The 46400-nt window shown below is 63.4% G+C and carries 46 protein-coding genes and 1 tRNA gene; 23 read left to right on the top strand and 24 right to left on the bottom strand.

The features are described from left to right. Positions 1-113: 113 nt before the first annotated feature. The 3 genes from ACEQXE_RS02740 to ACEQXE_RS02750 are packed head-to-tail and all read left to right on the top strand — an operon-like array spanning position 114 to position 1891. Positions 114-344 (top strand): hypothetical protein, encoded by a 231-nt coding sequence (locus ACEQXE_RS02740; protein WP_370177368.1) that lies wholly within the window; start codon positions 114-116, stop codon positions 342-344. Positions 345-361: 17 nt separating this feature from the next. Continuing rightward, a complete protein-coding gene (locus tag ACEQXE_RS02745) occupies positions 362-1078 on the top strand; it encodes an RNA methyltransferase (RefSeq protein ID WP_370177369.1) in 717 nt (238 codons plus the stop codon). Positions 1079-1081: 3 nt separating this feature from the next. Continuing rightward, a complete protein-coding gene (locus ACEQXE_RS02750; RefSeq protein WP_370177370.1) occupies positions 1082-1891 on the top strand; it encodes an FkbM family methyltransferase in 810 nt (269 codons plus the stop codon). A 3-nt stretch (positions 1892-1894) separates the two neighbouring features. On the opposite strand, the gene ACEQXE_RS02755 is transcribed toward ACEQXE_RS02750, so the two are convergent. Further along, entirely contained in the window at positions 1895-2206 is a 312-nt protein-coding gene (locus ACEQXE_RS02755) for a chorismate mutase (protein WP_370177371.1), read from the bottom strand. 224 nt (positions 2207-2430) lie between these two features. On the opposite strand from ACEQXE_RS02755, the gene rpsD reads away from it, so the two are divergent. Next, positions 2431-3045, top strand: coding sequence for a 30S ribosomal protein S4 (gene rpsD / locus ACEQXE_RS02760; RefSeq protein WP_370177372.1), 615 nt, complete (start codon positions 2431-2433; stop codon positions 3043-3045). Between the two features lie 325 nt (positions 3046-3370). On the opposite strand, the gene ACEQXE_RS02765 is transcribed toward rpsD, so the two are convergent. Together ACEQXE_RS02765 and tgt are read right to left on the bottom strand one after the other, a co-directional pair. Beyond that, the gene (locus tag ACEQXE_RS02765) at positions 3371-4087 is read right to left on the bottom strand and encodes a M50 family metallopeptidase (protein ID WP_370177373.1); all 717 of its coding nucleotides are present in this window, start codon (positions 4085-4087) and stop codon (positions 3371-3373) included. After that, complete coding sequence (gene tgt / locus ACEQXE_RS02770) at positions 4084-5214, bottom strand: tRNA guanosine(34) transglycosylase Tgt (protein ID WP_370177374.1); 1131 nt, start codon at positions 5212-5214, stop codon at positions 4084-4086. Before tgt ends, ACEQXE_RS02765 begins: the two co-directional genes overlap by 4 nt. Positions 5215-5324: 110 nt before the next feature. Between tgt and ACEQXE_RS02775 the strand changes: the two genes are divergently transcribed. Further along, complete coding sequence (locus ACEQXE_RS02775; RefSeq protein WP_370177376.1) at positions 5325-5840, top strand: hypothetical protein; 516 nt, start codon at positions 5325-5327, stop codon at positions 5838-5840. Positions 5841-5843: 3 nt separating this feature from the next. Here ACEQXE_RS02775 and ACEQXE_RS02780 read toward each other — a convergent pair whose 3' ends face one another. From ACEQXE_RS02780 to ACEQXE_RS02820, 9 genes are all read right to left on the bottom strand, one after another. After that, a complete protein-coding gene (locus ACEQXE_RS02780) occupies positions 5844-6788 on the bottom strand; it encodes a YdiY family protein (RefSeq protein ID WP_370177377.1) in 945 nt (314 codons plus the stop codon). Between the two features lie 18 nt (positions 6789-6806). Then, positions 6807-7574, bottom strand: coding sequence for an ABC transporter permease (locus ACEQXE_RS02785; RefSeq protein WP_370177379.1), 768 nt, complete (start codon positions 7572-7574; stop codon positions 6807-6809). Next, positions 7571-8539, bottom strand: a complete 969-nt coding sequence (locus ACEQXE_RS02790; protein WP_370177380.1) for an ABC transporter ATP-binding protein — start codon at positions 8537-8539, stop codon at positions 7571-7573. The genes ACEQXE_RS02785 and ACEQXE_RS02790 overlap by 4 nt, the downstream gene beginning before the upstream one ends. Positions 8540-8599: 60 nt before the next feature. Then, on the bottom strand, positions 8600-9220 hold the full coding sequence (locus ACEQXE_RS02795; protein ID WP_370177382.1) for a hypothetical protein: 621 nt from the start codon (positions 9218-9220) through the stop codon (positions 8600-8602). After that, positions 9217-10266, bottom strand: coding sequence for a tRNA preQ1(34) S-adenosylmethionine ribosyltransferase-isomerase QueA (gene queA / locus ACEQXE_RS02800; protein WP_370177383.1), 1050 nt, complete (start codon positions 10264-10266; stop codon positions 9217-9219). The genes ACEQXE_RS02795 and queA overlap by 4 nt, the downstream gene beginning before the upstream one ends. A 32-nt stretch (positions 10267-10298) precedes the next feature. Beyond that, positions 10299-10988 carry a peptidylprolyl isomerase gene (locus tag ACEQXE_RS02805; RefSeq protein WP_370177384.1) on the bottom strand — a complete coding sequence of 230 codons (690 nt, stop codon included), beginning with the start codon at positions 10986-10988 and terminating at the stop codon, positions 10299-10301. A gap of 79 nt (positions 10989-11067) precedes the next feature. Next, positions 11068-11580 carry a pantetheine-phosphate adenylyltransferase gene (gene coaD / locus ACEQXE_RS02810; RefSeq protein ID WP_370177385.1) on the bottom strand — a complete coding sequence of 171 codons (513 nt, stop codon included), beginning with the start codon at positions 11578-11580 and terminating at the stop codon, positions 11068-11070. A 391-nt stretch (positions 11581-11971) separates the two neighbouring features. After that, complete coding sequence (locus ACEQXE_RS02815; protein ID WP_370177386.1) at positions 11972-12898, bottom strand: polyprenyl synthetase family protein; 927 nt, start codon at positions 12896-12898, stop codon at positions 11972-11974. Further along, a complete protein-coding gene (locus tag ACEQXE_RS02820) occupies positions 12895-13146 on the bottom strand; it encodes an exodeoxyribonuclease VII small subunit (RefSeq protein ID WP_370177387.1) in 252 nt (83 codons plus the stop codon). The genes ACEQXE_RS02815 and ACEQXE_RS02820 overlap by 4 nt, the downstream gene beginning before the upstream one ends. Before the next feature lie 71 nt (positions 13147-13217). On the opposite strand from ACEQXE_RS02820, the gene ACEQXE_RS02825 reads away from it, so the two are divergent. Genes ACEQXE_RS02825 through ACEQXE_RS02835 form a run of 3 tightly spaced genes read left to right on the top strand, consistent with a single transcriptional unit; the run spans position 13218 to position 16847 of the window. Next, positions 13218-13880 carry a hypothetical protein gene (locus ACEQXE_RS02825; protein ID WP_370177388.1) on the top strand — a complete coding sequence of 221 codons (663 nt, stop codon included), beginning with the start codon at positions 13218-13220 and terminating at the stop codon, positions 13878-13880. Positions 13881-13908: 28 nt separating this feature from the next. Beyond that, positions 13909-16161, top strand: coding sequence for a phosphoribosylformylglycinamidine synthase subunit PurL (gene purL / locus ACEQXE_RS02830; protein ID WP_370177389.1), 2253 nt, complete (start codon positions 13909-13911; stop codon positions 16159-16161). Then, positions 16158-16847, top strand: coding sequence for a nitroreductase family protein (locus ACEQXE_RS02835; protein ID WP_370177390.1), 690 nt, complete (start codon positions 16158-16160; stop codon positions 16845-16847). Before purL ends, ACEQXE_RS02835 begins: the two co-directional genes overlap by 4 nt. Positions 16848-16850: 3 nt before the next feature. On the opposite strand, the gene ACEQXE_RS02840 is transcribed toward ACEQXE_RS02835, so the two are convergent. Further along, complete coding sequence (locus tag ACEQXE_RS02840; protein WP_370177391.1) at positions 16851-17702, bottom strand: Coq4 family protein; 852 nt, start codon at positions 17700-17702, stop codon at positions 16851-16853. A 57-nt stretch (positions 17703-17759) separates the two neighbouring features. Beyond that, the gene (serB, locus tag ACEQXE_RS02845) at positions 17760-18644 is read right to left on the bottom strand and encodes a phosphoserine phosphatase SerB (protein ID WP_370177392.1); all 885 of its coding nucleotides are present in this window, start codon (positions 18642-18644) and stop codon (positions 17760-17762) included. On the opposite strand from serB, the gene miaA reads away from it, so the two are divergent. The 3 genes from miaA to ACEQXE_RS02860 all read left to right on the top strand — a co-directional run bounded on the left by miaA (position 18637) and on the right by ACEQXE_RS02860 (position 21926). After that, the gene (gene miaA / locus ACEQXE_RS02850) at positions 18637-19572 is read left to right on the top strand and encodes a tRNA (adenosine(37)-N6)-dimethylallyltransferase MiaA (protein ID WP_370177393.1); all 936 of its coding nucleotides are present in this window, start codon (positions 18637-18639) and stop codon (positions 19570-19572) included. The two genes, serB and miaA, sit on opposite strands and share 8 nt — an antisense overlap. 230 nt (positions 19573-19802) lie before the next feature. Next, positions 19803-20867, top strand: a complete 1065-nt coding sequence (locus ACEQXE_RS02855; RefSeq protein WP_370177394.1) for an amidohydrolase — start codon at positions 19803-19805, stop codon at positions 20865-20867. An 84-nt stretch (positions 20868-20951) separates the two neighbouring features. Continuing rightward, positions 20952-21926, top strand: a complete 975-nt coding sequence (locus tag ACEQXE_RS02860) for an NAD(P)H-dependent flavin oxidoreductase (protein ID WP_370177395.1) — start codon at positions 20952-20954, stop codon at positions 21924-21926. An 8-nt stretch (positions 21927-21934) separates the two neighbouring features. On the opposite strand, the gene ACEQXE_RS02865 is transcribed toward ACEQXE_RS02860, so the two are convergent. Further along, positions 21935-22720: a hypothetical protein gene (locus ACEQXE_RS02865; protein WP_370177396.1), complete on the bottom strand. Its 786-nt coding sequence runs from the start codon at positions 22718-22720 to the stop codon at positions 21935-21937. Between the two features lie 106 nt (positions 22721-22826). Next, positions 22827-23312 carry a flavodoxin family protein gene (locus ACEQXE_RS02870; RefSeq protein ID WP_370177397.1) on the bottom strand — a complete coding sequence of 162 codons (486 nt, stop codon included), beginning with the start codon at positions 23310-23312 and terminating at the stop codon, positions 22827-22829. Between the two features lie 79 nt (positions 23313-23391). Here ACEQXE_RS02870 and recJ point away from each other — a divergent pair, with 79 nt between their 5' ends. Further along, positions 23392-25194 (top strand): single-stranded-DNA-specific exonuclease RecJ, encoded by a 1803-nt coding sequence (gene recJ / locus ACEQXE_RS02875; RefSeq protein ID WP_370177399.1) that lies wholly within the window; start codon positions 23392-23394, stop codon positions 25192-25194. 106 nt (positions 25195-25300) lie between these two features. Further along, positions 25301-25375, top strand: a tRNA-Glu gene (locus tag ACEQXE_RS02880). 38 nt (positions 25376-25413) lie between these two features. Here the strand turns inward: ACEQXE_RS02880 and ACEQXE_RS02885 are convergent. Further along, positions 25414-27582, bottom strand: coding sequence for a glycosyltransferase (locus ACEQXE_RS02885; protein WP_370177400.1), 2169 nt, complete (start codon positions 27580-27582; stop codon positions 25414-25416). A 279-nt stretch (positions 27583-27861) separates the two neighbouring features. Here ACEQXE_RS02885 and ACEQXE_RS02890 point away from each other — a divergent pair, with 279 nt between their 5' ends. From ACEQXE_RS02890 to phoB, 6 genes are all read left to right on the top strand, one after another. Beyond that, entirely contained in the window at positions 27862-29127 is a 1266-nt protein-coding gene (locus tag ACEQXE_RS02890) for a sensor histidine kinase (protein ID WP_370177402.1), read from the top strand. Positions 29128-29273: 146 nt separating this feature from the next. Beyond that, entirely contained in the window at positions 29274-30659 is a 1386-nt protein-coding gene (pstC, locus tag ACEQXE_RS02895) for a phosphate ABC transporter permease subunit PstC (protein WP_370177403.1), read from the top strand. Continuing rightward, entirely contained in the window at positions 30659-31927 is a 1269-nt protein-coding gene (gene pstA, locus ACEQXE_RS02900) for a phosphate ABC transporter permease PstA (RefSeq protein ID WP_370177405.1), read from the top strand. The genes pstC and pstA overlap by 1 nt, the downstream gene beginning before the upstream one ends. A gap of 14 nt (positions 31928-31941) precedes the next feature. Further along, positions 31942-32712, top strand: a complete 771-nt coding sequence (pstB, locus tag ACEQXE_RS02905) for a phosphate ABC transporter ATP-binding protein PstB (RefSeq protein WP_370177422.1) — start codon at positions 31942-31944, stop codon at positions 32710-32712. Next, a complete protein-coding gene (phoU, locus tag ACEQXE_RS02910; RefSeq protein ID WP_370177406.1) occupies positions 32709-33386 on the top strand; it encodes a phosphate signaling complex protein PhoU in 678 nt (225 codons plus the stop codon). Before pstB ends, phoU begins: the two co-directional genes overlap by 4 nt. A 55-nt stretch (positions 33387-33441) precedes the next feature. Beyond that, on the top strand, positions 33442-34131 hold the full coding sequence (gene phoB, locus ACEQXE_RS02915; RefSeq protein ID WP_370177408.1) for a phosphate regulon transcriptional regulator PhoB: 690 nt from the start codon (positions 33442-33444) through the stop codon (positions 34129-34131). A gap of 203 nt (positions 34132-34334) precedes the next feature. Here the strand turns inward: phoB and ACEQXE_RS02920 are convergent, their stop codons facing one another. From ACEQXE_RS02920 to ACEQXE_RS02930, 3 genes are read right to left on the bottom strand one after another with little or no spacing between them, the layout of a single operon-like run. Continuing rightward, complete coding sequence (locus tag ACEQXE_RS02920; protein WP_370177410.1) at positions 34335-35102, bottom strand: extensin family protein; 768 nt, start codon at positions 35100-35102, stop codon at positions 34335-34337. Positions 35103-35142: 40 nt separating this feature from the next. Next, positions 35143-36576, bottom strand: a complete 1434-nt coding sequence (locus tag ACEQXE_RS02925; protein WP_370177412.1) for a UdgX family uracil-DNA binding protein — start codon at positions 36574-36576, stop codon at positions 35143-35145. Beyond that, complete coding sequence (locus ACEQXE_RS02930) at positions 36573-37814, bottom strand: putative DNA modification/repair radical SAM protein (RefSeq protein ID WP_370177413.1); 1242 nt, start codon at positions 37812-37814, stop codon at positions 36573-36575. Before ACEQXE_RS02930 ends, ACEQXE_RS02925 begins: the two co-directional genes overlap by 4 nt. A 148-nt stretch (positions 37815-37962) precedes the next feature. Between ACEQXE_RS02930 and ACEQXE_RS02935 the strand changes: the two genes are divergently transcribed. Together ACEQXE_RS02935 and ACEQXE_RS02940 are read left to right on the top strand one after the other, a co-directional pair. Beyond that, positions 37963-38277 carry a hypothetical protein gene (locus ACEQXE_RS02935; RefSeq protein ID WP_370177415.1) on the top strand — a complete coding sequence of 105 codons (315 nt, stop codon included), beginning with the start codon at positions 37963-37965 and terminating at the stop codon, positions 38275-38277. Positions 38278-38367: 90 nt separating this feature from the next. After that, positions 38368-38850 (top strand): pyridoxamine 5'-phosphate oxidase family protein, encoded by a 483-nt coding sequence (locus ACEQXE_RS02940; protein WP_370177416.1) that lies wholly within the window; start codon positions 38368-38370, stop codon positions 38848-38850. Between the two features lie 64 nt (positions 38851-38914). On the opposite strand, the gene ACEQXE_RS02945 is transcribed toward ACEQXE_RS02940, so the two are convergent. Further along, a complete protein-coding gene (locus tag ACEQXE_RS02945; RefSeq protein ID WP_370177417.1) occupies positions 38915-40495 on the bottom strand; it encodes an amino acid permease in 1581 nt (526 codons plus the stop codon). A gap of 99 nt (positions 40496-40594) precedes the next feature. Further along, positions 40595-42076 (bottom strand): sodium-dependent transporter, encoded by a 1482-nt coding sequence (locus tag ACEQXE_RS02950; RefSeq protein ID WP_370183676.1) that lies wholly within the window; start codon positions 42074-42076, stop codon positions 40595-40597. 77 nt (positions 42077-42153) lie between these two features. Between ACEQXE_RS02950 and panB the strand changes: the two genes are divergently transcribed. Then, positions 42154-43026 (top strand): 3-methyl-2-oxobutanoate hydroxymethyltransferase, encoded by an 873-nt coding sequence (panB, locus tag ACEQXE_RS02955; protein ID WP_370177419.1) that lies wholly within the window; start codon positions 42154-42156, stop codon positions 43024-43026. A 54-nt stretch (positions 43027-43080) separates the two neighbouring features. Next, a complete protein-coding gene (locus ACEQXE_RS02960) occupies positions 43081-44139 on the top strand; it encodes a DUF475 domain-containing protein (RefSeq protein WP_370177420.1) in 1059 nt (352 codons plus the stop codon). Here the strand turns inward: ACEQXE_RS02960 and prsR are convergent. Further along, the gene (prsR, locus tag ACEQXE_RS02965) at positions 44136-45512 is read right to left on the bottom strand and encodes a PEP-CTERM-box response regulator transcription factor (RefSeq protein WP_370177424.1); all 1377 of its coding nucleotides are present in this window, start codon (positions 45510-45512) and stop codon (positions 44136-44138) included. The genes ACEQXE_RS02960 and prsR overlap by 4 nt on opposite strands. Beyond that, positions 45512-46400: ATP-binding protein (locus ACEQXE_RS02970; protein ID WP_370177421.1), on the bottom strand; the 889-nt coding region annotated here is incomplete at its 5' end. The genes prsR and ACEQXE_RS02970, both read right to left, overlap by 1 nt.

The raw sequence follows: 46400 nt of genomic DNA on the forward strand, positions 1-46400 counted from the left end.
CGAAGGGCTTGCCAAGAACGGGCCGGAAGGCGATGCGCAGATCGAGCAATCGGTGCGCGCCGAGGTTGGCGAATTGTGCGGCGCGTTTCCGGTCTATCCGGGGAGGTAGTCAGATGAGCGAACGTGATCCTGATAATGGGCCAGGCAACGGGCAGGATTGGGTCGATGATGCCCGCAGCGAGCTTTCGGGAATGCTGAAGGATGGCATGGCGCATCCCTCGACCAAGCCCGTGCTTGCGGGTGCCGCCGCCGGTACCGTCGGGGCGCTGGTGGTGGGCGTAGCCTGGCCGCTCGGCCTCGCGGTCGGCGCCGGAGCCATGCTTTACACGCGGATCAAGCGCTGACACCACCACCTGCAATCGTGCTCGTCCGGCCGCAACTGGGCGAGAATATCGGCAAGGCGGCGCGTGCGATGGCCAATTTCGGCCTGCACGAGATGCGCTTGGTCACCCCGCGCGATGGCTGGCCGAACCCCTCGGCCGGCCCTGCCGCTGCGGGTGCGGACTTTATCCTCGACACAGCGAAAGTGTTCGAAAGCACTGCCGAAGCGGTGGCCGACTGCGCGCATGTTTATGCCACGACCGTGCGCAAGCGCGGCGTGACCAAGCCGGTCCTTACGCCCGAAGAGGCCGCCGATTCGATCCACGGGGATCCCGGTAAATCCGCGATCCTCTTCGGGCCGGAGCGTTCCGGCCTCGAAACCGAGGATGTCGCGTTGGCCCGCAGTATCCTGACTGTGCCAATCGATCCCGATTTCGGATCGCTCAACCTCGCGCAGGCCGTGATCCTGTGCGCCTACGAATGGTCCAAGCGGCAATCGCTGGCGCAGCCTCCGAAGGAAGACCTTCTTCCCGCAGGCTCGCAAGAGGAACTCGACGGACTGATCGCGCATCTTGAGCGGATGCTCGAACCCAAAGGTTATTTCCTTCCCGAAGCACGCGCCGAAGCGACCCGCCGGACCTTGCGCGGTGTCTTGACCAAGCCGGGATGGAACCATCTGGAGTTGCGTACGCTGCGCGGGGTTCTATCATCGCTCGAAAGGGACAGGATGCTCGATCAAACCGAGCGCAAGGGGTAAATCGTGCTGCTTGATTTTCTGGTGTTTCGGCATCTGCGCGTGGCCCGCGCCCGCGCGATGCGTCACATTCATAGGCGGCGCGCCCTGCGATCGGGCGATATCCGGGACCCGATAACGGGAAGCTATGGCGTGCCGATGTGGCCGCACTGGTCGGACCGGACCTTCGCCTATTGTCATTACGCGACCTACGGGGACTATCTTCCGGGCGTGCTCGCCGCGATCGACGAACCTTTTGCATTCCTCGATATCGGGGCGAACCAGGGGCTGTTCTCGCTGGTAGCCGCGCGCAATCCGAATTGCCGAAAGATCGTCGCGATGGAGCCGGTACCCGCGACCTATGCAAAGCTGCAGGCCAACCTTGCGCTCAACGGGCTGGAAGAACGCGCGGACGCGATCAACGCTGCGGTCGCCGACCATCCCGGCAGCGCGGAAATCGCGCTGAAGCCCGAACATAGCGGTGCGGCCAGCCTGCGCGAGGGCACGCATTTCGGCGGTGCGACGCAAACGATCAGGCTGTTCTCGATCGCAGAACTGGATCCTCACCTGCCTGCCAACCTGCCGCTATTCGTGAAGATCGATATCGAAGGCTACGAACCGGTCGCGATCCGCCAATTGCTCAAGTCCACCCATGCGGGCCGCATCATGGCGCTGTTCTACGAAATGGACGAGCGCTGGTCGGATGCGGAGGAAGTTCGCACGACCCTTCGCAATGCGGGGTTCACCAAATGGCGCAAGTTCGGAATAGGTCGGCATTACGACATGCTAGCCGAACGCGAGATCGCCCAACCGGACAGAGCGCAGCAGGTCGCGTAAGGTTCAGGAGCGCAAGCGTTCCCACTCGACCATTTCATAGGCGATGGACGCTTCGACGAGGGCGTCCCAGATCTCGGCCAGCGCTTCTTCCGGAATATCTTCGCGCCGTGCGTCTTCGCGCACATTGGCGATCACCTGCGCCTTGCGATCCTCGTCGCGAACGTGCCCACGCTCCGGCTTGATGCGGGCGGCGGCGCGCATATAGCCGAAGCGCACGGCGATCAGCTGCATCAGTTGCCGGTCGAGCGCGTCGACTCCCGCGCGCACATCGGCCATTGTTTCGCAGTGTTCGGGGGCTCTCACGGTCTCGCTCATCGCCAGTGCCTCTGCCCTGCCCGCGCGAAACTGTCGAGACCTTGACCGGCGCAATATTGTTGCTATGTGCCGCGCTTCGCTTCGCGAGCTTTCATACAAAGCCTCACGAAATTGGCCCCGCATCCCGGTGAAGCGGTGGCCGCGGCAGGTGTTTCGGCCTGCCGGTGCGATGCCGGGTTGAATGGCTGCGATTGGCGCAGTCCAGCAAATTGAAGGTAAGTATTATGTCGAAGCGCAAGAGCGCCAAGTACAAGCTCGATCGCCGGATGGGCGAAAACATCTGGGGTCGCCCGAACTCGCCGGTCAACAAGCGTTCCTACGGCCCCGGCCAGCACGGCCAGCGGCGCAAGGGCAAGATGTCCGACTTCGGCCTGCAGCTGCGCGCCAAGCAGAAGCTGAAGGGCTACTACGGCGACGTGACCGAGAAGCAGTTCAAGCGCACCTACAAGGATGCCGCCTCGATGAAGGGCGACACCGGTCAGAACCTGATCGGCCTGCTGGAACAGCGGCTGGACATGGTCGTCTATCGCGCCAAGTTCGCGCCGACGATCTTCGCCGCGCGCCAGCTGGTCAACCACGGCCACATCACCGTCAACGGCGGCAAGTGCAACATCCCGAGCCGCCGCGTGGTGGTGGGCGATGTGATCGGCCTGGGCGCCAAGGCGAAGGACATGGCGCTGGTCATCGAAGCGCAGAGCCTGCCCGAGCGTGAAATCCCCGATTACGTCGCGCCCGACGGCACCGACAAGGTGACCTTCACCCGCGTGCCGAAGCTCGACGAAGTGCCCTACCCCGTCACCATGGAACCGAACCTGATCGTCGAATTCTATTCGCGCTGATCGGTCCGGCAACGGAATATCAAGAGGGCGGTCCTGCGGGGCCGCCCTTTTTCGTTGTCCGCGTCGTTTTGCGACGAATTGAATGCGAATTCAGCATCTTGCGTGGAACGTGAGCCCGGCTCCGGCATTCGCATCTTGCCATGCTGCAATATCGATTTCACACATCCGGGCGGCGCGGCAAATGGTACCGCACGCTGAGCGAAGCACAGGCTCACGCAAACGCCATCGGCGCGGGGTTTCTCGACCCGACGGGTACCTTCACCCCTTACCGCGGAACGGTGCTGGAAATTGGCGAACGTGAAGGGTCGGACCGGGCCAGACCGGATTAGCGGCGAAACGCGTAACGCAGGCTCCACCAGAGCAGCGCGATATTGATGGCGCTCAGCACAATGGCCCAGAACCAGTAAGGCAGCAGCAAGGCCTGTGCGATCGCTTCCGTGTCGGAGACCTGCGGCAATCCGCCCAGCACCCCGCCACGGCTGAACAGGTATCCGGACTGCGACCACACGCTGATGATCGCCTGTACGCCAAGCAGCTGGATCGCGAACCTCTGCTGATCGGGGTTGGCATTGCGGGCGATGGCCAGGATTGCCAGCCCCATCACGGGCAGCACCAGCCATCCGGTCAGGCTGCGCACCCAGATCGCCGTCGTCGCCACCAGGATAACGCCCAGCACCGCCAGCGCGATGCGCGTGCCCTTGAGCGTGCGCGATGAGGCGATCAGGGCCGCCCCTGCCAGCGCCGGACCGATCGGCCCTCCGGCAGCAATGATCGCATCCTGCAGCATGCTTCGATCGGCAGACACTTCCGACAATGCGACGCCGGACCCATCGGGATAGATTTCCAGCTGCACGAACCGTTCGCCCATCAGGATCGCGGCGATCCCGTGGCCCAGCTCGTGAAACCACGTGGTCAGGATCGTGAACGGATACAGCAGCAATGCGCCGAACGGCGTGTGCCACAGCATCAGGGATCCGAGTCCGAGGATTACGAGCAGCGTGATCCGCTGCTGCCGGTCCTGCTCTGCAAAGTGCATGGTCATCGCGGCTTGAGATAGGCACTGCGAAACGCGCGTGCAAAGTCGGCGAAACGATCCTCGCTAATCGCATCGCGCATCGCGGCCATCAGCTGCTGGTAGAAACAGATATTGTGCTCGGTCAGCAGCATCGCGCCCAACATCTCGCCCGACTTGACCAGGTGGTGCAGGTAGGCGCGGCTGTAATTGCGGCACACGTAGTTGTCGCAGGCCGGGTCGAGCGGGCCCTCATCCTCGGCAAAGCGCGCATTGCGCAGGTTGAGCGGCCCGTTCCAGGTAAAGGCCTGCCCGTTGCGGCCCGAGCGGGTCGGCAGCACGCAGTCGAACATGTCGACACCCCGCTCCACCGCGCCGACCAGATCGTCGGGCTTGCCCACGCCCATCAGGTATCGCGGCGCATCCTCGGGCAGTTGCGAGGGCGCGAAGTCCAGCGTGGCGAACATCGCCTCCTGCCCCTCGCCCACGGCCAGCCCGCCTATCGCGTAGCCATCGAAGCCGATCTCCCGCAAGGCATCGGCAGATCGCTGGCGCAGGTTCTTATCGAGCGCGCCCTGCTGGATGCCGAACAGCGCCGCACGCTGCGCATGTTCGCCCCCTGCATCGAAGGCATCGCGGCTGCGCTTCGCCCAGCGCATCGACATTTCCATGCTCGCTTCGATTTCCGCCAGCGGACGGTCGGCGCGCGGGCACTCGTCGAACGCCATCACGATATCGCTGCCCAGCAGGCGCTGGATCTCCATACTGCGTTCGGGTGTCAGCATGTGCTTGCTGCCATCGAGATGGCTGCGAAATTCCACGCCTTCTTCGGTCAGCTTGTTGAGGTCGGACAGTCTCATCACCTGGTAGCCGCCGCTATCGGTCAGGATCGGGCGATCCCAGTTCATGAAGCGATGCAAGCCGCCCAGCTTCGCCATGCGCTCAGCGCCGGGACGAAGCATCAGGTGATAGGTGTTGCCCAGGATAATGTCCGCACCCGCCGCACGCACATCCTCCGGCTTCATGCCCTTCACAGTCGCTGCCGTGCCGACCGGCATGAAAGCCGGTGTGCGGATGTCGCCGCGCTGCATGCGTATCGTGCCGGTGCGCGCGAGGTCGCTGCGGGCGGAGATCGAGAAATCGAAACGGGTGCTCATCGCCCCCTCGCTAGGGCAGAGGCCCAAGGCTGTCGATGCACTCTCATTCACGAAATGCTCACTGCCGCTGCGCCAATCATGCTGGCCCGAACACGCATGGAAACCGCCGAATGATCCGCAAGCTTGCCGCCGCCACCTGCCTGCTGGCCACCTGCACCACTGCCGCCGCGCAGACGCAGGCCCGCCCGTGCATCTCACCGAACGAAAACGAAGCGCTGGTCGCTTACGCCATGCCCGACCTGATCGGCGCGCTCGAAATGCGATGTGCGCGGAGCCTGCCTGCCAACGCATTTCTGGGCACGCGGTCCACAGCGCTGCAAAGGAAGCTCACTCCGCAGGCAGACAAGGCGTGGCCCCGCGCGCGCAAGGCCGCGCAACGGTTTGCGGGGCCGAACATCCCGGTCGATTGTCCGTTCGAGAGCGTGGCCAAGGCGGCGCTGGCACCGGCGGCGGCTGCCATGATCGCGCAGGGCTTCGATGCGGAGCGGTGCCGGATTGCCGATCGCCTGCTCGCCGAACTGGCCCCGCTCCCGCCCGAAAACCTGGCGCGGGTGATGGCGCTGTTCCTGGAGCTCGGCAGCGCGCAGAGCGACAAGGTGCCGTTCCGCGTGTGCGAGGCCGACTGACGATCAGAAGCCGTAGACGAGGGTAAACCGGGTCTGCGTATCGGTGTGTTCCGCATTCGGCCCGGGATTGCTGTCATGCTCCAGCTGGTAGGACAGGCGCGAGCGAAGCCGGTCGCTGATCTTGAAGTCGATCCCGCTCAACAGGTTGATCGTGGTGTTGGCACCATCGACCAGGATCAGCACCTCACTGCCCGTTTCGGTCACCGCATTGGCATCCTGCGTGAAGGTGATGCGCTCGGCAATCCGCCAGTCGAAATCCGCGCCGAACAGAGCTGCAAACCGCTTGATACTGTCGCCATTGACGCGTTCGGTCACGCGATAGGCAGGGCCCGCCTTGACCGATAGCGTGGCGGCCTTGCTGTCGATCAGCTTGTAGCCGACGCCGCCGGACACGGCGTAGCGGTGATCGAATCCCTGGAACCGGTCGCGCTCGTATTGCGCTAGCCCGTAAGCGAACAGGTTTTGACCGATCTGGTAGCGCGGCTCGTAAGCGGCGAGGAATTGTTCGCGGCTGGTGAGCCCGTTGGAGCGCTGGTAATCGGCGGAAACGCGCAAGGCATGGCTCCAGTCGATTCCCTGCCGCTTGAGCTTGAGCGAGGCGGAAAGGCCCATATCCTCGCTGTTGCCGGTGGAAACGAAGGCGCCGATCTGCCCTTCCCCGCTCCACAGGTCGAACATGCCCGCCTGCCGGATCGTTTCGACCTTTTCTTCTGCGGCAAGACGCTTTGCCTCCGCCTGCTCGGCGCGCCATGCAGCCGCAATCTCCTCGATCTCGGCTGCGCTGTCGGGCTGGGTTTCCTTCGCCAGCTCGATGATCGTTTCGACCTTCTTGGGATCGCCCTTGGCAATCGCCGCGTCGATCATCGCCTGCACATCGGGCGGGACCTGCGCGATGGCAGGAGTGGCAAGCATGCCGATGGTAGCGATAACAAGTGCGGGTTTCAGCATGTCACGCGATTTAGCGTCTTAGCTGCGCAATCGCCACCCTGTACGGAAAATGTAGGCGATCACCGCGATGCACACGGCCAGGAATGCCAGCGTAATGCCCAGCGAAACCCAGATGGAAATGTCGGCAGTGCCGTAGAAAGTCCACCGCAACCCGCTGACCAGGTAGAAGATCGGATTGGCCAGCGTGATCGTGCTCCACGGGCTCGGCAGCATTTCGATCGAATAGAATGTGCCGCCCAGGAAAGTGAGCGGAGTGAGGAACAGCAAGGGGATGATGCCCAGCTTTTCGAAACTGTCGGCCCAGATGCCCAGGATGAATCCGAACAGCGAAAATGCCGAAGCCACTAGGATGATGAAGATCAGCGCCAGGAACGGGTGCGCGATCTCGTAAGGCACGAAGATGCGCGCGGTCAGCAGGATGATGGTGGCAAGGATCAGGCTCTTGGTCGCAGCCGCACCCACAAACCCGATCAGCGTTTCGGCAACGCCCACCGGCGCGCTCAGCAGTTCGTAGATCGTACCCGTGAAGCGCGGCATATAGATGCCGAAGCTGGAATTGCTGGTCGTCTCGCCCAGCAGCGAGAGCATCAGCAGGCCGGGGATAATGAACTGGGCGTAGGCCACGCCGCCGATCTCCGGCATTTCCCCGCCAATCGCCGATCCGAAAACGATGAAGTAGAGCGTAGTGGTGAGCACCGGTGCCAGCACGGACTGGAATGCCGTGCGCAGGAAGCGCCACAATTCGCGCTGGTAGATGGACCAGGCGGAGCGCGCGTTGAAACTCATGCCGCAGGCACCTCTTCCGGGGGTGTTTCCTCACCCTCTTCGCCAAGCAGCGAGACGAAAATGTCTTCCAGGCTGCTCTCGCGCACGTCGAGCCCGACATAGTCGATCCCGGCGGCGAGCAGCGCCTTGGTCAATTCCGCAACCTCTGCCCGGCCCTTGCCCGTCCCGTCGCCCCCGCGATAGCATAGGGTGATGCCATCCTCGTGCAGTTCGACCGGGAAACGGGCGAGATCGGCGGGCAAGGCGGTGAGCGGTTCGGCCAGCGTAAGATAGGCCTCGGTCCGTCCGAGGCGGGCCATCATCGCGGCCTTCTCATCCACCATCAGGATCTTGCCGCCGCGGATGATGCCGACCCGGTCAGCCATTTCCTCGGCCTCTTCGATATAATGCGTGGTCAGGATCACCGTGACACCGCGCGCGCGCATCGCGTCGATCTGTTGCCACATGCCCTTGCGCAGTTCCACGTCGACACCTGCGGTCGGCTCGTCGAGGAACAGCAGGTCGGGCTCGTGCGCCAAAGCCTTGGCGATCAGTACGCGGCGCTTCATCCCGCCCGACAGCGCCATGATTCGCGTGTCGCGCTTGTCCCACAGGCTCAGGCTGCGCAGGATTTCCTCGATCCGGGCGTCATCCGGCGGCAGGCCAAACAGCCCGCGCGAATAGGCAACCGCCTGTTTCACAGGCTCGAACATGTCGGTGCTGAGTTCCTGCGGGACGAGACCGATCCGCGCCCTCGCCGCGCGCCAATCGGATGCCAGATCGTGCCCGAAAGCGCGGATGGTGCCCGCCGTTGGCCTTACCAGCCCGCACACCGCCCCGATCAGCGTGGTCTTGCCCGCTCCATTGGGGCCGAGGAGCGCAAAGATCTCGCCCCGCTTGATGGTGAGATCGACATTGTCGAGCGCTTTTAGCCCGCCGGGAAAGACCTTCGTGAGGCCGGACAGCTCCAGGATCGGTTCGGACATGGCGCGCAATTTGGCGCGGTCGAAAAGTTTTACAAGTGGATGGGGGCCCGCATTGCCCGACTATTCATCGATGCCGGATTTCTCCGCCAGTTCACGCAACTGGGCCAGTCCACGTAACACCTTGGGGCGATTGGTAGATGCCTTCATCCAGCGCGGCAGACGCGCCATCATGGTCAGCCCGCGATCTGCCGGCCGTTCGCGTACCTTTGCACCGAGCCAGTCCTCCAGCGCCTCCAGATGGACGAGGTTGTTGACCCACAGCGTCTCACCCGCCACCTGCGTCTCGAGGTAACGGTGCAGCAGACGGTAAGACCGACCGCCCGAAGGGGGTGAGCCAGGCAATGCGGGGTAGTCTTCCGTCTCCCCGCAATGTTCGCACCGAATGCGAACGAACAGCTTGCCATCGCTTTCTCGTGCGGTCGGGCGCTCCCGCCTGTCGAGCGGCTTGCGGCAATGGCTGCACAGGGGATCGCTCGACGCCGGGTAGGCCCATTTGTCGCTGTAGGGCTTCAGGTTGGGCACGGTCGTATAGCCGCAATGCGCGCAAGAAACGCTGGCACCGGTACTTTTAGCCGCCTGGTCGCATTCGGGGCAATGAACCCAGGTCACATTGCCGAAACTCCACACCCGGCCGCCGGGATCGCTTGCGCGGTGATGGATGGGAAGCTCTCGCTCGGTCATGATGCGGGCAATAATAGCGAGGAATCGCCATAGGAATAGAACCGGTATTCACCGGCAATCGCGTGCGCGTAGACTTCCATCATTCGCTCGCGGCCCATCAAGGCGCTGACAAGCATCATTAATGTCGATTTGGGCAGGTGGAAATTGGTCATCAGGCCATCGACAGCGCGGAAGCGATAGCCGGGGGTAATGAAGATGTCGGTGTCACCCGAGAATGGCTGGATCGTGCCGTCCTCGCCCGCCGCGCTTTCCAGCAGGCGCAGGCTGGTCGTGCCTACCGCGATGACCCTGCGCCCCTCGGCCCGCGCGGCATTGAGCCGTTCGGCAGCATCGGGCGCGATCTCGCCCCACTCGGCGTGCATCTTGTGCTCGGACGTATCGTCTGCCTTCACCGGCAGGAAAGTGCCCGCCCCGACATGGAGAGTAAGGGTTTCGGTGGCGATCCCCGCCCCGCCAAGTCGCGCCATCAATTCCGGCGTGAAGTGCAGCGCGGCGGTGGGGGCCGCGACAGCTCCCGGCTTGTCCGCAAACAAAGTCTGGTAATCCAGCGCATCACGTTCGTCCGCAGCGCGCTTGCCTGCAATATAGGGGGGAAGCGGCATGGCTCCGGCCCTCGCCAGCAGGGATTCGACCGGCTCATCGCCTTCGAAGGCCAGCGTCCAGCTGCCATCTTCCAGGCGGGCTTCGGCAATTGCTGAAACGCCTGCGGGAAAGACAATCCGGTCACCCAACCGCAAGCGCTTGGCATTGCGCACGAAAGCCTGCCAGCGGCGCGCATCGATCCGCTTGTGCAAGGTGGCGCCGATGGCCGCGCCACTCGCGCCCTCCCGGATACGCTCGCCTTCCAGCTGCGCTGGGATGACACGGGTATCGTTGAAGACAAGGATGTCGCCCTCGCGCAGGAGGGCAGGCAGATCGTGCACATGGCGATCGGCAAAGGGCCGGTCGCCATCGACGACCAGCATCTTCGCCGAATCGCGAGGGCTTACGGGTCGCAGGGCGATCCGTTCTTGCGGCAACTCGAAATCGAAAAGGTCTACGCGCATCGCGAGCCCGCTAGCGCGTATGCCCGGTCAGGTCACTCCTCGATCGGAGCGCTGAGGTCAGCTGCCGTGATGGCAGGCCGTGGGCTCGCTGCGATCTGCGACGGGCTGGGCGCAGGGCGATTATCCGCGGCGATCGATGCCTGCACGATCCGGGTGGGATTGCGGGGCGGCTCACCGCGCGCAATCGCGTCCACCGCATCCATGCCTTCGATCACCCGGCCGAAATTCGTGTACCTCTTGTCGAGGCTGAAGCGCGGATAGAAGACGATGAAGAACTGGCTGTTCGCGCTGTCTTCGCTCTCCGCGCGGGCCATCGACACCGTACCGCGGACATGCGGCATCGGGTTGAATTCTTCCTCGATATCGGGGAGCTGCGAACCACCCTGCCCCGTGCCGGTGGGATCGCCCGTCTGCGCCATGAAGCCTTCGATCACGCGGTGGAAGATCACCCCGTCATAGAAGCCCTGCCGCGCCAGCGTCTTGACCCGCTCCACATGATTGGGCGCCCAGTCCGGCATCAGGCGGATCGCAACGCGCTGCCCGTTCGACAGGTCGAGCAGCAGGATGTTCTCCCGATCTTCCTGCAGGCTGTAGTTCAGGCGCGCGAACGCAGCGCTGGGGCGCGAGACTTTGGTCGCGGCTTCCTGCGGTTCCTCCTGCGCCATCGCGGGGGCGGCGGCGATCGCAGCAAGGGCAGCGGCGGAAAGGATGGTCTTGAGCATAATTCTCACGAACGTAAATTTCGGGGATTGCTGCGCGATACTCACCGCGCGCTGTCGGCGCAATGAACGATTTCGGGCCCTAGTAGTCGCCCTTCACGCCGATCGTGTTGATCCGCTCGGCCACATCCTCTCGCACCGAGGGGCTGACAAAGGCGCTGATATCGCCTCCATAGAGGGCGATTTCCTTGACCAGTTTGGATGCGATGGGCTGCAACGAAACGTCGGCCATCAGGAACACCGTCTCTATCTCGTCGTCGAGCTGCTGGTTCATCCCGGCCATCTGGTATTCGTATTCGAAATCCGCGACCGCGCGCAGGCCCCGCACGATCACGCTGGCGCCCTGCGCGCGAGCGAATTTCATCAGCAGCGCGTTGAACCCGATCACCTCGACATTGCCGAGGTTCATCGCCCTCACCTCGCGCTTCACCATCGCGAGCCGCTCGTCGGTGTCGAACATGGGGTTCTTGGACGGGTTGGTGGTGACCCCGATGATCAGCGTGTCGACCAGTCGCGCGGCGCGGCGGATGATGTCCGCATGGCCAAGCGTGATCGGATCGAACGTGCCGGGGTAGATGCCTATACGTTTGCTCATTTCACTCTGTATCCACCGTAATAAACACCCTCATCCGCGAAACACAGCTCGATAGATGCGAACCTACTATCTCTGAAGAAGCAGTCACCAGCTTCCTCCAAAACAACCGACCTTCGCGCGCGCTGGCGCAAATCGCTCCGGCATTCATCGCTCATCACCAAGAACGCACCCCACGGGTCGCCATTATGGTAGGGCTTGACGCGGCGAGTCACGCGCAGATCGTCGCATGAAAACCGATCGACATCATTATTGAGCAACGAGACCTGATGCTGCGGGTCCGTCAATTTGTACCAAGACCACAATGACCAGGCTCCGTGTGCGACCCACAGTGAGAGAAGGATCAAGCCAGGCGCCACGATGCAGCCGAGATATCCCGGCGGCGATCCAAGCTTCACCTGTCCCTCTCCACGATATAGCGCGCGAGATCGCACAGTACGCCTGCGTCCTCGCCATATTGCGACAGATGCCCGCATGCCTGCTCGACCAGCGCCTTGGCCTGGCTACGTGCCGCATCGGCCCCCATCAGCGAGACGAAGGTCTGCTTGCCTTGGTCTTCGTCCTTGCGCAGCGCCTTGCCCGCCTTGTGCTCATCCCCCTCATGGTCGAGCAGGTCGTCCGCGATCTGGAACGCCAGCCCGATATCGCGCGCATAGCTGAGCAGCGGCACGCGCGAACTGGGTGGCACACGGGCCAGGATCGCGCCCATCTCTACACTCGCGGTCAGCAAAGCGCCGGTCTTCAACTGTTGCAGGCGGGTGATCGTATGGAGATCGTAGGTCGCACTGTCGGCGGCCATGTCCATCGCCTGCCCCCCAGCCATACCGCCCATTCCGCTCGCCAGCGCGAGGCACCGGGTGAGTTCGGCCTGCACGAAGGGATCGGCGCTGACGCCCTCGAACGTGAGGATTTCGAACGCGAGCGCATGCAGCGCATCGCCCGCCAGCACGGCGGTTGCTTCGTCGAACGCCTTGTGCACCGTGGGCCTGCCGCGCCGCATATCGTCATCGTCCATGCACGGCAGATCGTCGTGGATCAGCGAATAGACATGGATCGACTCGACCGCCGCGCCTGCCAGTATCGCAGCCTCACGCGAGACGTTGAGCATGGTCGCGGTGGCGACCAGCAACAGCGGGCGAACCCGCTTGCCCCCGCCGATGGCGGCATGCCGCATCGCTTCGACCAGCTGCGCGCGCGTATCGTCGGGCACAGGCAGGAGTTCGTCGAAAGCAGCATCAATATCCGTGCGGATCGTGGCCAGTGCCATCTTGAGCCGCGCGCCCTGGGTATCCTCGAAATCCATCTCGGGCGCTCGCGTCATTCCGGCCCGTCGAAGGACTTCGTACCTGTCGGCTTGCCACCTGCGTCCAGCACGATCGCCTCGATCCGCGCCTGCGCCGCATCGAGCCTGGCCTGGCAATGCGCGCGCAGTTTCTCTCCGCGTTCGTACAGCGTGATCGACTGGTCGAGCGGTACGTCACCGTCTTCCAACTGACGCACGACTTGCTGGAGCGCCTTCAGCGCTTCCTCGAAACTCAATTCGGAAATGATCTGCCCATCTTCTGCCATCGCCCGCGAGCATTGACGGGGTGCCGGTGGCGGGTCAAGCAGTGCAGTGCTGCACGGTGGGAGGTACGCACATGTTTATCGGGCATTTTGCACCAGCTTTCGTGGCTGCGGCGCTCACACCGGAAAAGCCGCGGCTCGGACTGATGTTCATCGCCGCGCAGCTGGTCGACTGGGCGTTCTTCGCGTTCGTGCAACTGGGGATCGAGCATATGCGGCTCTCGCCGGGCATCACCGCGATGAACCCGATGGACCTCTACCACATGCCCTATACCCACAGCCTGTTGGGGAGCGCGGCTTTCGCGGCGGGCTTCGCGCTGTTGGTCTGGCTGGCAACGCGTGACCGGCTGGCGGCGGCGCTGAGTGGAGCGGTGGTTCTGTCGCACTGGTTTCTCGATCTGCTGGTCCATGCACCCGACCTGACAATCGCGGGCGATCCGCCAAAACTCGGTCTGGGACTGTGGAGATATCCCGCGATTGAAATGCCGCTGGAGCTCGGCCTGACATTCGGCGCGTTGGCATTCTTCCTGGCCCGAACGTGTGGCCCTGGCTTGCCCGCGCTCACACTGGCCGCGGTGCTGCTTGTCCTGCAGGGGATAAACTGGTTTGGCGCACAGCCCGAAGAGGTCACACCCGAACTCGCTTTCATGGCGGCAATCGGCTTCGCCCTCCCCACAATCGCCGCGTGGTGGCTGGGGAGAACCCGCGTTGGCAAATCCCCAGCAGGACTGGCGTAGCGCGGCGGACCGGTTTAAGCGGCCCGGCATGGCCACTACCGCATCCCAAATCACGCCCGAAATTGTCGAACAGCACGGACTGAGCCCCGAGGAATACGAGCGAGTGCTCAATGCGCTGGGCCGCGAGCCCAACCTGCTTGAGCTTGGCATATTCTCCGTGATGTGGAGCGAGCATTGCAGCTACAAATCCTCGCGCCTGCACCTCAAAAAGCTACCAACCGAGGCTGAGTGGGTGATCTGCGGACCGGGCGAGAATGCGGGCGTCATCGATATTGGTGACGGGCAGGCGGCGATCTTCAAGATGGAGTCGCACAACCACCCGTCTTACATCGAGCCCTATCAGGGTGCGGCGACGGGCGTCGGCGGCATCCTGCGCGATGTCTTCACCATGGGTGCGCGGCCTGTGGCGAACGCCAATGCGCTGCGTTTCGGGCGACCCGACCATCCCAAGATGCAGCATCTGGTGCAAGGTGTGGTTGCGGGGATCGGCGGCTACGGCAATTGCGTCGGCGTGCCGACCATTGCGGGCGAGACCAATTTCGACCCCGCCTACGACGGCAATATCCTCGTCAACGCGATGACCGTGGGCGTCGCGGACAGTGACAAGATTTTCTATTCCGCCGCCACGGGCGTCGGCAATCCGATCGTCTATGTCGGCTCCAAGACCGGGCGCGACGGAATCCATGGCGCGACCATGGCCAGCGCCGACTTCGAGGAAGACGCCGAGGCCAAGCGGCCGACCGTGCAGGTGGGCGACCCCTTTACCGAAAAGCTTCTGATCGAGGCCTGCCTCGAACTGATGGCGACCGATGCGATCGTCGCGATCCAGGACATGGGCGCAGCGGGACTTACCAGCTCCAGCGTCGAAATGGCGTCCAACGGCGGCGTCGGCATTCGCCTGAAGATGGACGATGTGCCCCAGCGCGAAGAGGGGATGACGCCCTACGAAATGATGCTGAGCGAGAGCCAGGAGCGGATGCTCATGGTTCTCAAGCCCGGCAAGGAAGACATGGCTCGCGCGATCTTCGAGAAGTGGGAGCTGGACTTCGCGGTCATCGGCGAAGTGACCGACACGGGGCGCATGGTGCTCGAATTCGAAGGCGAGGACGTATGCGACATACCGCTCGCACCGCTGGCCGACGATGCGCCGCTCTACGACCGGCCTTTCCTCAGCCGCGAGGAATATACCGACTGGGCAAAAATCACGCCCATGAAGAACGTACCCGATAGCGCGGTTGTCGGCGCGGACCTTCTCAAATTGATGGGTAGCCCCGCCCTCGCCTCGCGCCGATGGATCTTCGAACAATATGACCGGCAGGTGGGTGCCGACACGCTCCAGACCGGCGGCGATGCGGGCGTTGTGCGGGTTCACGGCACGAAGAAGGCACTGGCGATCAGCACGGACTGCACGCCGCGCTATGTCCATGCGGACCCGTATGAAGGCGGCAAGCAGGCCGTGGCCGAGGCCTATCGCAACCTGTGCGCGGTCGGCGCGAAGCCGCTCGCGATCACCAACTGCCTCAACTTCGCCAACCCCCAGCGGCCCGAAATCATGGCGCAGATCGTCCACGCGCTGGACGGTATGGGCGAGGCATGCCGCGCGCTCGACTTCCCGGTCGTGAGCGGGAATGTCTCGCTCTACAACGAGAGCAAGGCGACGGGCGGTGGCTCCGCCATCCTCCCCACACCTGCCATCGGCGGGGTCGGCCTGATGGCAGATTACGAAAAGCTCGCCAGCATCGGCTTCAAGGATACCGGCGATGCGATCTACCTGATTGCGCCGGAGTTCTGGGCCAAGCCCGATCCGGTCCGCTCGCACCTCGGCAAGTCGCTGTGGCTCAAGGAAGTGCATGGCCGCGACGAAGGCCGCGCTCCGCCGGTCGACCTCGCTGCCGAACGCGGCGCGGGCGAGATCGTGCTGCGGCTGATCGAGGAAGGGCTGGTCAACGCCGTGCACGATTGCTCGGACGGCGGGCTCGCCGTGACGCTGGCCGAGATGGCGCTGGCAGGCGGTATTGGTGCAGAGGTGACTGCGAACGAGGCTTACACGGCGGCACAATGGTGGTTCGGCGAGGACCAGAGCCGCTATGTCGTCACCGTCAGCGATACCAATGTCGATGCGTTCAACGCCATCGTCGCAGAAGGGCCGGAAACAGAAGAGGCCGAGCTGATTGGATTCCGCAGGCTCGGCACGGTCGGCGGCGACAGCCTGCTGGGCGTGAAGGTGGAGGAACTGCGCGCGGCGCACGAGGCGTTCTTCCAGGAGTGGATGGAAGGGTGAGCGGGGAAACCCACCACCCCTTCCCACCGCTTCCCGCGCTCTGCGATGAAGAGCGCGTCGCCCGCGCCGCAGCCGCGTACGAACGACTGAGAACACGCCACACCTGCCGCAGCTTCACCGACGCGCCGGTGCCGCGCGAAGTGATCGAGCATGCAATCCTCGCCGCGGGCACGGCGCCCAATGGCGCAAATCACCAGCCTTGGCATTTCGCGGTGGTAGGCTCGGCCGATAAAAAGCGCGCGATCCGGGAAGCCGCCGAGGCAGAAGAGCGCCGCTTCTACGGCGAGGATGGCGATAAGCCGAAAGCGAGCGAGGAATGGCTAGACGCGCTCGCGCCCATCGGGACGGACGCACACAAACCTTTCCTCGAAACCGCGCCGTGGCTGATCGTGTGTTTCGCGCAGCGCAAAGGCGGGATCGAGGAAGACGGGCAGACGCAGAACTACTACGTCAACGAAAGCGTCGGGATCGCCTGCGGGATGCTAATTTCCACGCTGCACGAGGCGGGGCTGGCCACGCTGACGCACACGCCCTCGCCGATGGGGTTCCTGCGCGAGATTTGCGGACGGCCCGAATGGGAAAAGCCGCTGATGATCGTGGTTGTCGGGCACCCCGCGCCCGACGCGACCGTGCCCGATCACGCGATGCGCAAGAAGCCGCTGAGCCAGATCGCCAGTTGGCTCTAGCGCCTACGCCGCAGCGGGTGCTCCGGCATCGACCTGTTCGGTCCCGAGCAGGTCGTAGGGATCGATCCCTTCCTCCCGCCAAATTCGATGGCATTCGCGGTACCAGTGCGGCTCGGGAATATTCAGCTTCGCCCGGGCCTCGGCCAGATCCATCGCCAGCAATTCACGAATCGGCATTTCGATCAGCGGCGGGCATGCCGTGCCGGTCTTCTGCGCCTGGCGCACCGCCTTGAACACGGGCGCCTTGCTACCACGCACGTTCTGCTTGATGTTCAGCGCTCCGGCATAACCGATCAGCAGGTGCCCGTGGCTCGGCTGCTGGCCGTGGGTGAACAGCAGCACGCATTGCTCGCCCAGCGCATCGCGGCCATAGCCGGTCAGCACGTGCATCAGGTCGTGCGTGTCGCGATTGCGGAAGCCGTACCATTCGATCAGGTCGCCATATTTGCGCCGACCGAGCTTTTCGGATTCAGCGACCAGCCCGGCGGCGGACAGGCCTTCGCTTTCCATGAAATCGCAATAGGCATGCGCCACGCTGCCCTTGGGCAATTTACGCAAGGCATCGTGATCGTCGAGGATCGGCGGCAGGAACGGTTCTTCGGCACGCAGCCGCTCGCCCTGCTCGCTCAGCACCAGGTTGCGCACCCGCGGCATGAAGCTTTTGTGCGGCAGCGCCTCGAAAATGCGGAAGACGTGGGAGGTATCCTCCTTGTCTTTCAGCAGCTCCCGGAAATGGTGATACGCCGTCAGCGGGCGGTACTGCGGCACCGGGCGGTCCGGGTGCCGGAGCGGCGTGCCATCAGCAGCGGTCTCCACGGCGGAGGATCCAGTCGAAATTGCGGTCGCGTCGGTCATGTTTCATCCCTTACTGACATCAATGTCAATAAAGCATGAACGCGACGGTTCCAAGCATTATTTCATCACCCAGCGTTCCCGGTCGATATCGAGCAAGAGCAGGAGCGCGGTCAGATCCTCGCAATCGACCCATCCATTGGCCGCGGCACGCGTGTTAGGCTTTGCCCGGTAGGCAATGCCGTAATCCGCAGCGACGAGCATGGCCGTATCGTTAGCGCCATCGCCGATTGCCAGCGTCCTCGCCCCTTCCCCAAGCCGCGTCGCCTCTTCGCGAAGCGTCGCCTCCTTGGTGGAGCTGTCGCAAATCGGCTGCTGCACCTCGCCAGTCAGCTTCCCGTCAGCGATCAGCAGCCGGTTGCCGATCACCCGATCGAAGCCGAGACGCTCGGCAACCGGATCGGCAAAGCAGTGGAACCCGCCGGTCACCAATATGCTGCGCGCACCATGCGCCTTGAGTGTGGCGACAAGCGTTGCTGCACCGGGTGTCGGCGAAATCCGCTCTTTCAAACAGCGATCGATCGCGGCTTCATCGAGCCCTTCGAGCAAGGCAATACGCTCTTGCAGCGCACCTGCGAAGTCGAGCTCGCCGCGCATGGCACGTTCAGTGATTTCGGCGACCCGCTCCTTCAGCCCGGCAAAGTCCGCCAACTCGTCGATGCATTCCTGCCCGATCATCGTCGAATCCATATCGCTGACGATCAGCCGCGGCACTTCGATGAAGTCGTCCGCGAACAGTGCCGCCTGCGGTTGGAAATGTTCCTCGACCAGTGGCGCAACGATCTCTCGCGTACCTTCGGGAATCGCGATTTCCAGCACTTCGCCGCAGAAATCGAGCATGGCCGCACTGGCCAGCGGTTGCCCGGCCTGTGAAAGCGCCTTCTCGAACGCAAGCAGGCTTGCCTCGGGTGGCACAGGCTCTGCTAGGACACGAACGATGAGCACTGACGAATCCTCCGGAGCATCGCGGGAACCGGTCGCGCTCATCGCAGGGCCGACCGCGAGCGGCAAGAGCGCGCTGGCACTGGAACTGGTCGATGTGCTGGCGGCCAGGGATCGCAAGGGCGTGATCGTGAATGCCGACAGCGCGCAGGTCTATGCCGATCTGAGCGTGTTGAGCGCCAGCCCTTCGCCCGCAGACATGGCGCAGGCGGAACACCGCCTGTTCGGCGCGTGGGACGGTGCAGACGCCTGTTCGGCAGCGGAATGGGCGGAAGCGGCCAAGCGCGAAATAGCTGACATTCATGCGCAGCGTGCGGTACCGATCCTGGTGGGTGGCACGGGGCTTTACATGCGCACCCTGCTCGACGGGATTGCCCCGATCCCCGCCATCCCGGCCCATGTCCGCGAAGCGGTACGCGCGCTGCCGACGCAGGACGCCTATGCCGAGCTCGCACTCGCAGACCCGGCGAGCCACGACCGGCTCGATCCGGGCGATTCACAGCGGATCGCACGCGCGCTGGAAGTGGTTCGTGCAACAGGCGTGACCTTGGGCGACTGGCAATTGCGCAAGGAAGGCGGAATTGGCGATGCCGTGGCGCTGAAGCCCGTCATCCTGCTGCCCGATCGGGACTGGCTTTATGCGCGGTGCGATGCGCGCTTTGTCACGATGATGGACGAAGGTGCGGTGGCCGAGGTCGAGGCGCTGCTCACCCGCAATCTCGACCCCGACCTTCCGGTGATGCGCGCCATCGGCGTGCGCGAAATCGCGGGCTGGCTACGCGGGGAATACTCGCGCGAAGAGGCGATTGCGAGAGGCCAGCAGGCCACCCGCAACTATGCGAAGCGTCAATATACCTGGCTGCGGCATCAGCCGCCCGAGGACTGGCCTCGGGTCACCAACGCCGGGGACGCGCGAGCATTGCTGTTCTGAGTGCCTTTCCTACTCGCGCTGGATGCGGCAGGCTGCATCGCGAGGATCGACGATGACCCAGAAGGCGGCGCACAGATGCCGTTGATCGTCGCGAATATGAGGAATGCGAAAGGTGACACGCGAATGAGAGATTTCGGAGCCAACCGACAGATTATCATAGCGTTTGCCGCGAAGGGGTATTTCCAAAAATACGCACCTGGTTGTGTCAACGCCGACCGGAGCCCGGCATAATGGTGCGCGAAGACATCATCGAACCCGACCTGCCGATCATCGACCCGCATCATCACTTGTGGGATCTGCGGCCGCTGCTCGGCATGTTCCCGGAGCCGCGCCACCCGTTTATCGAAACGGTTGCCCGCTCGGCGCACTACACCTTCGACCAGCTGCTTGCGGACACGAACCCGAGTGATGGGGGCGGGCATCGGATCATCGGCACGGTCTTCATGGAATGCGGCGCATTCTACGATCCCGCACGCGGCGAGGCGATGAAGGTTGTTGGCGAGGTTGAATATGTGAACGGCGTTGCGGCTCAGGGCGCGAGCGGGCTGTACGGGGATTATCGTCCCTGCGCCGGGATTGTCGGCCATGCCGACCTGCGGCTCGGCAGCGGTGCGGGTGATGTCCTCGATGCATTGGCACAGGCTGGCGGATCGCGCTTCAAGGGCATTCGCCATGCCGGAGCATGGGATGCGGACCCGAGTGTGCTGGGCCCCGCATTCCACCATCCCGAAGGTCTCTATCGCGACGACGCCTTCCGCGAAGGCTTTGCCGAACTGGGCAAGCGCGGGCTGGGCTTCGATGCATGGGTCCTCGAACCGCAGCTGGGCGACGTGATCGACCTTGCGCGCGCCTTCCCCGACCAGCCCATCGTGCTCGACCATTGCGGCACTCCGCTGGGCAGCGCCACTTATGCAGGCAAGCTGGACGAGCATTTCGAGCGCTGGCGCGCATCGATCCGCGAGCTTGCCAAGTGCGAGAACGTGACCGTGAAGCTTGGCGGACTGGCCATGTCGTTCTGCGGGATGCCGACAGACGGGCCGACCGATAGCGTATCGTCGGAAAAGCTCGCGGACATGTGGCGGCCCTATGTCGAAACCTGCATCGACGCCTTCGGGACGGATCGGGCAATGTTCGAAAGCAACTATCCGGTCGACAAGTGGGCGGGCAGCTACGCAACCGTGTGGAATGCGCTGAAGCGCCTCGCCTCGGGAGCCTCTGCGGAGGAGAAGCATGCCCTGTTCGCCGCCAACGCCGCGCGCGTCTACCGCATCGAAGATGTGCTTGAGTTGACGTAACGGCAATCTCGACACGCGCGATTCCTCCGCATAGACCGCCAAAAAAGCTGATAGCGCCAAACAGACCTTCGGGAGAGAAGACCAATGCCCCTGCCCGCCCCGTTCGATCGCATGCGCCTGCCCGTCATCGGATCGCCGCTGTTCATCGTATCCGGCCCCGAACTGGTGATCGCGCAGTGCAAGGCCGGGATCGTCGGGGCGTTCCCCGCGCTCAACGCGCGGCCTTCGGGCGTGCTGGACGAATGGCTCCACCAGATCACCGAAGAACTGGCGCAGCATAACCGCGACAACCCGGACAATCCCGCTGCGCCCTTTGCGGTCAACCAGATCGTCCACCGCTCGAACGCGCGGCTCGAGGAAGACATGCAGGTGTGCGAGAAATGGCAGGTGCCGCTGGTCATCACCTCGCTGGGTGCGCGCGAAGAAGTGTTCCAGGCGGTCGACAACTGGGGCGGGATCACCATGCACGACGTCATCAACAACCGCTTTGCGCACAAGGCGATCGAAAAGGGCGCGACGGGCCTAATCCCTGTTGCCGCTGGCGCTGGCGGCCATGCCGGCACCCAGTCGCCCTTCGCTCTGATGCAGGAAATTCGCGAATGGTTCGACGGGCTGGTCGCGCTGTCGGGCTCTATCGCGAGCGGACGCTCGGTGCTCGCCGCGCAGGCGTTGGGTGCGGACTTCGCCTATATCGGCAGCGCATTCATCGCGACCGAGGAAGCCAATGCCGATGCCGCCTACAAGCAGGGGATCGTCGAAGGCAGCGCCGAGGGGATCGTCTACACCAACCTGTTCACCGGGGTTCACGGCAACTACCTGCGCAGCTCGATCGAGAACGCGGGGATGGACCCGGACAACCTGCCCGAAAGCGACCCGTCGAAGATGAACTTCGGCAGTGGCGGGAACAGCAAGGCCAAGGCGTGGAAGGACATCTGGGGTTCGGGCCAGGGCGTTGGCGCGGTCAAATCGGTCGGCAGCGTGGCCGACATGATCGACCGGCTGGAGCGTGAATACAGGGATGCCCGGAGCGCGCTGAACGAGGCCACTGCGCCCTTCTGATCCGGCTGCTAGCCCGGCCACACCCTGACGTAGCGCCCGTTGTCCGATGGTTGAAGCCGCAGGGCATGGCCATCGGGCGCGGTCAGTTGCCCCGTCTCTTCCTGTGTGCCCGCGAAGAAGAGGTGGCTGAACAGCAGTCGTGCCAGCGGCGTCTCTTCCGCGCCTACCAGCGGGGATTCGATGCGGAATTCCTGCCCGGTGAAGTATCGCAGCCCGTGGCTCTGGATGGCACCGTCGAGTGTGTACGGAAAACTCGCGAGCAGGCTGACGGGCACCTGCCCTCGCGCATCCCATTCCGCCAGGTGGGGGCCAAGCTTGTCGATCGGGATCGCAACCCCGCCCGGCGTCCAGCAGATCATGACGGCATCGAAATGCGTGGCGATGCCCTGCGTAATGGCAAACCATTCGCGCAGGACCGCAAGGCTGTTCCTCCCGGCCGAAATGTGCGGCCCAAGCCTCAGCGAAGCGGCAAGCGTGCGCGAAGGAACGATGTCGCCGCCGCCGCTGCCACGTCCGCCCAGTTCGGGCACCGGAATAGCAGGTCCGGGCGCAAGACCGACCAGATCGAACACCAACCCGCTGCGTTGGAGGGAAATCCCGTCGACCACAGCGATGTGTGCATGTCCCCGCCCGTTGACGAGTTCCGGCCCGTCAGCATCGACAAAATCGGCGGTCTCGCAGGCTGCCCTCACCTGACGGGCGGTCGGCCGGCGGTCATATGGAAACAGGATCAGCAAATCGTCGCCGATCTGGCGAGGATCGTTCATCCCCCGCTTGTCTGACATGCCGGACATGCCGCCCTCCCTTCCCGACGCCGATGGCCCTCATGTCCATTGCGCAAGTCAGGCGCGCGCGTCGAGAGGGGTGGAGGTACTTTGCTCCAAAATGGAGCCGGTTGCTTCAGAACACGCCCATGGCGAGCCCTTCGGCCATTGCTTCACCCAACGCGGCACACTCTTCCAACCTAGCATGCGGAACGGTCTTCTCGGCAAGAATCTGCTCCGGCGTCTGCGCCTCCATGCAGACGATCAGCGGGTCCGCCACGCGCTTGAGCCGCCAGCCTTGCGCGATCCGGTCGATCTGGCGCTGGGCACCCTCCCCGTCGGACCCGGCAGCAATGATTGTCGCAAAGGCGCGGCCCTCTATCTTGCCGAGCACCGGGTAGTAACAGCGATCGAACATTTCCTTCATCAGCCCGCTCATGCTGGCGAGATTTTCCGGGCAGACGAAGAGGTAGCCGCCTGCATCCAGCAGGTTTTCGGGCGTCACTTCATCGGCACGCATAAATCTCGCGCGATCGCCTGCACCTTCGGCGGCTGCGCGCGCCATCGATTCGCTCGCGCCGGTGCGGCTGTGCCATGCGATGAGAAGCGGTCTCTCGGCCATCGCCCCACACTCCTGCACCACTGTCGAAAGTCAACCAGTGGCGCTTTGTCGTTTGCGGCACACGCGCTAGTCTCGCGAAATGGCCACCCTCGCATCGCCCCCCACCTCGACACATGTCTGCGGCGTCGAACGCTCGCTCGGTGGGCGCAGCTGGCGTTGGCGCGGTGGGCGCAACCAGTACGAAGATGGCGCGGCGGGGCTTGGCGACGATATCCTCACCCAGCTGCTGATCGCACGCGGCGTGGAGCGGGACGATCTTGAACGGCAGCGCGATCCCAAACTAGCGGCCTTCCTCCCCGACCCCGCGATCTTCCAGGACATGGAGGTTGCGGCGGATCGTCTCGCCCGGGCGATCCTGAGCCGGGAGAAGGTGACGATCTACGGCGACTACGATGTCGACGGAGCCACCTCGGCTGCCTTGCTCATCCGCCTGTTCCGCATGCTGGGCCACGAAGCGGACTACTACATTCCCGACCGCCTGCTCGAAGGCTACGGGCCGAGCGGTGAGGCGCTGGTCAAGCTGGGCGAACAGGGCTCCAGCCTGGTGGTGACGGTCGATTGCGGAGCGATGGCGCACGAAGCACTGGCGGCGGCGCGCGATGCGGGCGTCGAGGTGATCGTAATCGACCACCACAAATGCTCGCCGGAGCGGCCGGCGGCGGTCGCTCTGGTGAATCCCAACCGGCTCGACGAGGCAGACGATGCCGCCGCCCACGGTCATCTCGCGGCAGTCGGAGTGGCGTTCCTCGTCGCCATCGCGCTGGTCCGCAAGCTGCGCGAAAGTGGCTATTTCGCCGACCGCAAAGAGCCCGATCTGCGCGCCCTGCTCGATCTGGTGGCGCTCGGGACAGTGGCGGATGTGGCAGCCCTGCACGGTCTCAACCGCGCCTTCGTGTCGCAGGGCCTCAAGGTCATGGCGAAGCGCGCCAATATCGGGATGAGCGCGCTGATCGATGCCAGCAGGCTGACCCGTGCGCCAGTCTGCTCCGATCTCGGCTTCGCTCTCGGCCCGCGAATCAATGCAGGCGGTCGCGTGGGCGAATCGACGCTGGGTGTGCGACTACTGACAACCGAAGACGCCGAAGAGGCCGCACAGATCGCGGCCCAGCTCTCGCAATTGAACGAGGAACGCCGCGCAATCGAGGCCGAGGTGCAGGAAGCGGGCGAAGCGCAGCTGGCCGGGCAGGCCAATCGCGCCTTGCGGATCGTGCACGGCGAAGGCTGGCACCCCGGCGTGATCGGGATCGTCGCCGGTCGTATCAAGGAAAAGACCGGGCGGCCCAGCATCGTTATCGCACGCGACGCGGCGACCGGGCTTGGCAAGGGATCGGGCCGTTCGATTCCCGGCGTGGACCTTGGCGCGGCGATCATGGCTGCGCGCGAGGAAGGCCTGCTGGAAGCAGGCGGCGGCCATGCAATGGCTGCAGGGCTGACGGTACGCGAAGACAAGATCGAGGCTCTCTCGGACTGGTTGGAGAAACGGCTGGAAAAGCAGGTCGCGGCAGCAAGCGCCGAAGCCTCGCTGGGCTTCGATCTCTCGCTGGGTCCGCGCGCCCTGACCGTGGAACTTGTGGATACGCTGGAGCGTGGCGGGCCCTATGGCATGGGCTGGCCCGGTCCGCGGCTGGCCATCGGCCCGGTTCATGTGGTCAAGATCGACCGCGTCGGTACCGATCATGTGCGTCTCGTCGCCGGATCGCGCGACGGTGGCTCGATCAAGGCCATCGCCTTTCGGATCGCCGATACCGATTTCGGGCAAGCCCTGCTTGCGCTCCATCCCGGCACCCGCCTGTGGCTGGCGGGACGTGCCAAGGTCGACACATGGGCCAACACGCCCCGTGCTGAAATGCATCTTGAGGATGTGGCGCTGGTCGATCCGTGATTACCCACAAAGTTGGGCTTGACCGCTTCGGATCACATGTCTAGGTGCGCGGCTCGCTTCGGCACAGTCAGCATTCCGCCGACCCGCCAGAAGCTTTTCCGAATGTGGCCCCTTCGTCTAGCGGTTAGGACGCGGCCCTTTCACGGCTGAAACACGGGTTCGATTCCCGTAGGGGTCACCATTCGGATGCCTTGACCATTGGCCGGCACGCGATGCCGGTCACTCGGTCCCCACCAGATCACGGCGAGCTATCGGAGCATCCAGCGGGATCGCGCTGGCCCCATCGCGCACGTCGGCGATCTGCGGCTTCCATTCGGCAAAATGGGTCAGCGCCGCGGCAAGGCTGCGCGGCGGAATATCCCGCTCGGCGCCGAACAGCGTGATCGCGCAGGTGCCCTTCCTCCCGATCCGCCTGCGCAGCTTGCGCATCCGCTTGGGCGTCACCAGACCCCGTTCGACCAGCAAATCGCCCAAGCGGCGATAGGGCGCGCGCAGCTTCACACGGATCGCCTGCGCGCTCCCCACAGGATCGGGCATATGCAGCGCCTGCTGCGCAATCCGCTGCTCCACCAGAGCATCTTCCCGCGTCCCGGCGAAACGCACCGCGTAGGCAATCTCCGCGAGCGAGGCGACGGCAAAACTCGGGCGCACGATCCGCGCCTTGCGCAGGGCTGCCCTCAGCGCCTTCCATTCGCGCTTGCTGAAATCCTCCCCGATCAGGACCTGGGTACCGGCATCGCTGCGCCGGGCGAGCACGCCGAAACGCTCGCATTCCTCACGCGGCAGGAGCGCAAACAGATCCTCATTCAGCGCGCCATCGATCGCAACGAAGGGAAGGCTCAGCCGCTCGGCCAGGGCTTCGGCAATATGCTCGGGGCGGGACAGGCCGAGGTCCTGCACGCTCAACGCAAGGCGCCGACCGGTTGCCTTGGCATAGTCGCACGCACGCTTGGCATCGGCCGCCGACAACCGGCCCGCATGGTGGAGAATATCGGTCACCTTCGGGCGACCGCTCAGCACAAGTGCGGTGGTCGGGAACTGATGGTCGGTCTTGTCCCACGCCACCTTGCGCTGTTTCAGCTTGAACCCGAAGAACTGCTTGGTCGCGCGGGCCAGCGAGTGGAACGCGACGAAATTGCCGAGCACCACACGAGCCGGGCTCATCAATCCGGCAACCAGCCCGTGGATGCGCCCCGTCATGATCATTCTCTGTGCAAGCCTGTTTACGAGGAAGCCCAGGTCGATCGCGATGATCGTCAGCACCCATTCCGCCTCGATCAACGGAGGCAGGGTCGCCAGCTCAGGCCATACCCAGCACAGGGTCTGCGCGAGCAGGACCAGCGCCGCGAGCACGTAGGCGATAATCACCGAGACCGCACCGAACAGGATCTTGCGGTCGCGATAGAGGAAGTAGCGGTTCCACGCGCTCCCGTACCATCCCAGCTTGCGCCACCCGAAGAACACGATGCCCAGCATCCAGCGGGTCTTCTGCCGGACCGAGGGCGTGTACAGGTGGGGGAAGAGTTCGCGCGTGGCGACAATCTCGCCCTCTTTCGTGCGGTGCCACACGAACATGGAGCGATGGCCCATTTGCGCGAGCCGGTGCGAGATGTCGTAATCCTCCACCAGGCTGCTGGCGTCGAAGATCGGCCCCTCATGCTCCAGCGCAGTGAACGCTTCGCGCGCAAACGCGGTCGCCACGCCGGATGAAGGTACCTGGCGGTTGACCCGGGAACGCAGCCACATCTCCTTGGAGTGCAATTCCGCGAACTCGTCCATATAGGTGCCAGCGACCAGGTGATGCCATTTGCGGTTCAGGGAGAGCACCGGCAGCTGCACCATGCTGGCGAACTCGATGTACCAGTTCATCACCTTGAGGGCCATCGGATGGACCACGTCTTCGGCGTCGTGCAGCACGGTGAAGCCGAAGCGGATGCCTTCGCGCTGCTCGTAGGCCCGCGATGCGCCGACCAGCTGGTTCAGCGCATCCGCCTTGGAAGTTGGCCCGGGCCGTTCGAGCACCACCATCTGGACCTGGCTCGTCTCCTCCGCCGCCTTGCGCACTTCATCCTGGGTTGCGGCATCATTGGGATAGACCGCCACGAAGATGCGAAAATTGCGGTAGTTCATCGTCCCGCCGAGACGTCGGAGCATCGCGGCGATCACTGCGTCTTCCTGCCATGCGGGCACGAAGATGGCCGCCCACTGCTCTGCCTTGGTTTCCAGCATGGCATCGGTGGGCTTGCGCTCGCGCGTTGTCAGGCGTGCGACCAACCAGCTCAGATCAAGGAATGTGTCATCTAGACCATTCAGGAAAATGACGAGCGCAGCACCCGCGATCGCACAGCCGAGCACAGCCCAGCCTTCGATCAGCAAGATGCTGGCCATCTCCATTTTCCCTGTCGTCTCCTCGCATTTCGGTGCAACCCGGAATGACGATAGGGAGCGATCCTGACTGCCAGATTAAGGCGGAAATGTGTCACAATGGCGGTGAAGCGTTATCCACAACCGATGAGTTGAGTTCAATGCGGCATAAATAAGGCAGACCCGGGCAAAAATGCATGGGCTCGCTCCGTACCGTCTTTCCCGCAAAAAAAGATTCCACAGGACAGTACGAACCCCCTCACGGCACTGGTGAAACAAGGAGAATCACCCTAGGCACGCATTATGCACAAACCGCTCACACTGCCCTGGGCGGGCTTGATGATCGCTGGTGCGAGCGGTGTGCTGCTCGCCATGGCAGGCGTCTCGGCCCCCTATGTCGTCGCAGTTATGGTCGTCTGGGCGCTTACCCTTCTGATCAGCCAGCCACCGGAACAGGAGCTCCAGTCCGGGCGCGAGCCGGAAGGCCTCTCCCGCCGCAATCTTGCCGGGATGATAGAGAACGCGCACTCCCCGCTCCTGCTTGTCGACGACATGCGGGTGGTGATTGCCAATGGATCGGCCCGCGCGCTGTTGGGCCATCATGTCGTTGGCCAGGATATCAGGGTTGCGATCCGCCATCCGCGTGCGATCGAGCTGATGAACAGCGATCGGCATGGCGAGGCTGTTGTGACCGGGCTGGTCCGGCGAAAGGATGTCTGGCGGGTCAGCCGTTATGCCGTGGACGAGCGGACCTCTGTCATCGAGCTGATCTCCAAGACTGCCGAAACGGACATCAGCCGCGCGCATACCGATTTCGTCGCCAATGCCAGCCACGAACTGCGCACGCCGCTGTCCTCGATCATCGGCTATGTCGAGACGCTCAGCGAGCATCCCGAGGATATCGACGAAGAGACGGCCAGGAAATTCCTTGATACGATCCACCGCGAGGCAAGGCGCCTGCAGAATCTCGTCAGCGACCTCATGTCGCTTTCCCGGGTCGAAGCCGAAAAGCACGATCGCCCCGATGCACCGGTCGATCTGAACCAGATCGTCGAACGCGCCGCACGCGAGGGAGCGGGTGCAGACCGCGCGGACCGCCTGCAGTACGAGCAATCTGGAGAGTTCAAGGTCCTCGGGGATCCGCAGCAGCTGGAACAGCTGGTGCGCAACCTGGTCGATAATGCGTTGAAATACGGCCGCGCGGAAAGCCCCGTGATCGTCCGCCTGAGCGAATCGGCAATGGGCGAAGCGAAACTGGAGGTCGAGGATCGCGGTGAAGGGATAGAGCCCGAGCATCTACCCCACCTGACCCGGCGGTTCTATCGAACGGATCCGGGGCGCAGCCGCATGTCGGGCGGTACCGGACTGGGCCTCGCGATCGTGAAGCATATCGTGGAACGGCACCACGGCAGGCTCGATATCGAAAGCGAAGTTGGGCAAGGCACCACGGTAACAGTGCGCCTCCCGCGAGACGGAATTGTCAAACCGCCCGCCCCGCCTGTGGCCACCGAACCTGTTGCCGAAGCGACAGACCAGAAAACTTCCAGAGGAGCTCCGTCAAACTTGTAGCAAAGTGTCATCACACTGACACATAATTTCAACAATCGCTGACGCGCGAAGCCCCAGAGTGGTGGCACACGTGATCATGCAGTCCTGGCGATGTCGCGTATTAATGCGGCTCCACCGAATGAGGGTTGAGGAAAACCACGCAAGCAATGTCTCCCGCGTTTCTTCTTCTATTGGCAATCGGACTTGGTCTGGCCGGATGGCTGGCCGGGCGGGCAAAGGCGCGCGCATTCACCGAAAACGTCGGGCTGCGCAGCGTGACATCGCGCCCGGGCTATCATGCGTGGTTCGTCGCGATCTGGGTAGCTGTTCCCCTCCTTCTATTCGCCGTGATCTGGAATGTGCTCTCGCCGATCCTGATCGAACAATGGGTCCTCGCATCGCCGGCTGCGGACAGCCTGCCCGGTTTCGGGTTCCAGAGGCAGGCCATGCTGGCCGAGGCGCGCGCAGTCGCCGCAGGGCATGCGCCGGGGGTCTTCAATCCCGACGCGCAGGCATTGGTACAGCCATTTCGCGAAGCGCAGCAGTTCTACACCCTCGTCGGGTTCGGGTTCGGCATCGCGATGGCCGCAATCCTGGGCCTGTGGGCCTATAGCCGCCTCAAGCCCACCTTTGCGGCCCGCGTGAAGGTGGAGCGTGCCGTAATGGCGGCGCTGCTGATCGCATCGCTTGTCGCGATTCTCACCACCTTCGGCATCCTTGCGAGCCTCATTTTCGAGACGATCCGCTTCTTTGGCATGGTCTCGCCGGTCGATTTCCTGTTCGGGCTGAGTTGGAACCCCGATCCGATGGCCAACCCGGATGCACCGCAGGGCGACCGCTATGGTGCCATCCCACTGTTCTGGGGGACGATCTTCATCGGCGCGATCATCGCCATGATCGTGGCAATTCCGCTGGGCATGATGAGCGCGATCTACCTCACGCAATATGCCAGCCCCCGCTGGCGCAAGATCATCAAGCCCGCGTTGGAGATTCTCGCGGGTGTCCCCACGGTCGTGTACGGCTATTTCGCTGCGTTGACCGTTGCGCCGATGATCCGCGATGCGGCCCAGGCGGTCGGCATCGCGAATGCCTCTTCGGAAAGCGCGCTGGCTGCAGGCCTCGTCATGGGCGTGATGATTATCCCCTTCGTATCCTCGATGGCGGACGATTCGATCGCTGCCGTGCCCAGCGCGATGCGCGATGGCAGCCTGGCGATGGGTGCGACCCAGTCCGAAACGATCAAGCGCGTGCTGATTCCTGCGGCGCTGCCAGGCATTGTGGGCGGCGTGATGCTGGCCGTCAGCCGCGCGATTGGCGAGACGATGATCGTGGTGATGGCCGCGAGCACGGCTGCCAACCTGAGCGGGAACCCGCTCGAAGCGATGACCACGGTGACCGTCCAGATCGTGGCCCTGCTCACCGGCGAAGGCAGTTTCGATCATCCCGCCACGCTCAGCGCGTTCGCGCTCGGGTTCGTCCTCTTCATGGTGACGCTAGCCCTGAACTTCATTGCGCTGCGCGTCGTCAAACGCTTCCGGGAGGCGTATGAATAATGACTGATACAGCGGCTCCCGCAAATGACGGTCAACCCACCCGCACCGCCGCTTTCGAAAAGCGGCTGAAGCAGCGTTACGCGCAGGAGCGGCGCTTCAAGCTGTTCGGCCTGTTTGCGATTCTCGTTTCGATCGCGATCCTGTTCGTCCTGCTCGGCAACATGACCATGAACGGGATCGGAGGCTTCCAGCGCGCCGAGCTGCAAGTGCCGGTCGATTTCTCAAGTTCCGGTCTGGCGGGCGATGAAGCCACGCTCAGCGAGCCTAGCGCGGTCCAGATGCTGGAGATGCAGGGCCTGCCCCAGATCGTCGCCTTCGCAGCCGAGCAGAACCTGGGTGAAGCCGGCGCGGACCAGTTGAGCGAACATGCCTGGCGGCAAGTCGCAGAAGCCGTGCGGGAAGACCCGCTCCTCATCCAGCGCAACCAGACTTTCTGGCTTCCTGCGAGTGGCGATCTAGCACGCGGGCTGGACGGCGAAGGCGCGGCAGAGATGCAGGCGCTCGCCGCCGAGCTTGAACGCAGCGGCAAACTGGAGAAGCGCCTCGACTGGGGTTTCCTCACCCGATCCGACGCCACCGATCCGCAGCAAGTGGGCGTCTGGGGGGCGCTCAAGGGGTCGATCCTGACCATGATCGTCACCCTTGCCCTGGCGTTCCCGATCGGCGTCCTCGCGGCGCTCTATCTCGAAGAATATGCTCCCAAGAATCGCTGGACGGACATCATCGAGGTTTCGATCAACAATCTCGCAGCCGTCCCTTCGATCATCTTCGGCCTGCTGGGGCTGGCCGTGTTCCTCACGATCTTTCCCAATATGCGCTCCGCCCCGCTGATCGGCGGGATGACGCTGGCGCTGATGACCATGCCGGTCATCGTCATTTCCGGGCGCAATGCGATCAAGGCGGTGCCGCCTTCGATCCGCGACGGGGCGCTGGCAGTGGGCGCCTCACCCGTGCAGGTGGTGTTTCATCACGTTCTGCCGCTGGCCCTGCCCGGCATCCTGACGGGAACGATCATCGGCATGGCGCGCGCGCTGGGCGAAACCGCGCCCCTGCTGCTGATCGGGATGCGTGCGTTCGTGGCGACCCCGCCCGACGGGTTCACCGCACCCGCGACCGTTCTGCCGGTGCAAATCTTCCTGTGGTCGGATGAAATAGACCGAGGCTTCATCGAACGGACCAGTGCGGCGATTATCGTGCTACTGGTATTCCTCCTCGTGATGAATGCCCTTGCCATCTACCTGCGCAACAAGTTCGAGAAAAGCTGGTGACTGTAATTCACGACATGGACGATACGGCCGAACCGAAGATGCGCGCACGCGACGTCTCGGTCTATTACGGTGACAAGAAGGCAATCGACGATGTGTCGATCGACATCCCGACCAAATTCGTCACCGCATTTATCGGCCCGTCGGGTTGCGGAAAATCCACTTTCCTGCGCACTCTGAACCGCATGAACGACACGATCCCTTCGGCCCGTGTCGAGGGCGATATCGAGCTCGACGGCGAAGACATCTACTCCAGCGGAATGGATGTCGTGCAACTGCGCGCGCGCGTCGGCATGGTGTTCCAGAAGCCCAATCCGTTTCCGAAGTCGATTTACGACAATATTGCCTACGGGCCCAAGATCCACGGGATTGCCGCCAGCAAGGGCGAACTGGACGAGATCGTCGAGAAATCGCTCCAGCGCGCGGGTCTGTGGAACGAGGTCAAGGACCGGCTCGGCGAATCGGGCACCGCACTCTCCGGCGGCCAACAGCAGCGCCTGTGTATTGCGCGCGCCATCGCGGTCGATCCCGAGGTGATCCTGATGGACGAGCCGGCATCCGCGCTCGATCCCATCGCCACGGCGAAGATCGAGGAACTGATCGACGAGCTTGCAGGCCGCTATGCCATCGTGATCGTCACCCACTCTATGCAGCAGGCCGCCCGCGTTTCGCAACGCACCGCCTTTTTCCACCTCGGCAAGATGGTGGAATACGGACCCACAGACCAGATCTTGACCAATCCGCTGGAAGAGCGGACCAAAGACTATATCACCGGACGCTACGGATGATTGCCGAACACACAGTCAAAGCCTTCGACGAGGACATCACGCGGTTGCGCGGGCTCATCACCGAGATGGGCGGCCTCGCGGAAACCGCTCTGGAAGGCGCGCTCGATGCGCTGATCCGCGGCGACGAGGAGCTTGCCGAGCGGATCGTTGCCGATGATCGCAAGCTCGACACCCTGGAAGCGGAAGTCGACCGGCTCGCCGTCAAGATCATCGCCCTGCGCGCGCCCATGGCGGACGACCTGCGCGAAGTGATCGCCGCGCTGAAGATCGCCGGCGTGGTGGAACGGATCGGCGACTATTCCAAGAACATCGCCAAGCGCGTCGGCCGCATTGAAGGGCGCAGCCGTTTCGAACCGCTGACCCTGCTGCCCGCGATGGCCGATGTCGCTGCGGAAATGGTTCACGACGTGCTGACGGCCTATGCCGCGCGCGACCCTGCTCTGGCGCTGGAAGTGATCGCATCGGACAAGAAGGTCGATGCGTTCTACAATTCGGTTTTCCGCAACCTTGTCAGCCATATGGTCGAAAATCCTGCGACGATTTCGAGCGCTGCCCAGCTGCTGTTCGTCGCCCGCAATATCGAACGGATCGGCGACCATGCGACGAACGTGGCCGAAATGGTCTATTTCTCGGCCACGGGTTCCTACCCGCTTGATGACGACGACGATAATTGACTAGCCATCCTCGCGTGCTGACCCATGCGAAGAACAGCGAATTGCGAGATATCCGGTGCCTGCAGCAAAGCTGATCCTGGTTGAAGACGATCCGGCGCTTGCCGAACTCCTCGAATTCCGATTCGCGAACGAAGGCTACCAGGTTCGCGTCACCGCCGATGGTGACGAAGCGCTGCTGATGGCGAGCGAGGACGTGCCCGACCTGATCATCCTGGACTGGATGATCGAAGGCACCAGCGGTATCGAGGTGTGCCGCCGCCTGCGCAGGGACAAGGAAACCGCCCACGTCCCGATCATCATGCTGACCGCGCGCGAGGCGGAAGACGACCGTGTGCGCGGGCTGGAAACGGGCGCGGACGATTACCTGACCAAGCCCTTCTCCCCGCGCGAACTGCTCGCCCGCGTGGCTGCCGTGATGCGTCGCATCCGCCCCGCCCTTGCCGGCGAAACCATCGAAGTCGGCGATATCCGGCTTGATCCGGTGGCGCACAAGGTGGAGCGTCGCGGACGTGCGCTGCAACTGGGGCCTACCGAATACCGCCTGCTCAAGTTCTTCATGGAGAGCCCGGGCCGCGTGTTCAGCCGCGGCCAGCTGCTCGACGGGGTGTGGGGCACGGGCAGCGATATTGAACTGCGCACGGTCGACGTGCACATCCGCCGCCTGCGAAAGGCGCTGGAGCTGGATGGCGCGAAAGACCCGATCCGCACGGTCCGTTCGGCCGGATATGCGCTCGAAGCGGTCTGACCGCGCATCCTGCCGCATGCTCCGTCGCGCGGATTGCACCCTGCCCTGAAACACCTGACACAGTGTTATAGTCCGAAAAACAGGACCCGTACGCGGCCACCTTTTGACGTGTACGAAGGGGCTGCGTTCGCGTTGCGGCATCCGGCGAACCTCGCATAGTCGCAAGCCTGTAGGACAGCACAAATGCGTGCCCTCGATCTTTGCTAGCGGCAGACCCCGCCGAAGCCGCGCGCTTCCTGGTCGAGGTGGAAGTGATCGCGGTGCGCCTCGTTGTAATCGGGCGAAAGCACGGTTCCGAACGCACTACACGCCCCGTCGCGAACCCTGCGCAGGAATTGCGCACGATCATCGTCGACATCCCAGCGATTGACGATCGCGATGCGCGTGCCATCGTCCAGCACGAACGCCGCGATGTCGATCGCATTGCCGGTTGCGTGCTGGCTCCACGGCCCCTCATCGCGCCCATAGAGGCGGCGGCAGGAAAAGCTCCCGAAATGCTCGATCCGGGCCACCTCCTGCCCGAAGATCTCCTGCGCGGCCGGTTGCACACTGTCACGCCGCCATATCTCGAGCGCTGCCGCCATAGCGCAGGTCGTTACGGCCCGCTCCCCCGCATAGGGAAAATCATCGAGCCGCGTGCGGTTGTCGCGCAGGCACGGCGCCTCCCCCAGCGGTTCGAGAGAGGTGAACGCGACTTCACTGCGCGTCAGGACCGCACGGCATTCTCCCGCGTCGTCGCGCAGGGCAATGATCTTGTCCTGTGTAGCCCAGCCTGCCGGATCGCGCAGGTCGAGCGGCGCCCATGGATCGTGCTGCGGATGCTCGGCCAGCCATGCGCGCGCGCCAACAAATGCAGCCAGCAGGCCGAGTGCCACCAGCACCCATTTGTCGGCCCGGAAATCCGCCGAAGCCCTGGCAATCCCGGCGCGGTTCAGGAGCGTCTCCAACTGGCGAACGAAATTGGGCATCATCCAACGAAACCACGGGGCCGCAGAACGATCCTCGAACGGTTCAGCCGACAAGTTCGCCGAGCCGCTTGCGAACAGCGGCCAGGTCGGCATCGAAGAGTGCAGCCTGCTTCTCGCGCGCTTCGCCGTCGAGCCGCAGGAGGTAGGAAGGGTGCGCGGTAATCCATAATTCGCTGCCGTCTTCCAGCGCAATTGGCGCGCCGCGCACCTTCGAGATGCTCACCGTCTTTCCCAGCATGCCGCGCGCCGCACTAGCCCCCATGGCCAGCACCAGCTTCGGCTTCACCAGCGCACGCTCACCCTCCATCCACCAGCGGCAGGTGTCGATCTCCTTCGCGGTCGGGCTTTGATGGAGCCGCCGCTTGCCGCGCATGGTGAACTTGAAGTGCTTGACCGCATTGGTGACGTACGCACGCCCACGGTCAATCCCCGAGCGTTCAAGATGCACATCCAGCAGTTGTCCGGCAGGGCCGACGAAGGGCCTGCCTTCCTGATTCTCGACATCGCCCGGCTGCTCGCCGACGATCATCAGGAGAGCATCCGAAGGCCCCTCGCCCATCACCGCGCGATTCTCCAGGCAGCCGATGGGGCACTTGCGGCACGCTTCGATAGCCGACCCGATCGCTTCCAGGCTCTCCGGCCGTTCCTCGAAACTCAACTCGCCTGCCGCTACCATCTCGCTCTCGCGCTTCTGCGCGCCCGCGACCAATTCGGGAATGAGCGCGGCTTCGGGCAGGTTCTTCCAGTATTTGCGCGGCATTTCGGAGAGCATCGCCCCCACCTTCAAACGCGCGGGGTTGAAGATCGACGCATAATAGGTGCGCCACAAATCCTCGATCGGATCGCCGTGGGGCGCATCGGACTTCTGCGCGGGCGGGCCTTCGCGCATCGTTTCGCCATCCCAGTGCAGCGTCCCCTGCGGCGTCAGGATCGACCAGCGCATGCTGGCAAAGCGCCGCATGAAGAAGCCCGCATTGGCGCGCAGGATGTGATGCTCGGGCTCGAACCAGGCGACGTAATGATCCACCCCATCCGCCTCTTCGACCTGCCGGAAGCGCACGAAGGCGTGCATCTTGTGGCTGTCGCGTCGGACATTCTTGTCGAGTTCCTCCACGCGGCGCACATCGACATCGGCCTTATCCTCCATGATCCGCGGATTGCGCTGGAGCCGCCAGAGAAGCCGATAGAGCAGCGAGAAGCGGTTCGGGTCGCTATGCAGCGCGGCGTTCTTCGCGAGGCTAAGGTAGCGCTTGCCGGCGCGAACAGGCGGCGCATTGGCGGGTGGTTCGGGCAAACGCGTGCCGCTACTAGAAAAAAGATCGTCGGTTCCGCCCGGCTCCACCCATGCGATCCTTTCTGGCGGGATATCGCACTGGATCAACGCACGCGCCCGCTCTCGCCAGAAGGCAAAGTCGTCGCTGCGCGGCAGCTGGACCACGTAATGCGCTTGAGCCCTGACGTTTTGCATCGCCGTCATGCCGCGAACAGCTCCAGCTGCTCGGTCTTGGGTGCCAATAGCGTGCGCAGGTCCGCGCGATCCGTCAGTCGCGTCGGCCGCCAGTCCACCGTGCAGATAAAGGGCCGCACCTTGGCAATCGAGAAGGTCAGCCGAGCCACATCGTCCAGCCTGAGGGTGCGGTGGCGGCGCGAGGCGAGGATGCGCTGCACCGCCTTCACCCCCAGCCCCGGCACGCGCAGCAGGTCTTCCCTGCTCGCGCGGTTCACGTCGACCGGGAAGCGTTCGCGGAATTTCAGCGCCCAGGCGAGCTTGGGATCAATATCGAGCGGCAGGTTCCCGTCGGCTTCGGTTGCCTGCATAATCTCCTGCGGGCGGTAATTATAAAACCGCAACAGCCAGTCGGACTGGTACAAGCGATGCTCGCGGATCAGCGGAGGGCGCTTCAGCGGCAGCACGGCCGAAGCATCGGGGATCGGCGAGAAGGCGCTATAATAGACGCGGCGCAGGCCGAAATTGTCGTACAACCGGCTTGCCCGTCCCACGATATCCGCATCGCTTGCCGCATCTGCGCCAACGATCATCTGGGTGGACTGGCCGGCAGGCGCAAAGCGCGGCGCGTGCTTGAAACGCTTTTTCGCGTCCTTTGCCTCGACGATATCGTCCTTCGTCTTGCCCAGCGCGCCTTCGATCTGCCGCGCGTCCTTGTCCGGCGCAAGGCGCGTTAGCCCCGCATCGGTCGGCAACTCGACATTGATCGAGACGCGATCGGCATAGAACCCGGCGCGATGGATGATCTCCGGGTCGGCCTCGGGGATCGTCTTCAGGTGGATATAGCCACGGAAATCGTGCTCCTCGCGCAATATCCGCGCAGCCTCCACGATCATTTCCATTGTATGGTCGCTGCTCTTGATGATGCCCGAAGAGAGGAACAGTCCCTCGATATAATTGCGGCGATAGAAACTGAGCGTCAGGTCCGCGACTTCCTGCGGGGTGAAACGCGCGCGCCGCACGTTCGAGCTCTTACGGTTGATGCAGTAGTGGCAATCGAAGATGCAGTGGTTGGTCAGCAGGATCTTCAGCAGGCTGATGCACCGCCCGTCCGGCGCATAAGCATGGCAGATGCCCATGCCTTCGGTACTACCGATCCCGCCCTTCGTGCTGTTGCGTTTCGCGGTGCCAGACGATGCGCAGGACGCGTCATATTTGGCCGCATCGGCAAGGATCTTGAGCCGGTCGAGGATCGGGGCATTTGCCATCCGTTCTTTATATGTTCCCTGCCCTTCCGTGCCTAGCCCCCCGTGAAGAAAAATCTGCAATTCAGTAACTTGGACTTATGCACAACCCCCATTGCGATCTTGCAACTGTCATCTCGATGACGCATGATGTTATCGGAGGAGAGGCAATATGGACGATCTTTCGATCACCTCGGGCCTGACCAACCGCTTGTGGCGGGTGGCATTGTGGGGTTCTGTCGTCGCCATTCTCATTGCCCCGTTGCTGGCGATGCAGTTCACCGGCGAGGTTCATTGGACACCCTTCGATTTCGGCGTGGCTGCCGTGCTGCTGGGCGCGACCGCGCTGGCGATCGAGCTCGCAATCCGGCTGATCGGGCGCCCGACATTCTGTGTGGCCGCGGTGCTCGCGATCCTGGTCGCGCTGGTGCTGGTCTGGGCCGAACTGGCGGTGGGCATTTTCGGGACGCCTTTCGCGGGGTCCTGACGCCTATTTTCCCGCGATGGCGGCGAGATAGCGCCTCTTTACGAAACAAACCCGGCCTGTCGCTCGTTCTCTCCGCGAAGGAGAAAACACATGCGTTACAAAGACGGCAAGGCCGCGGAACTCAAAGAGAAATTCTGGGCCGAACTGGCCGATCGCCCCTACATCTTCCTGCAGCTGGATGGTGTGTCCGACAGCGCGGTGCCCATGGCCCCGCAGCTGGACAAGGATGCCGATAGCGCGATCTGGTTCTTCACCCATACCAAGAGCGATTTCGTCCGCCTCGGCCCTGTCACCGCGACTTTCCAGGGCAAGGATATGATGTTCGCCCGCTTCCACGGCACCTTGGTGAGGGAAGAAAGCCAGGAACGCTTCGACCACTTCTGGAACAATTTCGTGAAGGCCTGGTACGATGGCGGCAAGGACGATCCAGATATCGTCTTCCTGCGGATGGACCTTGGCGAGGCCGAGATCTGGGACGGTGATATGGGCGTGCTAGACGTCGCCAAGATGGCGTTGGGCATGAATGTGCACGAGGATGCAGAGAAGGATCACGTCAAGGAAACCGCGCTCTAGGCCGGATTACCCCACTAGCACATAAAAGGGGCGCGACCTGCGAAGGCCGCGCCCCCTTTCTACGTCATGCAGGCGGCGGGTCGATCGGGACCATCGTGGCATCGCCCGCCACATCGTCCACCACTTCGACTATTCCGCGCCCGAGATGGCTGCGGGAACGGCTATAGGCGAAATAGATCACGATCCCGATCAGGCCCCACCCAGGCAGGAACAGCATCGCGTCGTATGGCAGGTTCAGGAACAGGAATACGCAACCCGCCATCGTGAGCGGCGCGATCACCCACGCCGCAGGCACCCGGAACGCGCGCTTGCGCGCAGGATCGCGCCGGCGCAGCACCAGCAGCGCAATAGCCACCATCATGAAGGCATAAAGAGTGCCCGCGTTGGAGATATCGGCCAGCTTACCTACGGGGAAGAACGCCGCGCCGATGGCCACTGCGCCGCCGGTCATCAAGGTGACGACATGGGGCGTCTTGAACTTCGGGTGCACCCGGCTGAGCTTTTCCGGCAGCAAACCGTCGCGCGCCATCACGAAGAAGATGCGCGTCTGCCCGTATATCAGCACCAGGATGACCGACGGTAGGGCGAGGAAGGCAGCGATGCCCAGCAGGTTGCCGATGCTCGACCACCCGATCTGGCGCAGCACATGCGCCAGTGCCTCATTCGAGCAAACGAGCGGTAGCTGGTCCGCCGCATAGGTCGCGCATTGGCGGGCAAGCTCTTCCGAACCAGCGGGAAATGGTACGCCGTTCGGCCCCATGATGGGCTGCCCCCCGATCGTGCCGATGGCACCCGCGGCGACGAGAATGTAAAACACGGTGCAGAACAGCAGCGATCCGACCAGCCCGATGGGGACATTGCGCTGCGGGTTCTTGGTCTCCTCCGCCGCGGTGGAGACTGCATCGAACCCCACATAGGCGAAGAAGATGGTCGCCGCAGCGCCGACCGCGCCCAGCCCAGACCCAAATCCACCGAACACGCCTGCCGGCAGGAACGGATTGAAATGGCCCGCATCGAAAGCAGGGCTGGTGAAGGTCAGCGCGATGAACGCGGTCAACGCGGTAACCTTGATGAGGACCAGCACCGCATTGAACTTGGCGCTCTCGCTCGTTCCGACCACCAGCAGGCCAGTGACCAGCAGCGCTATGATTAGGGCAGGCAGGTTGATCAGCCCGCCCGGCGCTCCTCCCAGCGCCAGCGGTCCGGCGGCGAGCCACGGCGGCAACTGGATGCCGAGCAGTTCGTTGAGGAATGTCCCGCTAAAATAGCCCGACCAGCCGACCGAAACGGCAGCGGCGGCGATCGCGTATTCCATAATCAGCGCCCAGCCCACGGTCCACGCGAGGAACTCGCCCATGCTGGCATAGCTGTAGGTGTAGGCGGAGCCCGCGACCGGGATCATCGAGGCGATCTCGGCATAACAGAGCGCTGCGATAATGCATACGCCCCCGGCAATGGCGAAGGCCAGCATCAGGCCGGGTCCGGCCTTTTGTGCGCCCGCTGCGGTAAGGACGAATATCCCCGTGCCGATAACGCAGCCGATGCCGAACAGCATCAACTGGAACCAACCGAGGGAGCGATGGAGAGACTTCTTCTCCGCCGTCGCCAGAATGGCGTCGAGCGGCTTCACGCGGCCGAAAATCATGGGCGCAGGTCCACGGTCCGAAAGCGAGACCACCTCGCCCTGCCGACCGCGTCTGCGCTAATATTTCGATTCGGCGACTTCGGGAAGCCGGATTCGTAATCAGCCGAGGATGCTCGGGAACAATCCGGTTACCAGAATGATGGTCACAGCGATGGGGCACAGCCATGCGATGAGGAAGCGCCACAGCGCGAACCATCCGCCGCTCAGGCCGGTAACCTTCTGCACCATCCGCCTGTCGACACGCCACCCGACGAACAGCGAGGTCAGCAACGCACCCAGCGGCAGCATCACCTTGCCGGTGAAGCCGTCGATCGTGTCGAGGATGTCGGTCTCGGCAAACAGCGGCCAAAAACTCAGGATGCGGACATCGGACCACACATTGTAGCCGAGCAGGCAAGCAATCCCGACTACGAACGCGCCCACGCCGAACACCGTAGCCGACATCGAACGTTTCCAGCCCAGTTCGCCGATCCCCCAAGCGGTCGGCACCTCCAGCAGCGAGATCGAGCTGGTTACCGCTGCGACCAGGATCAGCACGAAGAACAGGAAACCGATCAGCGACCCGGCCGGCATAGACTGGAACGCGAAAGGCAGGCTCTGGAACACCAGCGTCGGGCCCGCTGCCGGGTCCAGACCCACGGCGAATACGACCGGGAAGATCATCATGCCCGCGAGGAGGGCCACGCCGGTATCGGCCACCGCGATCATGGCAGAGGTCCCGCCGAGCCCTTCCGAACCCTTGATGTAGGAACCATAGGTAATCAGCCCGGCCACACCGAGTGAGAGCGAGAACAGCGCCTGGCCGAGCGCCGCGTTCATCACTGTCGGCGTCAATTTGGACCAGTCGGGCGTGAACAGGAAGGCGAGCGTATCGGTGAGATCGCCGACCACTGCGCCGTAGATCGTGATCCCCACCAGCAGCACGAAGAACATCGGCATCAGGATGGTCGCTGCCTTCTCGATCCCCGAATGTACCCCGCGCGCGACGATGAAAAGGGTCAGCCCCATGAATGCCAAGTGCATCGCCAGCAGTAGCCCGGGGTTGGCAAACAGATCGCCCATGCGGCCCTGAATCATTTCCTGGCTTTCACCCATCAGCGCACCGCGGAACGGGTCGCCCGCGCCAATCGCCTGGATCAGGTCCATCCCGAAGACGCCAACGTAGTAGAGCACCCAGCCCGCGACGACCGAATAAAAGGACAGGATCAGGAAGGCTGCAATCGCTCCGATGCCGCCGAAAATCCCCCAGCCTTCCGAAACGTTCGAATCCTGGGCAACCTTGCGGATCGACCCGACAGCGTCGGTTTGCCCTGCCTTCCCGATGAAAATCTCCGACAGCACCAGCGGCAGCCCCAGCAGGAAAACGCAGGCAATGTAGAAGATCACGAAGGCCCCGCCCCCGCTCTCGCCTGCCAGCGTCGGAAAACGCCAGATATTGCCGAGGCCAACCGCCGCGCCAATGGCGGCGAGTATAAATGCCGAGCGCGAAGACCAGCCTTCGCCCGTGGCAGTCGATTGTGCGACCATGAAATTGCTCTCCCTGCCGCAGTCAGGCTCGCGGCCAGCCGTTCGATTGGTCACGCTTTTGCAATGATTCTGCGCCCGCGTCGAGGGGTTCGCTTTGCGTTTGTCCCAATGTCGGTCTAGCACGCCGCGCTATGTCGACCACATTCCAGCTCGATACGGCGACCAGCCGCGCGACCCCCACCCCGCAGCCGATGAAGCGGCTGACGGTGCCCAAAATCCAGAACCGCAAGGCCGATGGCAAAACCCAAGAGCCGCTGGTGATGCTGACGGCCTATACCGCCAGGCAGGCACAGCTGCTCGACGCGCATTGCGATATCCTGCTTGTCGGGGATTCGCTGGGGCAGGTGATCTACGGCCTGCCCTCGACCTTGCAGGTCACGCTGGACATGATGTGCGCGCATGGCGCCGCAGTTGTTCGCGGCAGCTATCACTCGGTCGTGGTGGTGGACATGCCCTTCGGCGCTTACGAGCAGAGCCCGGAAAAAGCCTTTCAAAGCGCCAGCCGGATCATGGCCGAAACCGGCTGCGCGGCGGTGAAGCTGGAAGGCGGCGAAGCAATGGCGGAGACAATTTCCTTCCTCTCCCAGCGCGGCATTCCCGTGATGGCGCATGTCGGCCTCACCCCGCAGGCGGTCAACGCACTGGGCGGTTATGGCGCACGCGGTCGCAGCCAGGAGGAACACGCCAAGATCATCTCGGACGGCAAGGCGGTGCAGGAAGCCGGAGCCTTTGCGGTTGTGGTCGAGGGCGTGGTCGAGCCGATTGCGGTTTCGCTCACGCAAGCGCTCGAAATCCCGGTCATCGGCATCGGCGCTTCGGCGCAGTGCGACGGGCAGGTTCTGGTGGTGGACGACATGCTCGGCATGTTCGAACGCGTACCGCGCTTCGTGAAGAAATACGGCAACTTGGCCGATGAAATTACCGACAAGGTCGAACAATACGCGAAGGAGGTGCGCGAACGCAGCTTCCCGACAGCGGACCAGACATACCAGCCCAAAAAGTAGCCAAACCTGCCAGAGCGGCCCCTATAGCCGACACCAGCACGGACACAGAATGTCGTGAACACCCTTTTCAAGCACTACAGCGGCTCGTTGATCTTCACCCTCGTCTGCTTCATCGCAGCGGGGGTTTATGCATGGAACATCTCCGGCACGGCCGAAGGCGTGGCACAGGTCCTCTGGATCGTCCTCGTCCTCTCGATCCTGGAGGTATCGCTCAGCTTCGATAATGCGGTCGTCAACGCAACCGTGCTGCGGGAAATGGACGAGAAATGGCAGCGCAGGTTCCTGACCTGGGGCATCCTGATTGCGGTGTTCGGGATGCGGATCATCTTCCCGCTGGCCATTGTCGCCATCGCAGCGAACCTCGACCCACTCTCCGCCATCAACCTCTCGCTCAACGATCCGGAACGCTACGAGGCGATCGTCAGTAGCGCCCATGTCGGTATTGCAGGGTTCGGCGGGGCCTTCCTGACCATGGTCGGGCTCAACTTCTTCTTCGACGGGGAGAAGGATGTCGACTGGATTCGCGGGCTGGAGCTGGCACTGCGCCGCTTCTCGGAGATCAGGGCAGCCGAAATCGGTGTCCTGCTGCTGATCCTGTACGGCATCTCGACGATGCTGACGGACGCCGATGCGATGGTATTTCTCACCTCGGGCATCCTCGGCCTGGTCACTTACATCGCAGTCGATGCGGTCGGCACCGTGCTCGACAAGATGGAGCGCCGCAAGCTTGCCGAAGGCGCCGTGCGGTCGGGCCTCGGCGGGTTCCTTTACCTTGAGGTGCTGGACGCCAGCTTCAGCTTCGACGGGGTGATCGGCGCCTTCGCGCTTTCCAACAACATGCTGATTATCGCCATCGGGTTGAGCATCGGCGCGCTGTTCGTGCGTTCGATGACTGTGCACCTCGTTCGCGCGGGCACGCTGACCAAGTACCGGTTTCTGGAACACGGCGCCTTCTGGGCGATCATCGCGCTCGGCCTCATCATGTTGCTATCGGCCAAATTCCATATTTCGGAGAGCTTTACCGGCCTGATCGGCGCGGTGCTGATCGGCCTCTCCCTCGCATGGTCGATGCGATACAATCGCAGGCACGGGGCGGAAGTCGACCAGATCTAATTTTGCAGGTCGTACTGCTTGAGCAGGTCGTACAGCGTCGGGCGTGACACGCCGAGCAGCTTGGCGCTGCCCGAGATATTGCCTTCGGTTCGCGCGAGCGCACGACGGATAACCTTGCGGTCCACCTGTTCGCGCGCGCATTTGAGGTTGAGCGCGTCCAGCACATCCGTTTGTGGCGGAACAAGGTCCAGATCCTCCGCCGATACCAGCTTGCCATCCGCCATGATGACCGCACGTTTCACGCGGTTTTCCAGCTCGCGGACATTGCCCGGCCAGTCATGCGTGTCGAGCGCGGCCAGCGCATCGGGCGCGAAGCCCTTCACCGCCGGGTTCATCTCGCGCGCAAAGCGGGTGAGGAAGGCCTTGGCCAGCAATCCCGCATCGCCCGGGCGCTCCGCCAGTGAGGGGATGCTGACGACGATTTCCGCGAGGCGATAATACAGATCGTCGCGGAATGTCTGTTCGGCGATCATGGCGTCGAGATCGCGGTGCGTTGCGCACACGATCCGCGTGTCGACCGGGATCGCCTTGCGCCCGCCGATGCGCTCGATCGTGCGTTCCTGCAGGAAGCGCAACAGCTTGACCTGCAAGGGCAGCGGGATGTCGCCCACCTCGTCCAGGAACAGCGTGCCGCCGTGCGCGCACTCGATCTTGCCCTCGGTGGTCTTGACCGCGCCGGTAAAGGCGCCCTTCTCGTGCCCGAACAGCTCGCTTTCGAGCAGGTTTTCGGGGATCGCGGCGCAGTTGATCGCCACGAACGCACCACCGCGCCGCGGGCTCGCATCGTGCAGGCCGCGCGCCAACAGTTCCTTGCCCGTCCCGCTCGCACCCAGCAGCATGATCGATGCATCCGTGTTGGCGACACGTTCGATCGTGCGGGCGACCTTCACCATCTCCGGCGCCCCGGTGATGAGTGTACCGAGCACGGTCTTGTCCTTGCCGACCTTCTCCGCAAGCCGGCGGTTCTCCGCCTCGATCCGATGGAGATTGAGCGCGCGCGTCACGATCAGCTCCAGCGCCGCGATATCGACCGGCTTGCTATAGAAATCGTAGGCCCCGGCAGCGATGGCATCGAGCGCGCTCTCCCGCGCGCCGTGGCCACTGGCAATAATCACCTTGGTCTGCGGGCTCTGCGCCATGATCGCATCGAGCACGCCAAAGCCTTCGCTCGTCCCGTCGGGATCGGGCGGTAGGCCCAGATCGAGCGTGACGACGGGCGGCATCTCGGCCCGCAGGATCGTCAGCGCCTCGTCGCGCGTCCCGGCGACGAAGACTTCGAAACCTTCGAACGCCCATTTGAGCTGCGTCTGCAGCCCTTCGTCATCCTCGACGATCAGCAGCTTGGGCCGCGATTCCGGTTTGTGTTCGCTCATCATGCCGCCTCTTGCGTGAATATGTCGTCTGGTTGTGCGCTCGACCCGCTGGTCGGCAATTCGATGGTGAAACGTGTGCCGAGCCCGACGCGCGACTGGACCTGCAAGCGTCCGCCCATCGCGCGCACGAGTTCACGCGCTTCGAGCGCGCCGATCCCGAACCCGCCCTGCTTGGAGCTTACGAATGGCGCGTACAGCTTGTCGCGAATGAAGGCCGCATCCATGCCCTCGCCCACGTCGACAATGTCGATCAGCGCGCGCCTGCCCTCGCATTTCATGGATACGCAGACCGGAACGCCATCGGGGCTCGCCTCGATCGCATTCTGGATAAGGTGGACGAGCGCCTGCTCCAGACCCTCGCGGTCGCCGCGCACTATGCATTCTTCAAGGCCTGCCAGTTCCACCCGATCGCTCAAATCGAAACGCGTGCCGACCTCGCGTACCAGTGCAGTCAGATCGACGTCGCCGACCTTCGCTTCGCGACCGGTCCCGTAGCGTCCCAGACGATGGATCAGCGCGTTCAGCTTGTCCGTGCTCGTGCCCAGCGTCTTCACCATGTCCGCACGGAAAGCGGGATTTTCTGCATGGCGCTGCGCATTGTGCGACAGCAGCGAAAGCTGGCTGGCAAGGTTCTTGATATCGTGCAGGACGAAAGCCATCCGGCGATTGAACTCGTCGAACCTTGCCGCCTCCATCAGCGCGCGCTGCCCTGCCTGTTCGGAAAGATAGCTGGCGAGCTGCCGCCCCACGACCGTGAGGAGGTCGAAATCCTCCCAATCGAGCTGCCTGTCGATAAGCGGCCTGCCGAGCAGGACCGCCCCTTGCAGCCGGTCGAAATGGCGCAGCGGGACAATCGCCCACGCCGTGCTGTCGCCATCGAGCCATGCT

Origin of the sequence: Alteriqipengyuania sp., from assembly GCF_964222115.1 — a bacterium.
Classification (GTDB): domain Bacteria; phylum Pseudomonadota; class Alphaproteobacteria; order Sphingomonadales; family Sphingomonadaceae; genus Alteriqipengyuania.

What these genes read in the sequence shown, in the direction of transcription:
- ACEQXE_RS02925 (WP_370177412.1), bottom strand. Translation starts at nt 36,576, where the DNA reads ATGACGGCGATGCAAAACGTCAGGGCTCAAGCGCATTACGTGGTCCAG.
- ACEQXE_RS02785 (WP_370177379.1), bottom strand. Translation starts at nt 7,574, where the DNA reads ATGAGTTTCAACGCGCGCTCCGCCTGGTCCATCTACCAGCGCGAATTG.
- ACEQXE_RS02890 (WP_370177402.1), top strand. Translation starts at nt 27,862, where the DNA reads ATGCACAAACCGCTCACACTGCCCTGGGCGGGCTTGATGATCGCTGGT.
- recJ (WP_370177399.1), top strand. Translation starts at nt 23,392, where the DNA reads ATGGCCACCCTCGCATCGCCCCCCACCTCGACACATGTCTGCGGCGTC.
- rpsD (WP_370177372.1), top strand. Translation starts at nt 2,431, where the DNA reads ATGTCGAAGCGCAAGAGCGCCAAGTACAAGCTCGATCGCCGGATGGGC.
- ACEQXE_RS02935 (WP_370177415.1), top strand. Translation starts at nt 37,963, where the DNA reads ATGGACGATCTTTCGATCACCTCGGGCCTGACCAACCGCTTGTGGCGG.
- ACEQXE_RS02815 (WP_370177386.1), bottom strand. Translation starts at nt 12,898, where the DNA reads ATGACGCGAGCGCCCGAGATGGATTTCGAGGATACCCAGGGCGCGCGG.
- ACEQXE_RS02790 (WP_370177380.1), bottom strand. Translation starts at nt 8,539, where the DNA reads ATGTCCGAACCGATCCTGGAGCTGTCCGGCCTCACGAAGGTCTTTCCC.
- phoU (WP_370177406.1), top strand. Translation starts at nt 32,709, where the DNA reads ATGATTGCCGAACACACAGTCAAAGCCTTCGACGAGGACATCACGCGG.
- pstA (WP_370177405.1), top strand. Translation starts at nt 30,659, where the DNA reads ATGACTGATACAGCGGCTCCCGCAAATGACGGTCAACCCACCCGCACC.
- queA (WP_370177383.1), bottom strand. Translation starts at nt 10,266, where the DNA reads ATGCGCGTAGACCTTTTCGATTTCGAGTTGCCGCAAGAACGGATCGCC.
- ACEQXE_RS02865 (WP_370177396.1), bottom strand. Translation starts at nt 22,720, where the DNA reads ATGTCCGGCATGTCAGACAAGCGGGGGATGAACGATCCTCGCCAGATC.
- panB (WP_370177419.1), top strand. Translation starts at nt 42,154, where the DNA reads ATGTCGACCACATTCCAGCTCGATACGGCGACCAGCCGCGCGACCCCC.
- ACEQXE_RS02930 (WP_370177413.1), bottom strand. Translation starts at nt 37,814, where the DNA reads ATGGCAAATGCCCCGATCCTCGACCGGCTCAAGATCCTTGCCGATGCG.
- coaD (WP_370177385.1), bottom strand. Translation starts at nt 11,580, where the DNA reads ATGAGCAAACGTATAGGCATCTACCCCGGCACGTTCGATCCGATCACG.
- ACEQXE_RS02940 (WP_370177416.1), top strand. Translation starts at nt 38,368, where the DNA reads ATGCGTTACAAAGACGGCAAGGCCGCGGAACTCAAAGAGAAATTCTGG.
- prsR (WP_370177424.1), bottom strand. Translation starts at nt 45,512, where the DNA reads ATGAGCGAACACAAACCGGAATCGCGGCCCAAGCTGCTGATCGTCGAG.
- ACEQXE_RS02945 (WP_370177417.1), bottom strand. Translation starts at nt 40,495, where the DNA reads ATGATTTTCGGCCGCGTGAAGCCGCTCGACGCCATTCTGGCGACGGCG.
- ACEQXE_RS02780 (WP_370177377.1), bottom strand. Translation starts at nt 6,788, where the DNA reads ATGCTGAAACCCGCACTTGTTATCGCTACCATCGGCATGCTTGCCACT.
- ACEQXE_RS02765 (WP_370177373.1), bottom strand. Translation starts at nt 4,087, where the DNA reads ATGACCATGCACTTTGCAGAGCAGGACCGGCAGCAGCGGATCACGCTG.
- ACEQXE_RS02860 (WP_370177395.1), top strand. Translation starts at nt 20,952, where the DNA reads ATGCCCCTGCCCGCCCCGTTCGATCGCATGCGCCTGCCCGTCATCGGA.
- ACEQXE_RS02795 (WP_370177382.1), bottom strand. Translation starts at nt 9,220, where the DNA reads ATGACCGAGCGAGAGCTTCCCATCCATCACCGCGCAAGCGATCCCGGC.
- tgt (WP_370177374.1), bottom strand. Translation starts at nt 5,214, where the DNA reads ATGAGCACCCGTTTCGATTTCTCGATCTCCGCCCGCAGCGACCTCGCG.
- ACEQXE_RS02840 (WP_370177391.1), bottom strand. Translation starts at nt 17,702, where the DNA reads ATGACCGACGCGACCGCAATTTCGACTGGATCCTCCGCCGTGGAGACC.
- ACEQXE_RS02920 (WP_370177410.1), bottom strand. Translation starts at nt 35,102, where the DNA reads ATGATGCCCAATTTCGTTCGCCAGTTGGAGACGCTCCTGAACCGCGCC.
- pstB (WP_370177422.1), top strand. Translation starts at nt 31,942, where the DNA reads ATGGACGATACGGCCGAACCGAAGATGCGCGCACGCGACGTCTCGGTC.
- ACEQXE_RS02755 (WP_370177371.1), bottom strand. Translation starts at nt 2,206, where the DNA reads ATGAGCGAGACCGTGAGAGCCCCCGAACACTGCGAAACAATGGCCGAT.
- ACEQXE_RS02820 (WP_370177387.1), bottom strand. Translation starts at nt 13,146, where the DNA reads ATGGCAGAAGATGGGCAGATCATTTCCGAATTGAGTTTCGAGGAAGCG.
- ACEQXE_RS02825 (WP_370177388.1), top strand. Translation starts at nt 13,218, where the DNA reads ATGTTTATCGGGCATTTTGCACCAGCTTTCGTGGCTGCGGCGCTCACA.
- purL (WP_370177389.1), top strand. Translation starts at nt 13,909, where the DNA reads ATGGCCACTACCGCATCCCAAATCACGCCCGAAATTGTCGAACAGCAC.
- ACEQXE_RS02740 (WP_370177368.1), top strand. Translation starts at nt 114, where the DNA reads ATGAGCGAACGTGATCCTGATAATGGGCCAGGCAACGGGCAGGATTGG.
- miaA (WP_370177393.1), top strand. Translation starts at nt 18,637, where the DNA reads ATGAGCACTGACGAATCCTCCGGAGCATCGCGGGAACCGGTCGCGCTC.
- ACEQXE_RS02855 (WP_370177394.1), top strand. Translation starts at nt 19,803, where the DNA reads ATGGTGCGCGAAGACATCATCGAACCCGACCTGCCGATCATCGACCCG.
- ACEQXE_RS02805 (WP_370177384.1), bottom strand. Translation starts at nt 10,988, where the DNA reads ATGCTCAAGACCATCCTTTCCGCCGCTGCCCTTGCTGCGATCGCCGCC.
- ACEQXE_RS02870 (WP_370177397.1), bottom strand. Translation starts at nt 23,312, where the DNA reads ATGGCCGAGAGACCGCTTCTCATCGCATGGCACAGCCGCACCGGCGCG.
- pstC (WP_370177403.1), top strand. Translation starts at nt 29,274, where the DNA reads ATGTCTCCCGCGTTTCTTCTTCTATTGGCAATCGGACTTGGTCTGGCC.
- ACEQXE_RS02775 (WP_370177376.1), top strand. Translation starts at nt 5,325, where the DNA reads ATGATCCGCAAGCTTGCCGCCGCCACCTGCCTGCTGGCCACCTGCACC.
- ACEQXE_RS02885 (WP_370177400.1), bottom strand. Translation starts at nt 27,582, where the DNA reads ATGGCCAGCATCTTGCTGATCGAAGGCTGGGCTGTGCTCGGCTGTGCG.